53 protein-coding genes and 1 tRNA gene (2 of these 54 running past the window's edge) are annotated in these 56661 nt (G+C 67.0%); 22 read left to right on the top strand and 32 right to left on the bottom strand.

The features are described 5' to 3' along the window. On the top strand, positions 1-161 hold the final stretch of the coding sequence (locus LOC60_RS02725; protein ID WP_230021688.1) for a hypothetical protein. 1546 nt of this gene lie to the left of the window's left edge; 161 of the gene's 1707 nt are visible here — the last part of the coding sequence; the start codon falls outside the window, past its left edge; the stop codon is at positions 159-161. A 9-nt stretch (positions 162-170) separates the two neighbouring features. Here LOC60_RS02725 and LOC60_RS02730 read toward each other — a convergent pair whose 3' ends face one another. Both LOC60_RS02730 and LOC60_RS02735 read right to left on the bottom strand, forming a co-directional pair. Further along, positions 171-929: a redox-sensing transcriptional repressor Rex gene (locus tag LOC60_RS02730; protein ID WP_230021691.1), complete on the bottom strand. Its 759-nt coding sequence runs from the start codon at positions 927-929 to the stop codon at positions 171-173. Beyond that, positions 929-1180 (bottom strand): glutaredoxin family protein, encoded by a 252-nt coding sequence (locus tag LOC60_RS02735; RefSeq protein ID WP_230021692.1) that lies wholly within the window; start codon positions 1178-1180, stop codon positions 929-931. The genes LOC60_RS02730 and LOC60_RS02735 overlap by 1 nt, the downstream gene beginning before the upstream one ends. Before the next feature lie 66 nt (positions 1181-1246). Here LOC60_RS02735 and LOC60_RS02740 point away from each other — a divergent pair, with 66 nt between their 5' ends. Then, positions 1247-2059 carry an HAD family hydrolase gene (locus LOC60_RS02740; RefSeq protein WP_230021694.1) on the top strand — a complete coding sequence of 271 codons (813 nt, stop codon included), beginning with the start codon at positions 1247-1249 and terminating at the stop codon, positions 2057-2059. Between the two features lie 122 nt (positions 2060-2181). Here the strand turns inward: LOC60_RS02740 and LOC60_RS02745 are convergent, their stop codons facing one another. From LOC60_RS02745 to LOC60_RS02775, 7 genes are all read right to left on the bottom strand, one after another. Continuing rightward, positions 2182-2280, bottom strand: coding sequence for a 30S ribosomal protein bS22 (locus LOC60_RS02745; RefSeq protein WP_003792170.1), 99 nt, complete (start codon positions 2278-2280; stop codon positions 2182-2184). A gap of 208 nt (positions 2281-2488) precedes the next feature. Then, on the bottom strand, positions 2489-2701 hold the full coding sequence (locus LOC60_RS02750) for a helix-turn-helix domain-containing protein (protein WP_227919077.1): 213 nt from the start codon (positions 2699-2701) through the stop codon (positions 2489-2491). Positions 2702-2900: 199 nt separating this feature from the next. Further along, positions 2901-4241: an NADP-specific glutamate dehydrogenase gene (gene gdhA, locus LOC60_RS02755; RefSeq protein ID WP_230021696.1), complete on the bottom strand. Its 1341-nt coding sequence runs from the start codon at positions 4239-4241 to the stop codon at positions 2901-2903. A gap of 101 nt (positions 4242-4342) precedes the next feature. Next, positions 4343-4828, bottom strand: a complete 486-nt coding sequence (locus tag LOC60_RS02760; RefSeq protein WP_230021697.1) for an ArsR/SmtB family transcription factor — start codon at positions 4826-4828, stop codon at positions 4343-4345. A gap of 102 nt (positions 4829-4930) precedes the next feature. Beyond that, positions 4931-5293, bottom strand: a complete 363-nt coding sequence (locus tag LOC60_RS02765) for a hypothetical protein (RefSeq protein ID WP_230021698.1) — start codon at positions 5291-5293, stop codon at positions 4931-4933. Beyond that, on the bottom strand, positions 5290-5628 hold the full coding sequence (locus LOC60_RS02770) for a TetR/AcrR family transcriptional regulator (RefSeq protein WP_230021701.1): 339 nt from the start codon (positions 5626-5628) through the stop codon (positions 5290-5292). The genes LOC60_RS02765 and LOC60_RS02770 overlap by 4 nt, the downstream gene beginning before the upstream one ends. A gap of 120 nt (positions 5629-5748) precedes the next feature. Continuing rightward, on the bottom strand, positions 5749-6957 hold the full coding sequence (locus tag LOC60_RS02775; RefSeq protein WP_442860360.1) for an acetoin utilization protein AcuC: 1209 nt from the start codon (positions 6955-6957) through the stop codon (positions 5749-5751). A 197-nt stretch (positions 6958-7154) separates the two neighbouring features. On the opposite strand from LOC60_RS02775, the gene LOC60_RS02780 reads away from it, so the two are divergent. Continuing rightward, a complete protein-coding gene (locus LOC60_RS02780; protein ID WP_230022841.1) occupies positions 7155-8477 on the top strand; it encodes a TrkH family potassium uptake protein in 1323 nt (440 codons plus the stop codon). Next, entirely contained in the window at positions 8470-9138 is a 669-nt protein-coding gene (locus LOC60_RS02785; RefSeq protein WP_230021703.1) for a potassium channel family protein, read from the top strand. Before LOC60_RS02780 ends, LOC60_RS02785 begins: the two co-directional genes overlap by 8 nt. A 1359-nt stretch (positions 9139-10497) precedes the next feature. Here LOC60_RS02785 and proC read toward each other — a convergent pair. The 7 genes from proC to trhO all read right to left on the bottom strand — a co-directional run bounded on the left by proC (position 10498) and on the right by trhO (position 20789). Then, positions 10498-11343 (bottom strand): pyrroline-5-carboxylate reductase, encoded by an 846-nt coding sequence (gene proC / locus LOC60_RS02790; protein WP_230021712.1) that lies wholly within the window; start codon positions 11341-11343, stop codon positions 10498-10500. 56 nt (positions 11344-11399) lie between these two features. After that, on the bottom strand, positions 11400-12251 hold the full coding sequence (locus LOC60_RS02795; protein ID WP_230021714.1) for a sugar phosphate isomerase/epimerase family protein: 852 nt from the start codon (positions 12249-12251) through the stop codon (positions 11400-11402). Further along, positions 12235-13257 (bottom strand): Ppx/GppA phosphatase family protein, encoded by a 1023-nt coding sequence (locus LOC60_RS02800; RefSeq protein ID WP_230021715.1) that lies wholly within the window; start codon positions 13255-13257, stop codon positions 12235-12237. Before LOC60_RS02800 ends, LOC60_RS02795 begins: the two co-directional genes overlap by 17 nt. A 25-nt stretch (positions 13258-13282) precedes the next feature. Further along, positions 13283-16018 carry a type I DNA topoisomerase gene (gene topA / locus LOC60_RS02805; RefSeq protein WP_230021724.1) on the bottom strand — a complete coding sequence of 912 codons (2736 nt, stop codon included), beginning with the start codon at positions 16016-16018 and terminating at the stop codon, positions 13283-13285. 165 nt (positions 16019-16183) lie between these two features. Further along, entirely contained in the window at positions 16184-17800 is a 1617-nt protein-coding gene (locus LOC60_RS02810) for a DUF7059 domain-containing protein (RefSeq protein ID WP_230021725.1), read from the bottom strand. A gap of 144 nt (positions 17801-17944) precedes the next feature. Further along, positions 17945-19735 (bottom strand): FAD-dependent oxidoreductase, encoded by a 1791-nt coding sequence (locus LOC60_RS02815; RefSeq protein WP_230021727.1) that lies wholly within the window; start codon positions 19733-19735, stop codon positions 17945-17947. 160 nt (positions 19736-19895) lie between these two features. Further along, a complete protein-coding gene (trhO, locus tag LOC60_RS02820) occupies positions 19896-20789 on the bottom strand; it encodes an oxygen-dependent tRNA uridine(34) hydroxylase TrhO (protein WP_230021729.1) in 894 nt (297 codons plus the stop codon). Positions 20790-20872: 83 nt separating this feature from the next. Between trhO and LOC60_RS02825 the strand changes: the two genes are divergently transcribed. Together LOC60_RS02825 and LOC60_RS02830 are read left to right on the top strand one after the other, a co-directional pair. Further along, positions 20873-21526: a GNAT family N-acetyltransferase gene (locus LOC60_RS02825; RefSeq protein ID WP_230021731.1), complete on the top strand. Its 654-nt coding sequence runs from the start codon at positions 20873-20875 to the stop codon at positions 21524-21526. A gap of 67 nt (positions 21527-21593) precedes the next feature. Beyond that, positions 21594-23936 (top strand): DEAD/DEAH box helicase, encoded by a 2343-nt coding sequence (locus LOC60_RS02830; RefSeq protein WP_230021739.1) that lies wholly within the window; start codon positions 21594-21596, stop codon positions 23934-23936. On the opposite strand, the gene LOC60_RS02835 is transcribed toward LOC60_RS02830, so the two are convergent. The 6 genes from LOC60_RS02835 to LOC60_RS16255 all read right to left on the bottom strand — a co-directional run bounded on the left by LOC60_RS02835 (position 23933) and on the right by LOC60_RS16255 (position 29130). Then, the gene (locus LOC60_RS02835; RefSeq protein ID WP_230021741.1) at positions 23933-24523 is read right to left on the bottom strand and encodes a hypothetical protein; all 591 of its coding nucleotides are present in this window, start codon (positions 24521-24523) and stop codon (positions 23933-23935) included. The genes LOC60_RS02830 and LOC60_RS02835 overlap by 4 nt on opposite strands. After that, on the bottom strand, positions 24501-24848 hold the full coding sequence (locus LOC60_RS02840) for a TadE family type IV pilus minor pilin (protein ID WP_230021743.1): 348 nt from the start codon (positions 24846-24848) through the stop codon (positions 24501-24503). Before LOC60_RS02840 ends, LOC60_RS02835 begins: the two co-directional genes overlap by 23 nt. A gap of 56 nt (positions 24849-24904) precedes the next feature. Beyond that, positions 24905-25318 carry a DUF4244 domain-containing protein gene (locus LOC60_RS02845; RefSeq protein ID WP_230021745.1) on the bottom strand — a complete coding sequence of 138 codons (414 nt, stop codon included), beginning with the start codon at positions 25316-25318 and terminating at the stop codon, positions 24905-24907. Between the two features lie 164 nt (positions 25319-25482). Continuing rightward, complete coding sequence (locus LOC60_RS02850) at positions 25483-26097, bottom strand: type II secretion system F family protein (protein WP_230021748.1); 615 nt, start codon at positions 26095-26097, stop codon at positions 25483-25485. Beyond that, on the bottom strand, positions 26094-26855 hold the full coding sequence (locus tag LOC60_RS02855; RefSeq protein ID WP_230021750.1) for a type II secretion system F family protein: 762 nt from the start codon (positions 26853-26855) through the stop codon (positions 26094-26096). Before LOC60_RS02855 ends, LOC60_RS02850 begins: the two co-directional genes overlap by 4 nt. A 7-nt stretch (positions 26856-26862) precedes the next feature. Beyond that, positions 26863-29130, bottom strand: a complete 2268-nt coding sequence (locus tag LOC60_RS16255) for a TadA family conjugal transfer-associated ATPase (protein WP_331460768.1) — start codon at positions 29128-29130, stop codon at positions 26863-26865. Between the two features lie 222 nt (positions 29131-29352). On the opposite strand from LOC60_RS16255, the gene LOC60_RS02870 reads away from it, so the two are divergent. Further along, a complete protein-coding gene (locus LOC60_RS02870) occupies positions 29353-31818 on the top strand; it encodes an alpha/beta fold hydrolase (RefSeq protein WP_230021752.1) in 2466 nt (821 codons plus the stop codon). Between the two features lie 7 nt (positions 31819-31825). Here LOC60_RS02870 and LOC60_RS02875 read toward each other — a convergent pair whose 3' ends face one another. Beyond that, the gene (locus LOC60_RS02875; protein ID WP_230021753.1) at positions 31826-32092 is read right to left on the bottom strand and encodes a hypothetical protein; all 267 of its coding nucleotides are present in this window, start codon (positions 32090-32092) and stop codon (positions 31826-31828) included. A gap of 181 nt (positions 32093-32273) precedes the next feature. On the opposite strand from LOC60_RS02875, the gene LOC60_RS02880 reads away from it, so the two are divergent. Then, a complete protein-coding gene (locus LOC60_RS02880; protein WP_230021755.1) occupies positions 32274-33986 on the top strand; it encodes a bifunctional 3'-5' exonuclease/DNA polymerase in 1713 nt (570 codons plus the stop codon). Between the two features lie 9 nt (positions 33987-33995). Here LOC60_RS02880 and LOC60_RS02885 read toward each other — a convergent pair whose 3' ends face one another. From LOC60_RS02885 to LOC60_RS02895, 3 genes are all read right to left on the bottom strand, one after another. Then, positions 33996-34679 (bottom strand): NUDIX hydrolase, encoded by a 684-nt coding sequence (locus LOC60_RS02885; RefSeq protein ID WP_442860361.1) that lies wholly within the window; start codon positions 34677-34679, stop codon positions 33996-33998. Continuing rightward, on the bottom strand, positions 34676-35404 hold the full coding sequence (gene nth, locus LOC60_RS02890) for an endonuclease III (RefSeq protein WP_230022849.1): 729 nt from the start codon (positions 35402-35404) through the stop codon (positions 34676-34678). Before nth ends, LOC60_RS02885 begins: the two co-directional genes overlap by 4 nt. A gap of 129 nt (positions 35405-35533) precedes the next feature. After that, complete coding sequence (locus LOC60_RS02895; RefSeq protein ID WP_230021757.1) at positions 35534-36814, bottom strand: hypothetical protein; 1281 nt, start codon at positions 36812-36814, stop codon at positions 35534-35536. Between the two features lie 302 nt (positions 36815-37116). On the opposite strand from LOC60_RS02895, the gene acs reads away from it, so the two are divergent. Next, on the top strand, positions 37117-39105 hold the full coding sequence (gene acs, locus LOC60_RS02900) for an acetate--CoA ligase (protein WP_230021760.1): 1989 nt from the start codon (positions 37117-37119) through the stop codon (positions 39103-39105). 100 nt (positions 39106-39205) lie between these two features. Here acs and LOC60_RS02905 read toward each other — a convergent pair whose 3' ends face one another. Then, positions 39206-39628: an organic hydroperoxide resistance protein gene (locus tag LOC60_RS02905; RefSeq protein ID WP_230021762.1), complete on the bottom strand. Its 423-nt coding sequence runs from the start codon at positions 39626-39628 to the stop codon at positions 39206-39208. Between the two features lie 96 nt (positions 39629-39724). Between LOC60_RS02905 and LOC60_RS02910 the strand changes: the two genes are divergently transcribed. The 5 genes from LOC60_RS02910 to LOC60_RS02930 all read left to right on the top strand — a co-directional run bounded on the left by LOC60_RS02910 (position 39725) and on the right by LOC60_RS02930 (position 43553). Then, positions 39725-40297, top strand: a complete 573-nt coding sequence (locus LOC60_RS02910) for a TetR/AcrR family transcriptional regulator (RefSeq protein ID WP_230021765.1) — start codon at positions 39725-39727, stop codon at positions 40295-40297. Between the two features lie 77 nt (positions 40298-40374). Further along, on the top strand, positions 40375-41703 hold the full coding sequence (locus LOC60_RS02915) for an MFS transporter (RefSeq protein WP_230021767.1): 1329 nt from the start codon (positions 40375-40377) through the stop codon (positions 41701-41703). A gap of 19 nt (positions 41704-41722) precedes the next feature. Further along, entirely contained in the window at positions 41723-42190 is a 468-nt protein-coding gene (gene aroQ, locus LOC60_RS02920; protein ID WP_230021768.1) for a type II 3-dehydroquinate dehydratase, read from the top strand. Positions 42191-42192: 2 nt separating this feature from the next. Next, entirely contained in the window at positions 42193-43176 is a 984-nt protein-coding gene (locus tag LOC60_RS02925; RefSeq protein ID WP_230021770.1) for a DUF2332 domain-containing protein, read from the top strand. Further along, positions 43173-43553, top strand: a complete 381-nt coding sequence (locus LOC60_RS02930; protein WP_230021772.1) for a VOC family protein — start codon at positions 43173-43175, stop codon at positions 43551-43553. The genes LOC60_RS02925 and LOC60_RS02930 overlap by 4 nt, the downstream gene beginning before the upstream one ends. A 53-nt stretch (positions 43554-43606) precedes the next feature. On the opposite strand, the gene LOC60_RS02935 is transcribed toward LOC60_RS02930, so the two are convergent. Continuing rightward, complete coding sequence (locus LOC60_RS02935) at positions 43607-44788, bottom strand: MarP family serine protease (protein WP_230021785.1); 1182 nt, start codon at positions 44786-44788, stop codon at positions 43607-43609. Between the two features lie 223 nt (positions 44789-45011). Here LOC60_RS02935 and LOC60_RS02940 point away from each other — a divergent pair, with 223 nt between their 5' ends. Then, positions 45012-45689 carry a Crp/Fnr family transcriptional regulator gene (locus LOC60_RS02940; RefSeq protein WP_146360700.1) on the top strand — a complete coding sequence of 226 codons (678 nt, stop codon included), beginning with the start codon at positions 45012-45014 and terminating at the stop codon, positions 45687-45689. A 196-nt stretch (positions 45690-45885) separates the two neighbouring features. Here the strand turns inward: LOC60_RS02940 and LOC60_RS02945 are convergent, their stop codons facing one another. Continuing rightward, positions 45886-46797, bottom strand: coding sequence for an NUDIX hydrolase (locus LOC60_RS02945; protein ID WP_230021788.1), 912 nt, complete (start codon positions 46795-46797; stop codon positions 45886-45888). Next, the gene (locus LOC60_RS02950) at positions 46790-47272 is read right to left on the bottom strand and encodes a RidA family protein (protein ID WP_230021791.1); all 483 of its coding nucleotides are present in this window, start codon (positions 47270-47272) and stop codon (positions 46790-46792) included. The genes LOC60_RS02945 and LOC60_RS02950 overlap by 8 nt, the downstream gene beginning before the upstream one ends. Positions 47273-47462: 190 nt before the next feature. Here LOC60_RS02950 and LOC60_RS02960 point away from each other — a divergent pair, with 190 nt between their 5' ends. From LOC60_RS02960 to LOC60_RS02970, 3 genes are all read left to right on the top strand, one after another. Continuing rightward, positions 47463-49787 carry a transglycosylase domain-containing protein gene (locus LOC60_RS02960; RefSeq protein WP_230021796.1) on the top strand — a complete coding sequence of 775 codons (2325 nt, stop codon included), beginning with the start codon at positions 47463-47465 and terminating at the stop codon, positions 49785-49787. Then, positions 49787-50752 (top strand): metallophosphoesterase, encoded by a 966-nt coding sequence (locus tag LOC60_RS02965; protein WP_442860362.1) that lies wholly within the window; start codon positions 49787-49789, stop codon positions 50750-50752. Before LOC60_RS02960 ends, LOC60_RS02965 begins: the two co-directional genes overlap by 1 nt. A 143-nt stretch (positions 50753-50895) precedes the next feature. Next, positions 50896-50972: transfer RNA gene (locus LOC60_RS02970), tRNA-Pro, on the top strand. Positions 50973-51046: 74 nt separating this feature from the next. Here the strand turns inward: LOC60_RS02970 and LOC60_RS02975 are convergent. Both LOC60_RS02975 and purD read right to left on the bottom strand, forming a co-directional pair. Then, positions 51047-51970 (bottom strand): phosphoribosylaminoimidazolesuccinocarboxamide synthase, encoded by a 924-nt coding sequence (locus LOC60_RS02975; protein WP_230021799.1) that lies wholly within the window; start codon positions 51968-51970, stop codon positions 51047-51049. Then, positions 51967-53310, bottom strand: a complete 1344-nt coding sequence (purD, locus tag LOC60_RS02980) for a phosphoribosylamine--glycine ligase (protein ID WP_230021802.1) — start codon at positions 53308-53310, stop codon at positions 51967-51969. The genes LOC60_RS02975 and purD overlap by 4 nt, the downstream gene beginning before the upstream one ends. A gap of 276 nt (positions 53311-53586) precedes the next feature. On the opposite strand from purD, the gene LOC60_RS02985 reads away from it, so the two are divergent. The 4 genes from LOC60_RS02985 to purF all read left to right on the top strand — a co-directional run. Beyond that, complete coding sequence (locus tag LOC60_RS02985; RefSeq protein ID WP_230021805.1) at positions 53587-54591, top strand: asparaginase; 1005 nt, start codon at positions 53587-53589, stop codon at positions 54589-54591. A gap of 4 nt (positions 54592-54595) precedes the next feature. Beyond that, a complete protein-coding gene (locus LOC60_RS02990; RefSeq protein ID WP_230021807.1) occupies positions 54596-54961 on the top strand; it encodes a sterol carrier family protein in 366 nt (121 codons plus the stop codon). Positions 54962-55053: 92 nt separating this feature from the next. Continuing rightward, positions 55054-55374, top strand: a complete 321-nt coding sequence (locus LOC60_RS02995) for a hypothetical protein (RefSeq protein ID WP_230021809.1) — start codon at positions 55054-55056, stop codon at positions 55372-55374. Positions 55375-55424: 50 nt separating this feature from the next. Next, on the top strand, positions 55425-56661 hold the 5' portion of the coding sequence (gene purF / locus LOC60_RS03000; RefSeq protein ID WP_230021811.1) for an amidophosphoribosyltransferase. The gene runs 323 nt beyond the window's last position; only the first 1237 of its 1560 coding nucleotides appear in the window; the start codon lies at positions 55425-55427; its stop codon lies off the right edge, out of view.

Raw genomic sequence — 56661 nt, forward strand, 5'->3', positions numbered from 1 at the left:
CAGGCGCCGCAATCACCTTCACCAAGGGAGCAGCTCCATGGTTCCGCCGCAGGGTCCCTTCGTGGGAACCGCTCAGACCGCTTCCTTCAGAACGTCATCAGGCGAAACCGCACCAGACGGAGGCGCCCAAGGAAGAGCCGCTGCAGTCGGATCCGGTCTAGCGCGCCGGACTAACGGGCCAAGCGGGCCCTCGCGGCAATCTGGGAAACCTGGGAACGCTGGGCGTGGTACGCAAGGATCTGCAGTTCCGTCGCCATGTCCACCTTCCGGATCTGGACATTCTCCGGTGCCTGGAGCACCACGGGGGCAAAGCTGAGGATGCTGGTAATGCCGGACGCCACGAGGCGGTCGCATAGGTCCTGGGCCACCTCGGCGGGTACTGAAAGCACCGCCATGTTTGCCTTCGTCTTCGCGAGCACGTCCTCCAGGGAATCCACCGGGCTGATCCTCAGCCAGCCCACCTCCTGGCCAATCGCCATCGGGTCGGCGTCGAACAGCGCCACGACCTCGAAACCCCGGGATCCGAAACCGGGGTAGCCGGCCAGCGCACGGCCGAGGTTGCCCGCACCGACAATCGCTACGCGCCAGTTCAGCGTCAGGCCAAGCGCGGCGGAAATCTGTCCGCTGAGATACAGGACGTCATACCCCACACCTCGGGTCCCGTAGGACCCCAGGTAGGACAGGTCCTTCCGCAGCTTGGGTGAATTCACTCCGGCAGCTTCAGCCAGTTCTTCCGAGGAGACACGCTCTATGCCGTCGGAGAGCATGGTGGACAGTGCACGCAGGTAAATGGTCAGGCGCGCCAACGACGCCGGCGGAATATGCCGCTGGGCACCGGCCCCCGCAGACGGCGTCCGGGGTGCCTCTCCGCTGTTCTCCGTTTCCCGTTCCGGCGCAGTGCGCCTTGACGGGATTTCTTCGGGTGCCATCAGGCTCCCAGGAGGCGCCGCAGCCGGGTTTCATCGATTTTCCAGAAGTCCCGTTGGACGCCGTCGATGAACAACACCGGGATCTCCTCGCCAAAGCGTGCTGCGAGTTCGGGGTCCTCCTCGGCCGTACGTTCCTGCCAGGCGACGCCCAGGTCCGCCCCCACACGCTTAAGCACGAGCTTCGCGTCTTCACACAGGTGGCATCCCGGGCGGGTAAGGAGGACTACTTCCGGTCCTGCGGATTCGTTCATATCTCCAAAATAGCCCCACTACCTCGGATTTCCGCTCTCGGGCCGGGTTTTGCGTAGACTCGGACCATGCCCCGAGCCACTGTAGTCCGAGCCACCGGAACTACCGACGCGGCAGGCAAACCCGGCGAAGCCGCCTTTTTCGACGTCGACAATACGCTGATGCGCGGCGCAAGCCTGTTCCACGTGGGCCGGAAAATGTACCAGCGGAAAATCTTTACGATCCGTGAAGCGGCAGGCTTCGCGAGCAAGCAGCTGAGGTTCATGCTGCAGGGGGAAAACCTCAAGGACGTCTACTCCGTTCGGGACGCCGCGCTGGCTTTCGCCATCGGACTCTCTTCGGAGGATGTGCGTACGCTCGGTGAAGAAGTCTACGACGAGATGATTGTGTCCAAGATCTGGCCCGGCACCCGGGCACTGACCCAACAGCATATGCTGTCCGGCCGGCCCGTCTGGCTGGTCACCGGAACACCAATCGAAGTTGCTTCCGTCATAGCCAGCCGGCTCAACCTCACCGGGGCCCTGGGAACGGTCAGCGAAGTCACCGACGGCATGTACACCGGACGCCTGGTGGGCGAATTCCTGCACGGGCCGGCCAAGGCCGCCGGGGTTCGGGCGCTGGCCGAAAAGGAAGGCCTGGACCTGCAAAGCTGCTGGGCGTACAGCGATTCCTACAACGACGTTCCGCTGTTGAGCCTCGTGGGGCATCCGGTGGCGATTAATCCGGACGCACGGCTTCGCCGTCATGCGCGGGAGCGCAACTGGCCCGTTTACGACTTCCGCTCAGGCCGAAGGGCAGCAACGATGGGCCTGAAGTCTGCCACTCTCGCAGGCGCCGCCTATGGGCTTTGGCGGGGGTTCTCGTGGGTACGGACCCGCTGACGACCCCACTGATACTTAAAAACCGGAGCCCGCCTATCCGTGAGGACTGGCGGGCTCTGCCGTAGCGGACCCGGGGCTGCGCGTGCAGCCGGGGACCGCTGACAACGGTCGCTAAGAAGGATCTACTTCTTATTGCGACGCTGGTGGCGTGTCTTGCGAAGCAGCTTGCGGTGCTTCTTCTTGGCCATACGCTTGCGGCGCTTCTTGATTACTGAACCCACAGAGTCCTCACAAACTTATTAGGAGTCACCGGTTCCCAGCCCCTGCTGCCGTGGGCACAAGGGCTGCGTGCCGGTAGTTACTGGCTTTCGATTAAAACGTTCCTTAACAGGGTACAGCTTCGGCGCTGTGGAATTTGCCAGCCGATAACAACATCCGCAAACGGCTGCTTCGGCACCGTTCATTCGGCAGCGTCCACCCGCAGCAGTGCTAGGCGGTGTCTGTGCGCCGGTCAATGACGGCGTCGCGGAGCACCTTCTGGACGGCCGATTCCGGCACGCGGTAGGACCGGCCGAATCGGACGGCCGGCAGCTCCCCGGAATGGACCAGCCGGTACACGGTCATCTTGGAGACGCGCATGACATCGGCAACTTCCGATACCGTCAGAAACCGCACATCCGAGAAGTTTCCCTCGTCTGCCATTTAGTCCCGTTCCTTTGCTCATTGCCCGCCGCTTCCCGCAGCAAGCCGTGTGGGAGCACCTGTGGCTGAAGGACATCGCATCACCGACCTGTTGCGACATGCGTCACTGATGGCCCCGTATGGTCCCTACTGTAGTGGCAGGAGTAACCATAGTGGAAGTTCTTTCTGCGGCCGCGGGCACCGCGGAAGCAAGCCGGTCCTAGATCACGCCCTGGGCGAGCATCGCGTCGGCCACCTTGACGAAGCCGCTGATGTTGGCTCCCACCACGTAGTCGCCGGGCGAGCCGTATTCCTCGGCAGTCCGGGCGCACCGTTCATGGATGTTGACCATGATTTCCGTGAGCCGGCGTTCCGTATGGTCGAAGGACCAGGAGTCCCGGCTCGCGTTCTGCTGCATCTCCAGGGCGGATGTCGCGACGCCGCCGGCGTTGGCCGCCTTGCCCGGGCCGAACAGCACGCCCGCATCCTGGAAGGCGGTAATGGCCGCCGGAGTGCACGGCATGTTCGCACCCTCGGCTACGGCCCGGACTCCGGACTTGATCAGTGCCAGCGCGTCCGCTTCGTCCAGTTCGTTCTGCGTGGCGCAGGGCAGGGCGACGCCGGCCCCTGCGTTCCAGATGGAACCGTCCGCCACGTAGCTCACGGAATGACCGCGGCGCTCTGCATATTCCGAGATCCGGCCCCGCTCCACTTCCTTGATCTGCCGCAGCAGCGGAACATCGATGCCCTTTTCATCCACAACGTAGCCCGAGGAGTCCGAGCAGGCCACCACCGCGGCACCAAGCATCTGGGCCTTGTCTATGGCGTTGATGGCCACATTCCCCGAGCCGGAGACGATCACCCGCTGCCCCTCCAGGCTCATGCCCTTGGTCTTCAGCATCTCACCGACAAACATCACCGCACCGTAGCCAGTGGCCTCGGGACGGACGAGGGATCCGCCCCAGCTGACCCCCTTTCCGGTGAGGACACCGGATTCATAGCGGTTCGTGATGCGTTTGTACTGCCCGAACAGGTAGCCAATCTCGCGGCCCCCGACGCCGATGTCGCCGGCGGGAACATCCGTGTACTCGCCGATGTGCCGGTACAGCTCGGTCATGAAGGACTGGCAGAAGCGCATCACTTCGGCGTCGGATTTTCCCCTAGGGTCAAAGTCCGAGCCGCCCTTGCCGCCGCCGATCGGCATGCCCGTGAGGGCGTTCTTGAAGATCTGCTCGAAACCGAGGAACTTGATGATGCCCAGATACACCGAAGGGTGGAACCGGAGTCCGCCCTTGTACGGGCCGAGGGCGGAGTTGAACTCCACCCGGAATCCCCGGTTGATCTGCACCTGGCCCTTGTCATCCACCCAGGGCACCCGGAAGATGATCTGCCGTTCGGGTTCGCAGATCCGCTGCAGGATCGCGGCCTCGGCAAATTCGGGATGTTTGCGCAGCACGGGGGCGAGGGAATCAAAGACCTCCACCACGGCCTGGTGGAATTCCGTCTCGCCGGGATTGCGGCGGAAGACGTCGTCGCGTACGCGTGTCAGTACACGTTCCATGCGCTGCTCCTTAACGGTTGGATTCCCCCGTTAGGACTACGCTAGCCCCGCGGCACCGGGGAGGCGATGGAGTCAGGCCAATGTGCCTGCCGACTGCGCCCCTAGGGCCGGCGGCGGCGGAACTTGGGCAGCTGGCCAAACAGGTCCGCTGCACGCTCTGCCGCCCGGCCAACGGTACGGCCGAGGTTCTGCACACCCGCGTCCGCGGCCAGCGGGCGGGTCTCTGCGGCACCGGGCACCAGTGCACCGGCAGCGACGGCAGCCGCGGTGGCCAGCGGAGGGCCCGCGGAAACGGAAGCCAACCGGGGCGCGGACTCTGTGAGGGACGGGAGGTCAAAGGCCCGCAGCCACAGGACCAGTTCCTCCAGCGGGGCCGTCTCAAGGGAGTAGTAACGGCGCTGGCCTTCGGCCCGCATGGAGACGAGCCCTGCTTCGCGCAGCACTTTGAGGTGCTTGGAGACCGTGGGCTGGCTGACCTCGAGCTCCTCCACCAGTGTCCCTACGGACTTGTCGCCGGTACGCAGGGCGCCCAGGATTTCACGCCGCGTACCTTCTGCGATTACTGCAAACACATCGTCAAAGACCATGGCATTTACCCTAGCGGAAATGGGACCGGGAGCATCCCGAAGGAACGCCGGCTGGCCGCACGAGGCCGGGACGCCGCGAATGCTTTGCGCAGTTCTGCTGCTCTAGCGCGCGCCGACCACGTTGTTGATGGCGTCCACTACCTGGTGCGGGTCTTCGACCGTGATCACGAGACGGTCATACCGCTCCGCCGGATCGAGCGTAATGACGACGGCGCGGTCATAGCCGGAGATATTCCAGAACTGCCTTTTTCCGCCGGTATGGAAGGTACCGGACAGCTTCCCGGGGAGGCCCAGGCCGGGACCGCGCCAGCCCTTCGGTTCGTCTCGCATACCTGGATCGAAGGTGGCTCCCCGGACGTGCTCGAGCGGAAACCTCAGGCGGCGCGTGAACGACCACATCTTGTTCAATCCGACCGGCTCGATCACGAGGTACTCAGGGGTGACGGTGACTTTGTTGCTGCTCATGCCGAATCCTTCTCCTTGTGCAGCCCTGCGCGGGTCAGCAGGCGCCTGCCTAGTTGCTCTTCGGTAATGCCGTGGACTTCGAGAAGACCCGCGATCCGCTCGCGGACACGCTGGTCGGTGGGAGCGAGTTCGAGCAATCCGACCAGGATCACGTCGAGACTTTCATCCGAGCCGCCTGCCGGGTCGACCGCATCGAGAACCCGCAGAAACAGCCCGTGCTTGCTTCCGAAGACCCCATACAGACTGCCCCGATGCACACCCGTCGCTTCGACAAGGTGGTCTACCGAGGTAGACGCATATCCCCGCTGCCGGAACACCGCCGCGGCGGCATCCACTGCACCCGTTTCCTCAAACTTCCGTGGACGACCCATGGTTTGAGAATAGTCGTTCAAGAACGATCAGTCAAGAAAAGATTTTCGCGGTTGTCCCGCCGGCAGCCTCCGGCCGGCAACCGCTTAGTCGAACCACGGATCGAGTCCATGCAGCGGGAACAGTTCCTTGCGGGTCGCCATCACGGTCCGGTCAATCTCGTCATTCGGGTCGTAGCCAACTTCCCAGGAACGCCACCAGATATCCGCCCCGTCCCCCAGCGTCTCGCCGGACGTTACGCCGTGCTTCTCCAGCACGTAGTCGCGCCAGGCCTCGGGCAGCGGGGTGGCGGGACGCACCCGGCCGTTGGCGGCAACGGACATCAGCAGCGCCCAGGACCGCGGCACCACGGAGGCCACGTTGTAGCCGCCTCCGCCGGTCGCAATCCAGCGGCCTTCGCACAGCCGGCCGGCCAGGTCACTGATGGTCAGGGCAACCTGCCGCTGGGCTTCCACGCTGATCCGCAGCGCCGTCATGGGATCGTCCATGTGGCTGTCGCAGCCGTGCTGGCTGACGATTACTTCCGGAGCGAAGGCCTCGGTCAGCTGGGGAACCACAGCATGGAACGCCCGTAGCCAGCCGGCGTCGGAAGTACGGGCCGGTACGGCAATGTTGACCGCGGTTCCTTCGGCGCCCTTGCCTCCGGTTTCGTTGGCGAACCCCGTGCCCGGGAACAGGGTCAGTCCGCTTTCATGCAGCGAGATGGTCATGACCCGCGGGTCGTCCCAGAAAATGTTCTGTGTTCCGTCGCCGTGGTGGGCGTCGACGTCGATGTACACCACCCGCTGCACCCCCTTGGCGAGGAGGCGTGCGACGGCGGCGGCGGCGTCGTTATATACGCAGAAGCCCGATGCTTTCTCATAGCCGGCATGATGCATGCCGCCGGCGAAGTTCACGGCGTGCGTCGCCTCGCCGGACAGGATGGCATCTGCAGCGGCCAGGGAACCGCCGACCAGCCTGGCGCTGGCCTCATGCATGCCAAGGAAGGCCGGCGTGTCCTCCGTGCCGAGCCCCAGCAGCGTGTTGCAGTTCGCGGGGTCGGCGCCGGCGGCCTGCACGGCGTTGATGTAGTCGAAGCCGTGGACGGTGAGCAGATCGGCGGCCGAGGCAACATAGGGTTCGGCCATCCGGACGCCTTCGAGGTCGAAAAGTCCCAGTTCCCGGGCCAGCCGGGCGGTCAGGTCCAGGCGTGCCGGACTCATCGGATGACCGGCGCCGAAGTCGTAACCCAGCATGGATTCATCCCAGACGATGCACGTCGGCATAATGGGAAGGCTTAGCCCGGAACTGATCATGCAGACAGGCTACGTGATGCGGACGCTACTCTGATATTGGTGTCCGCGCCCATCTGCCGGATAAGTACTCCTACTGTGCGGAACCACCGCGGAAAAGAACTGGACCACCCATGGCATTCCCACGGCAATCCCTGCTGGAGAAAGAGCAGCACAGCGGTCCCGCCATCGTTGCCGGGATCCGCGAGTTCGTGGGCGGGATGGTCACCGGCAGGCCGGCCCGGCTGGCCCTGATCGTTTTCAGCCTGGTCATCCTGTTGTTCACCGCCCTGCTGAGCCTGCCCGCTGCCTCCAGCAGCGGGGAATCCGCACCGCTGCATGATGCCTTCTTTACCGCTGTCTCGGCGGTCTGCGTCACCGGCCTGACAGTGGTCTCCACTGCCACCTACTGGTCGACATTCGGGCAGGTGCTGATCCTGATCGCGATCCAGGTGGGCGGCCTGGGCATCCTGACCCTGGCCTCGCTGCTGGCCCTGGCCGTGAACAAGCGGCTCGGCGTGCGCGGGAAGCTCATGGCCCAGGAAGGCATGAACACCGGCCGGCTCGGCGAGGTCGGCCACCTGCTGCGCATTGTCTTCAGCACCGCCGTCGTCATTGAACTGGCCCTCGCCCTGGTCATGGCGCCGCGCTTCATGATCCTGGGCGAGTCCCCCGGCCAGGCCATCTGGCACGCGGTTTTCTATTCCATTTCCGCGTTCAACAACGCCGGTTTCACGCCGCACTCCAACGGTTTGGTGCCGTATGAAGAGGACCTGTGGATCCTGATTCCGTTGATGCTCGGCGTGTTCATCGGTTCGCTCGGCTTTCCGGTCATCATGGTCCTGCTGCAGACCCGGGCACGGGTCAGCAAATGGAACCTGCACACCAAGCTGACGATTCTGGTGTCCTCCATCCTGCTGGTCGCCGGCGCCGTGATCTGGGGTGCGTTCGAATGGTTCAATTCCCGCACCATCGGTGATTTGTCGCTGGGCGACAAGATCATCCACTCCATCTTCGCCTCGGTGATGACCCGCTCCGGGGGCTTCAACCTTGTTTCCATGACGGATCTGGATTCGAGCACCCTGCTCATCACCGACATGCTGATGTTTGCCGGCGGCGGCTCCGCCTCAACAGCGGGCGGCATCAAGGTCACCACCATCGCCGTCCTGTTCCTGGCCGTCGTCGCCGAGGCCCGCGGCGACGCCGATGTCCGCGCCTTCGGGCGCACCATCCCCCAGGGCGCCATGCGGGTGGCCATCTCGGTGACCATCCTGGGTGCCACATTGGTTGCGGTGGCCACGTCCGCACTGCTGGTCATTACCGATGAAACGCTGGAACCGGTCGTGTTCGAGGTGATTTCCGCCTTCGCCACGGTGGGGCTGAGCACGGGCCTCAGCGAGGCGCTGCCCCCGGCGGGCAAGTACGTCCTGTCGATGCTGATGTTCGCCGGCCGCGTCGGCACCATTACCCTTGCCGCGGCACTTGCCGTGCGCCACCGCAACACCCTGTACCACTACCCCGAAGAAAGGCCGATCATTGGCTGACAGACCTCCCCACAACGCACCGGTCCTGGTCATCGGACTTGGCCGCTTCGGTGCAGCGACTGCCGAGCAGCTGGTCCGGCAGGGCCGCGAGGTGCTGGCCGTGGAACGCGATCCGGCGCTCGTCCAGAAGGCCTCGGGCCTGCTGACGCACGTGGTCCAGGCCGACGCCACCAACATCGAGGCACTCAAACAGCTGGGCGCCGAGGACTTCTCCGCCGCCGTCGTCGGGGTGGGAACCTCGATCGAGTCCAGCGTGCTGATCACCGTGAACCTGGTGGATCTGGGCATCGAGCACCTGTGGGTCAAGGCCATCACTCCGGCGCACGGCAAGATCCTTACCCGCATCGGCGCGAACCACGTGATCTATCCCGAGGCCGACGCCGGCCGGCGGGCTGCGCACCTGGTGGGCGGGCGGATGCTGGACTTCATCGAGTTCGACGACGGTTTCGCCATCGTGAAGATGTACCCGCCGAAGGAGACGCAGGGCTTCACCCTGGGCGAGTCCAATGTGCGGGCCAAGTACGGCGTCACCGTAGTGGGCGTGAAGTCCCCGGGCGAGGACTTCACCTACGCGCAGCCGAGCACCAAGGTCTCCAGCCGCGACACGCTGATCGTGTCCGGCCACGTGGATCTGCTGGAACGGTTCGCGGCCCGGCCGTAGGGTTCATGCGCTGCAGCGCCCCGGCCCGGTACGGCTCCGGGCCGGGTGCGGGCCGGGTGCGGGCCGGGTGCGGGTTGTGGCCTGCGTGGCTGGCTCCGGGTCGCCTTCAGGCGTGGCTCCGGGTCCGCCTTCAGGCGTGGCTCCGGCGGCAACGAAATTCCTGCGCTCGCAGAGCTCGCTTGGAATATTAAAGCCGCCTCCGCCACGCCTTACGGCGGCGGCACATCACCTCGGCCGGATCCTACGGCGGCGGAACGGTGGCTCTCGGTGCCGGCGCAGGTCCTGCACCGGAGCCAGGCGGTGAGCTGCTGTCGTGGTTTCCCGAGTGCGGATAGACGAATGCCTCGCGGGGGCGGAGCCGGTGATGCTGGGTAGGTTCAGGTCATCAAAGGTCCGGATGACTGCTCCGATGTCCCGTTGGAGCTGGTGGCCCCGGCAACAGTCCGTGCTCGACTGAACCCAACAACGTCCGCACCCTTCAACGCACGACCCTTCAACGCACGCCGGCGGGTCCCGGGCTTCCGGGGTCCGCCGTTGTGCTGTGCACGGCGAGGTGCTGGTGATGGGCCGGCCCGGGGTTTCTGAGCGGATGGGCATCCCGGATCTGCTGAGCAGATAACGGGGTTATGTACGGGGGTCCCGGATCTGCTGAGCAGATAACGGGGCTATCGGGCGGCTATAAGCCCATTATCTGCTCAGTAGATCGCTACCGGACGGGGAAGCGTCCGGATGGACAGCACAGGGTCCCACTGGGTGGTGCTCATGTTGTTGGGGGGACCACTTGAGCCACAGCGGCACCAGTGGGTGGGATAGCCGGTCCGCTGCCGGTGCAATTCCCTTCGGTTTGTACACTTCCCTTCAGTTTGTGCACTTTCCTGCGTGGCGCGGCACGGGGATTGCCACAAAGCGAAGGGATCCGGACAAACCAAAGGGATTCCGGCGGTGCCTACCTTGCAGCATGTCCAACCGGGCCAAAGGCTCTGGCGCAGGCGGCACGACCATCCGGCCGTAGGACCTGGCGGAGGCGGCACGACCATCCGGCCGTAGGACCTGGCGGAGGCGGCTTTAATATTCCAAGCGAGCTCTGCGAGCGAGGAATTTCGTTGCCGCCGGAGCCGGGCCCGGAGGCCGGCGCATCCGGCCCATCCGGCCCATCCGGCGCAGCCAGGCCCGGAGGCCGGCGCATCCGGCCCATCCGGCCCATCCGGCGCAGCCAGGCCCGGAGGCCGGCGCAGCCGGCCCATCCGGCCCATCCGGCGCAGCCAGGCCCGGAGTCCGGCCCATCCGGCGCAGCCAGGCCCGGAGTCCGGCCCATCAGGCGCAGCCGGCCCAGCAGGCCCAGCCCGCGGCGAGGCAAACCTAAGCAGTCAGCTGCTTCGTGATTTCCCGTGCCCGGGCCGCTGCTGCCCGGGCACCGCTCTCGATCACGCCGGGCAGGTTCAGCTCGTCGAAAGTCCGGATGGCCGCTTCGGTGGTGCCGTTGGGGCTCGTGACGGCGCGCCGCAGGGCCGGAGCATCGGCGTCGGGCTCGGCCAGCATGTAGCCGGCACCCGCCACGGTTTCGCGGGCCAGGAGTGCGGAGAGGTCCGGATCCAGGCCCAGTTCGACGCCGGCGCGGGTCATGGCTTCGGCTAGGTAGAACGCGTAGGCGGGGCCGGAACCGCTGACGGCGGAGACGGCGTCCACCTGTTCTTCGGGCACTTCCACGACGGTGCCCGTGGCGGAGAGGACCCGCCGGGCCAGGTCCATGGCGTCCGGACCGGCATTGCTGCCGGCGGAAATGGACGTGACGCCGCGGCCGAGACGGGACGGGGTGTTCGGCATCGCGCGGATGACGGGCTGGCCTTCGGGCAGCAGGGACTCCATCAGGGCCAGCGGCACTGCGGCGGCAACGCTGAGCACCACGGCGCCGCGGGGCAGGTCCGCCGCGATCTCGCGCAGCAGGTCAGCAACTCCCACGGGCTTGACGCCGACAATAACCAGATCCGCTCCCGCCACGGCTTTCCGGTTGGCCTCCGGATCCCCGCTGGCTGCCAGGACGCTGATGCCGTGGGCGGTGCGAAGCTCTTCTGCCCGCTCTGCCCGCCGGACGGTGGCGGTTACCTGCTCGGCGGCGAGGCCTCCGGCGAGGATTCCGCCGAGAATTGCTTCGTTCATCGAGCCGCAGCCAAGGAATGTCAGTCGGGGATTCTGTGCGCTGTCCATGACTTCGATTCTGTCATGCTGCGCGTCCAGGGTTCCCGGCCGGCGGGACCGGACCGCTACTGGGCGTCGTGTGCGGCGAGCACGGCCTTGGGACGCAGATGCTCCCGGGCAAACTCGAGGGTCTGCTTCAGCTGTTCCTCGCGCTCCCCCGCTCCCCTGGCCTTGCGGGTGCTGACCTCCACGGCCACCACGCCGTCGAACCCTGCCTCGGACAGGTAGGAAAGCGCTTCGGCGCACCGCTGGGTGCCTTCACCGGGAAGCAGGTGCTCGTCCTTGCCGTTGGGGGTTCCATCGGTCAGGTGGACGTGCCGGAGCCGTTCGCCGAGTTTGCGGATCTGTTCGAACGAGTCCATGCCCGCGATGGCCGCATGGGAAAAGTCCCAGGTGACGTTTTTATACGGTTCGGGAATCGGATTCCAGTGCGGAAGGTAGGCCTTCGCCTCACGGCCGCGCACCCGCCACGGGTACATGTTCTCCACCGCGATGGTGACGCCGTATTGTTCGGCAAGCGCCTGCACGCCCTCGGCGAAGTTCTCCGCGTAACCCGTCTGCCAGCGGAACGGCGGGTGGGCCACGACGGTGGAGGCGCCTACTTCGGCGGCCATTGCGGCGGATAGCTCGATCTTGGTCCAGGCTGCACCCCAGACCTGCTGGGTCAGGAGCAGGGTGGGGGCGTGGATGGCGAGGATCGGCTGCTGATACCGCTCGCTCAGGTCCCTGAGGGAGTCAGGGTCCTGGCTGACCTGGCTGTTTGTGACCATGATTTCCACGCCGTCATAGCCCAGGTCATGGGCCACGGCGAAGGTGTCGTGCACAGACAGCGGGTAAACGGATGCGCTGGACAGCGCCACCGGGATGGTGGTGTGTCCGGACGGCGGGAAGGACGTCATATCAGCTGGGCTTTCCATCGGCGGAGGGACCGGCTCCGGCAGCCACGAGGAATTCTTCCCCTTCCGCGGGGCCGCGGGGAAGGTCACCTGTTGTTTCAAAGCGGAGGGTGTCGAAACGGCGCAGGATCAGGCCCTCCCGCAGCGCCCACGGGCAGATCTTCAGGGACGGCACATCGAAGGCTTCCATGGCGGCCTGCGCCACCAGGGCACCGGCGAGCATCTGCGGGGCACGCAGCGCGGAAACGCCGTCCAGCCCGGCCCGGTCCCGCGCGCTCAGGGCGCCGAGCCGCTTGGTCCAGAGGGACAGGTCCTCAAGGGTGAGCACACGGGGCACGAACGGTCCGGCGGCCGACGGCGCAGCGCCGGCTATGCGGGCAAGCGACCGGAACGTTTTGGACGTCCCCGCCACAAGGTCCGGACGGCCGAAGGCAGCGAACTCCTCCGCCGCTTCCCCGACCATGCCGCGGATGTACTTACGCAGCTTCTTGATGCTCTTGGGCGAGGGCGGATCCTCGGGTAGCCAGTCCCGGGTCAACCGTCCGGCGCCAAGCGGCAGGGACCGGGCGATTTCCGGAAGCTCGTCCTGGCCCATCGCCATCTCGAAGGAACCTCCGCCGATGTCCAGGTCCAGGATGGAACCGGCGCCCCAGCCGTACCAGCGGCGCACGGCCAGGAACGTCATGGCTGCTTCGTCTCCGCCGGAGAGTTCCTCCAGCCGCACCGGGGTTTCCCGGTGCACCCGGGCCAGGACCTCGGCGCCGTTTGCCGATTCCCGAATGGCCGAGGTGGAGAACGCCAGCAGGTCCTGCGCACCGTGCCGGCGGGCAAAGGTCCAGGCCTCGTTGACGAACCCGATGAGTTCATCCTGTCCGGCCCCGCTTATCGCGCCGTCGGCATCCAGATACGAAACCAGCTGCAGCGGACGCTTGTGCGAGGCGAAGGGAACAGGACGGGCACCGGGATGCGCGTCCACCAGCAGCAGGTGGACGGTGTTGGACCCGATGTCGAGGACGCCTAGGCGCATGATTCCATTATCCCTCTACCGGTCCTTACTTCTTCGCTGTGGCTTTCCGAGGAGCAGCACGCTTCTTCACGGGTTTCTTCGCCGGGCCCTTCTCGCGCTTCTCCGCCAGCAGTTCAATTGCCTGCTCGCGGGTCAGCTCCTCGATGGCAGTGGAGCGGGGCACCGTGATATTGGTGATGCCGTCAGTGATGTAGGGGCCGAAACGGCCGTCCTTGACCACAATCGGCTTCTCCGAAACCGGATCCGCGCCGAACTCCGCCAGCGGTGCAGCGGCCTGCCGGCCGCCGCGCTGCTTCGGCTGCGAGTAAATCTCCAGGGCCTGCTCCAGGGTGATCGTGAAGATTTCCTCTTCCGAGCCGATGGAGCGGGAATCCGTTCCCTTCTTCAGGTACGGACCGAACCGGCCGTTCTGCACCGTAATCTCGTTGCCCTCGGCGTCGGTTCCCAGGACGCGCGGCAGCTTCATGAGCTTCAGGGCCTCGTCCAGGGTCACCGTTTCAACGCTCATGGACTTGAAGAGCGAACCGGTGCGGGGCTTGACCTTTACCGGCTTCTTCGGAGGCTTGGGCTTGCCGTTCTTGTAATACTCCACCGGCTGGTTCGCCAGGTCCTCTTCGGTGGGCTCCGGGATCAGCTCAATCACGTACGGGCCGTAGCGGCCGTTGCGGGCCACAATGGTCCGCCCGGTCTCCGGGTCGGTGCCCAGCACGCGCTCTTCGGGAGCTGCGGTCTCCATCAGCTCCAGGGCCTTTTCGGCGGTGAGCTCGTCCGGTGCCAGGTCCTCGGGAACGTTCGCCCGCTCGGGCTCGGTCCCTTCGGGGGCGTCTGCGGGCAGCGGACGTTCCAGGTAGGGGCCGAACTTACCCACGCGCAGCACAATGCCGTCGGCGATCTCGATGGAGTTGATGGCCTTGGCATCGATTTCGCCAAGGTCGTTCACGATGGTGTGAAGGCCGGTCTCCACGCGGTCGCCGTAGTAGAACTGGTTCAGCCACTCCACCCGTCCGGCCTCGCCGCGGGAAATGCGGTCCAGGTCCTCTTCGAGTTCGGCGGTGAAGTCGTAATCCACGTAGTCCGTGAAGTGTTCCTCCAGCAGGCGGACCACGGAGAACGCAATCCAGCTCGGCACCAGGGCCTGGCCGCGGCTGGTGACGTAGCCGCGGTCCATGATCGTGGAGATGGTGGCGGCGTACGTGGAGGGGCGGCCGATGCCGAGCTCTTCGAGCATCTTCACCAGCGACGCTTCAGTGAACCGCGGCGGCGGGGAGGTTTCGTGTCCGCCGGCGGCGATGTCTGCTGCCGTCAGGGTGTCCTGGGCCTTCAGCACCGGCAGGCGGGCACCTTCGGTGCCCTCGGCCTCGTCGTCGTCGCGGACGGCGTCGCGGCCTTCCTCATAGGCAGCCATGAAGCCGCGGAAGGTGATGACCGTGCCGGAGGCCGAGAACTCGGCGTCGCGCCCGTCGGTGGAGACGGCGCCGATGCGCACGGACGCGGTGGAACCCTTGGCGTCGGCCATCTGGGAGGCGACGGTGCGCTTCCAGATCAGTTCGTAGAGCCGGAACTCGTCGCCGCGCAGCGAGGAGGCCACCTGCGCCGGAGTGCGGAAGGAGTCACCGGCGGGTCGGATGGCTTCGTGCGCTTCCTGGGCGTTCTTGGACTTGCCCTTGTAGACGCGCCGGGCTTCGGGCACGTACTCGGGTCCGTAGAGCTCCGAGGCCTGCCGGCGGGCCGCGTTGATGGCCTGGTCCGACAGCGCCGGGGAATCCGTACGCATATAGGTGATGTAACCGTTTTCGTACAGCCGCTGGGCCACCTGCATGGTCACCTTGGAGGAGAAGCGCAGCTTGCGGCCGGCCTCCTGCTGCAGGGTGGAGGTGGTGAACGGTGCGGCCGGACGGCGGGTGTACGGCTTGGTGTCCACGGAACGGACGCTGAACGCGGCCGATTCCAGGCCGGTGGCCAGTGACACGGCCGCTGCTTCGTCCAGGTGCACGGCGGTCTTGGACTTCAGTTCGCCCCGGTCGGTGAAGTCCTTGCCGCTGGCAACGCGGGCGCCGTCGACGGCTACCAGGCGTGCCTTGAATTTCTCGGCGGCCTCCGTGGCGAAGGTGCCCACGAGGTCCCAGTACGACGCCGTACGGAACGCCATGCGCTCACGCTCGCGTTCGACCACCAGGCGGGTGGCGACGGACTGCACACGTCCGGCGGACAGGCCGCGGGCAACCTTGCGCCAGAGTACGGGGGAAATCTCGTAGCCGTAGAGACGGTCGAGGATGCGGCGGGTTTCCTGTGCGTCCACCATGGCAACGTCGACGTCGCGCATTTCCAGCAGGGCGCGCTGAATGGCTTCGCGGGTGATTTCCGGGAAGGTCAGCCGGTGAACGGGGACCTTGGGCTTGAGTACCTGCAGCAGGTGCCAGGCAATGGCTTCGCCTTCGCGGTCACCGTCAGTTGCGAGGTAGAGCTCGTCGGCGTCCTTCAACGCTGCCTTGAGTTCGGCAACCTTCTTCTTCTTGTCCGCAGACACCACGTAATAGGGCTCGAAGTCGTTGTCGAGGTCCACGGCAAACTTGCCGACGCCGGTCTTCTTCAGCTCGGCGGGCAGGTCGGAAGGCTGCGGAAGATCGCGGATGTGACCCATCGACGCCGTCACCTCGAAGCCTTCGCCGAGGTACCCGGCGATGGTCTTGCCCTTGGCCGGAGACTCGACAATTACAAGCTTCTTCTTGCCGGTCTTCTTGTCCGTTGCCTTAACTGGCACTGTTCTCCTACTAACGGGGTGGTTCAAATGAGTTTGGGGCGCTTCGTTCCGGCGCATTGGTGCATCGCAGTCCGGTTCATCCACAGACAGTATGCGCGATGCCCCAGCACTAGGGTAACCGGAAAGCATCGCAGGCACTGACCCGGCCGGGGACAGGCGCGGGGCCTACCAGCGGTCCGGAACGAGGAACCCGTCCAAGACCAGATTACGCACTTCCGAGATCAGGTTTTCGCCAAACTCCGGATCGGTACGGTCCAGCAGTGCGGCCAGGGCCGAGACTATCTGCCCCACGGAGAGCTCCCCGTCACAGGCCGAGACGAACCCGGTGAGCTCCGTGCTCATAAGGTTGGTCCGCCGCAGCCCGGCACCCTGACGGAGCAGGATCACACCCGGATGCTCGGCTCCGGGGCGCTGATGGCGTTCCTCCGTGACGTCGTCGGCGACCAGAAGGTGCACGTCCTCCAGCTTGGTGCGGCTGCTGATCCAGTCGAAGCGGCGTACCGCAGCATCCAGATGCGGACCCACGGGCTGTTCGATGGGATGGGTGATTTCCTCGAACCGGCGCAGCGGCTCGGCGCCGGGCTTCCGCCGTCGGCGCAGCCAGAGTGAGCCGAACCCCACAGTTCCGACGTTCCGGGAAGCGAAATCCTCCAGGTAGCCCGCGTACGCCGCAACGTACTCCCCGCGCTCCCGGCCCTGCGCCGCATCGCGCAGCCACATTTCGGCGTATTCGGCGGGAGTGAGCGTCTCGCGCTGGATGACCCAGGCGTCGGTACCTTCCGGAAGCCATTCTTCGATGCGGGCGGACCAGTCCTCGTCCCGGTCTGCCGGGATCTCCCAGTTGCCCAGCATCTGGGCGGTGCCGCCCGGCCGCAGGACCCCTTCAAGGCCGGCGACCAGTGCGGCGACGATGCCGTCTCCGGCCAGGCCGCCGTCGCGGTAGGTATACCTTTCGCTGTCTCCGCCCGTACGCGGGGTGATGACGAACGGGGGGTTGGAGACCACCAGGTCGAACTTTTCTCCGGCCACCGGTTCCAGCAGGCTTCCGAGCTTCAGGGTGAACCGCTCACCGGGCTGGTCCGGATCGATGTCCAGCTGCGGGGCGTTGAGCATCAGGTTGAACCGGGTGAATCCAAGGGCACGCTCGGACACGTCGGTCGCCGTGACGTGGTCGGCGTGCCGGAGCAGATGGAAGGTCTGGATGCCGCAGCCGGTACCCAGGTCAAGGGCCCGGCCCACGGGGGCGCGCACGGTGAGCTGGGCCAGGCTCAGGGACGCCTGCCCGATGCCGAGGACGTGGTCGCGGCGCAGCACGCCGGGGCGCTGGTGGCTACCCAGGTCGCTGGCCACCCAGAGATCGCCGTCGGGGTTGCCGGCGGAACCGGTGCCGCCGTCGTCGGTGCCGTAGGGCCGCAGGTCCACCGCGGCACGGAAGGTGCCGAAAATGCGGCCGCGTTCAATGAGCCCGAGTTCCAGGAGCCCTTCGGTGCCGGTGCGGGGCAGCGCGCCGTCGAGTTCGGCCCGTTCCACCGTTTCCCCCAGCAGCCAGAGCTGGATCGGAACGGCCACGCGGCGGGGTGCCGCCGCCTCGGCTTCCGCCCGGCAGGCCAGCAGGGCAGGGACCAGCTGGTCCCGCTGCAGGGCCGCCGACGCTTCCTCACCGAGGAACCCGGCGACACCGTTCACGGTGTACTCGGCCTCCTCCAGATCGGCGGCGAGCGCCTTGAGCAGCCAGATGTCGGTGCTGCGGGGTGCGGACGGTACGAAAGAGAAATTACTCACATTCCAAGTCTATGGCCGCGCCATCGGTGGTCCGTGCAGGCGCCGGGCGGGCACCTCCGAGTACCAGGAGGTACCCGCCCGTGGTGCACTCCGGGGCTGTGCCCGGATCGCCCGTGCTCGATCCGGCGCGCTGGCCGGAGTGCGTTACCCGACCGCGCCCGTCCCGACCGGGTCCGGCACCGGACTGTCCGCGGCAGCCGCGGGTGCCACGCCTGCCACCGCGGGTGCCGCCGCCGGTTCTGCTGCGGAAGGCCCGTAGGCCGCCGCATGCCGGGCAGCACGGAAACCGAAAACGACGGCCGGCGCGATGGTTGCCCCGGCCCCCGGGTAGGTCCGGCCCATAACGGACGCGGTGGTGTTCCCTGCGGCGTACAGGCCCGGGATGACGCTGCCGTCCTCGCGCAGCACGCGCGCATCGGCGTCCGTCACCAGCCCGCCCTTGGTGCCCAGGTCTCCGGGGTACAGCCGCACGGCGGAGAACGGTCCCTTCTCCAGCGGTCCCAGGTTCGGGTTCGGTTTCACCCGCGGGTCGCTGTAGTAGTTGTCGTACACGGTGTCGCCGCGGTGGAAATCCTCATCGATTCCGGTCTGCGCGAAACCGTTGAACCGTTCCACGGTGGACTGCAGGGCAGCCGGCGGCACACCCATTTTTTCGGCCAGCCCCGCAACCGTGTCGTCCCGGACCAGCAGCCCCTGGCGCGTCCAGTCCTTACGGCCGATCAGCAGGGCGTTGAACAGGTAGCGGCGGGCGTGCCGGGCTTCGAACACCAGCCAGGCGGGATCCCCGGGCACTTTTTTGTTGTTCTCGAGCATGTGGTGGCCGAAATCCACGTAGGACTCCGACTCGTTCAGGAACCGCTTGCCGGCAGCGTCCACCACCAGGGAAAACGGCATGGACCGTTCCGCCAGCGTGAAGGTGACCTTCCCCTTGGGCCCGACGGCGGTCGGCCCCCACCAGGCATCGTCCATGAGGGCCAGTGCCCCGCCCCGCGCGGCCACAATGTCGATGGCCTGGCCGAGGTCGCCTTCCGGAGCGGAGGAGTATTCCTTCTCCAGGCCCTGGTACTTTTCCCGCCATTCGGCGTTCCGCGCAAAGCCCCCGGCACCCAGCACGACGCCGCGCCGCGCCCGAATCCTCAGGTCGCGCCCTTGCCGGCGGACGACGGCGCCCAGCACCGCGCCGTCGTCGTCCTGGAGAAGGTCCGTGAGCGGCGTCGACAGCCAGACCGGGGTCTGCTGGTTGCGCACGATGTACATCAGCGACGACGAGAGCGCGCCGCCCAACCCGTACAGCCGCTTGCCCCGGAGCAGGCCGCCGAGGGTGCGGAAGACAAAGCGTGCCCCGCGGATGAACCCGCTCGGCGTGGACCAGGCCCGGGAGAGCTCCCAGATGTCGTCGGTGGCCAGCGGCGCGGGTATGCCGGACGCCGCTGCCCGTGACTGCTTGAACCAGGGTCCGAGCAGCTTGGTGTCGAAGGGTTTCACTTCCAGGGACCGCCCGACCATGCCCCCGGGCCTGTCCGGGTAGTAGTCCGGGTAGTCCTTGGAGCGCATCCACTGCACGCCGAGGCCGCCCAGGAACGTCACGACTTCCGGCACGGTTCGAAGGAAGGCCAGCTTGCGTTCACGCGAGGAGACGGGCCCGACGTCGGCAATCACCTCCTCCATGTAGGTGAGGGCGTTCTGCTGGCTGTCCTGCACCCCTGCTTCCTTCATCAAGGGGTTGTTGGGCATCCAGAGGCCGCCGCCGGAAATGGAGGTGGTGCCGCCCCAAAGCTTGGTGCTTTCGACCACCAGCACGTCCAGGCCCTCGTCCGCTGCCGTGATGGCCGCCGTCAGCGCCGCAGCACCGGATCCCACAACCAGGACGTCAACTATCCGGTCCCATTGATCTGTATTCTGTGCGGCGCCCGCCGCTGTCCCAACCGTTTCCATTGTTCCCCCGCCTTCGGGCCGTGCCCTTTCCCGGAGCACCCGGCAGCCGCCGGGTCCAGGTTGGGCCTGTTGCGGGCGTCAGTGCCCGTGCCGGGGATGCTAACAACGGCGGATGGGGAAGTACACAGGCAGTTAGGCCATGCCTAAGTATTTCCGGGGGTCAGGCGTCGCAGCCGTCCGGGCAGCGCAGGGTCGCGGGGTCCGATGCGCAGTCCGCGCAGTACAGGGTCAGCTTCCGGCAGGACGGGTTGGAGCAGTTTTCGAACTTGCTTGTGGGCGCCTGGCAGCGCACGCACTCGCCGATGGTGACGGCGTCGTCAGTGAACTCCGTATGCATGCGCTTGTCGAAGACATACAGCGAACCTTCCCAGAGGCCCTTGTCGCCGTAGGTTTCGCCGTAGCGGACAATGCCGCCCTTCATCTGGTAGACCTCGGAGAACCCGCGGTTCACCATCAGGGCCGAAAGGACCTCGCAGCGGATGCCGCCGGTGCAGTAGGTAACCACGGGCTTGTCCTTGAGGTCGTCGTACTTGCCCGACTCGAGTTCAGCAATGAAATCATGCGTGGTGGAAACGTCGGGCACCACGGCGCCCTTGAATTTTCCGATCTGCGCTTCGAAGGCGTTGCGTCCGTCGAAGAAGACCACTTCCTCGCCGGCTTTTTCCTTCTCTTCGACCAGCTGGTGGAGTTCTTCGGGACGCAGGTGCGTGCCGCCGCCGACCACTCCGTTCTCGTCCACTTTCAGCTCACCGGGGGCGCCGAAACTCACAATCTCGTCGCGTACCTTGACGCTCAGGCGCGGGAAATCCTCCGCCGAGCCCTCGGAGTATTTGATGTCCATCTTCTTGAAGGCCGGATATTCCCGGGTGGCCTTCACATAGGCCTTGACGGCGTCCAGCTCGCCGCCGACGGTGCCGTTGATGCCGTCCCTGGAGATCAGGATGCGCCCGCGCAGGCCCAGCTTTTCGCACAGCGTGCGCTGCCAGAGGCGGACTGCGTCCGGGTCGGGAAGAGGAGTGAAAGCGTAATACAGTGCAATTCGGTTCAGTGCCACTAGACAAGGGTAGACCGCGGCGGGCATCCGCTTTTCATCTTTCATGGATACCGTTCCCACCGGACGGCCGCTAATGTGCATCTATGAGAGCGCTGGATGACGATTTGCTGGAGACCTGGGTCTCCGGGTGGGCCCAGGCCAGGGGGTACCGGACCCGCCATGAGGGACGCTTCCCTGCAGCACTGCTGCATGACCGGACGAATGACTGGGAGTATTTCGCCCTCGAACCCTCCCACGACGAGTTCGCCGCCCTCGCCTCCTCCGCCCGGCACAGCCCCACCCGGCTGTTCACCATCGTGACGACGCGGGTGAACGAAATCCACGGGGCGGCCTCGGTGTACGGGCTGCAGATCCGTTCGACCGACGAGGTCCTGATGACCGCGGAGATGGACGGCCAGGACGTCGAGGCTCCCGTGCTGCCGTGGGATAACCTCGACGTCGAAAGCACCCATGAGAACGGCGTGGGTGCCGTGACGGTGCTTGATGAGGGGCAGCCGATAGCGCAGGGGCGGATGGCCGTGATTGACGGCTATGCGGTGTTCGACCGGATCGTTACCGAGCCCGCGTACCGGCGCCGCGGCCTGGGAAGCTACGTGATGCGGGCGCTGACCACCATGGCACTGGAGGACGACGCCGATGCGGGGCTTCTCATTGCCTCGCTGGACGGGCAGGAACTCTACCGGTACCTGGGCTGGGAGTCCCTGGCCGCCGTCGTGATGTTTGAGCCGCGGCTCTGATCTTCGGCGGCGTTCCCCCGGCAGTGAACATGCGCCCGGGCAGAATTCCGGGTGGGACAATGAGCACGTGGCTCTTCATGATTCCCTGATTCCGCTACTGGGCGGCGGTGCCGAGCCCGAGCAGCTGATGCACGTGCACCAGATTCCGGCGCGCCGTGCCGTCACCGCGCCGTGGCCTCAGTGGGCGCATCCCGACGTCGTTGCCGCCTACCAGCGCCGCGGCATCCAGGAGCCGTGGGCCCACCAGATGGAAGCCGCCGAAGCCGCACACGGCGGGCAGCACACGATCATTGCCACCGGCACGGCATCGGGCAAGTCGCTGGCCTACCAGCTGCCCGTCCTCGATGCGATCCACCGCACTTCCCTCGATGACCGCGCCACGCTGGAGCCCTCCGGCGCCGTCGCACTGTATCTGGCACCCACCAAGGCGCTGGCCGCGGATCAGCTTGCCGCCGTCAAGTCGCTGCAGCTTCCCACCGTCCGGGCGGAGACGTACGACGGCGACACCGACACCGGCGCTCGCCGCTGGATCCGGGACCACGCCAACCTCGTGCTCGCCAACCCGGACATGCTGCACTTCGGCGTGCTGCCGAACCATGCCTGGTGGGCGCGGTTCTTCCGGCGCCTGAAGTACGTCATCATCGACGAGGCGCACAGCTACCGCGGGGTCTTCGGTTCGAATGTCGCCAACCTGATGCGCCGGCTGCGGCGGATCTGCCGGTACTACGGCGCCAATCCCGTGTTTATCGGCGCCTCGGCCACGTCGGCCGAGCCGGCGGACTCCTTCAGCCGGCTGATCGGTGCACCGGTCACCGCGGTGACGCAGGACCGTTCCCCGCACGGGTCCACGACGGTTGCCCTGTGGGAGCCGCAGCTGACCGAGCTGAAGGGTGAAAACGGTGCCCGGTCGCGGCGGACCGTGGTGGCCGAAACCGCCGATCTGCTGGCCAATCTGGTGGTCGCGCAGGTCCGCACCATCGCCTTCATCAAGTCCCGCCGCGGGGCCGAAACCATTGCCACCATTACCCGCCGGCTGCTGGACGAGGTGCATCCTTCGCTGCCGGACCGGGTGGCGGCCTACCGTTCCGGGTATCTGCCGGAGGAACGGCGGGAGCTGGAACGGGGGCTGCGCAGCGGTGAACTGCTGGGCATCGCCAGCACCTCCGCATTGGAACTGGGCATCGATATCTCCGGGCTGGACGCGGTGCTGGTGGCCGGCTGGCCGGGCACCCGGGCGTCGTTGTTCCAGCAGATCGGCCGGGCGGGCCGCTCGGGCCAGGATGCCCTTGCCGCCTTTGTGGCCAGCGACGATCCGCTGGATACCTATCTGGTGCACCATCCGGAGGCTATCTTCGACATCTCGGTGGAGGCCACGGTCTTTGACCCCTCCAACCCGTATGTCCTGGGGCCGCACCTGTGCGCTGCCGCGGCCGAGCTGCCGATAACTCCGGACGAGCGGGAGCTGTTCGGTCCCACTGCCGGCGGGCTGCTGGAACAGCTGGTGGATCAGGGCTACCTGCGGCGCCGGCCCTCCGGCTGGTTCTGGACGCATCCGGAAAGCGCCGCGTCCATGGTCAACCTGCGGGCGGCAGGTGGGGGCCCGATCAACATTGTCGAGACCGAGACCGGCACCCTGCTGGGCACCATGGATTCCCCGCAGGCGCAGTACCAGGCGCATACCGGAGCCATCTATGTCCATCAGGGGCAGACGTTCCTGGTGGATGAGCTCAATGAGGCCGACCACTGCGCCATGGTCACCCGCACCAACCCGGAGTTCTACACCCAGGCACGGGACATCACGCAGGTGGAGGTGCTGGAAACGGACCGCACGTCCGAGTGGAACGGTATCCAGGTCTGCTTCGGTACCGTGAAGGTCACCACCCAGGTGGTCTCCTATCAGCGCAAGGCCCTGATTTCGAACGAAATCCTCGGCGAGGAGCCGCTGGAGCTGGAAGCCAAGGAACTGTTCACCAAGGCCGTCTGGTTCGTCATTGATGAGAAGTTCCTGGTTTCCGCCGGGCTGGCCCCGGCCGATTTCCCCGGTTCCCTGCACGCCGCCGAACACGCCTCGATCGGGATGCTCCCGCTGGTGGCCACGAGCGACCGCTGGGACATCGGCGGGGTGTCCACCGCCCTGCACGCCGATACCGAGAAGCCCACCATCTTCGTGTACGACGGGCATCCCGGCGGCGCCGGTTTCGCCGAACGCGGCTATGAGGCGGCCCGGATCTGGCTGGCTGCCACCCGCGACGCCATCCGTGCCTGCGAGTGCGACGGCGGCTGCCCCTCCTGCGTGCAGTCCCCCAAGTGCGGCAACAAAAACAACCCGCTGGACAAGAAGGGCGCCGTCACGCTGTTGAACGTCCTGCTCGACCATGCGCCGGACGAGGCACTGGCCCTGACCTCCTAGCCCGGAGGCCCGGCTCGTGCCCGGGCCACGGCCGGAACCGGCAGCGCGGGGACCTGCACCTCCGTTTCCACGGTGACGGTGCCTGAACCGGGATCTGCGGTGCAATCGCGCAGTGCGGCGTTGTTGCGCGCGGCTACTTCTCCGGCCACCCCGCAGGCATCCCCTGCGCCGGAAGCTGCGCCTGCCCCGGGACCGCCAGTCCTGAGGTCGTCTGCGACCATGTCGCCGGCATCAAGTCCCCCGGCATCAAGCCCGGCTGCATCGGGGTCCACACCAGTGGAGGCTCCAGCCGGCCGCAGGCCGCGCAGGGTATCTGCACCGGCGAGCGCCGCCAGATCCGCGGCCGCAGCGGCCCTTACAGCAGCTACCGATACCTGCACCATCACCAGCGCGACCACGGAGAACCCCAGCAGCACCATGCAGATGCCGATCGCGGCAACTGTTCCGGCTCCCCTGTCTTTCGGCTCGGTGCCGGCAGGTCCGGAGTTGGCCGGGTCAGTCCTGCCTTCAGCATCGCTGGCGTGGGCTCCGCGAGCGGCACCGGCCACGCTTCCGGCTTGGGCTTTACCCGCTGGACGGAGTGCCATTCGGCAGGCCTCCGTCCCCGGGGAAAGCTACGGCGTCGGCAGAGAGCTCCAGCGGGAGCAGGCTCAACACGGGCAGAGTCAGGGAACTGCGGACCTCCACGGCTGTCCAGTGCCCCTCAACAGAGAGGACCAGCTCGGCCGATTCGCCGGCCAGCCGCTGAACGGCAGCCTCCGCGGCCGGTTGATCTGCGCGCATGATCTCCCGTGCCGCTGCGCGGGCTGCTTCCTCCAGCCGAAGCTGGGTGATACCTGCCGAAATCCCGGTAAGCCCACCCACCAGTACAAGCACGATGGCCGGCAGCGCCACCGCAAATTCGGCTGTCACTGCTCCCCGCTCGCTCTGGCTCGGAGTCTTCCTCCCGGCGCTCTTGGCCTGCACCCCTAACCCAAGGTCAGTGCGGACCGGATGAGGGAGACCAGCATGCCGCGGACTTCATCGCCGCCCAGGATGATGGCCAGCAAACCGGCAAAGGCCACCGCGGCCAGCGTGGCTATGGCATATTCGGCGGTGGCCATGCCGGCCTCCCGGTCGGTCCACGGCGGATTCGCCGGTGCAACCACTGGCGGATGCACTGGCGACTGCGCTGCCAACGGCGGCTTCGCCAGTGTCAGGCGGGGCCTAGCCGCGGCCCCGCGCCCGGAGAGGCTGTAGACACCGTGGCTGCCGTCCGATTCCGGATTCGGACAGGCTGGCCTTCCGTGCGGCCCTCCCCCGCCCGTTTCGAGGCGGGCAGCGGCCGGGGAAGGTGTGGAGACGGTGCCGGTGCTGGTGCTGGTGCCGGTGCTGAGTGACATGTTTTTCCTCCTGCTGAAAAGGCCTGGAATTAGAGCTTGAGTCCGGGCACCGGTTCCAGGTCCTGGTCCCCTTCCCGATGGGGACAACCCCGGTTGGACGGCAGGCTGTGGAGGAACGAACAGGTAGGGCGGGACCAGGTACGCCGGGCCTGCGCCGAAACCGGTTAGGTCCATCCCGGCAGCAGGGACATCAGCAGCGGCACCACGGTCAGCACCACAAATGCGGGCAGCGAACACAACCCCAGCGGCATCACCAGACGAACCCCCAGTGCCGCTGCCCGTCGCCTGCTCTCGGTTTGCCGGCGCCGCCGAAGGGCGTCGGCCTGGGAATGAAGCACCGCGGCCGACGGCGCCCCGGTAACGGCCGTGAAACGCAGGGCCGGGCCGAGTGCAGCTAGTGCCGAAGCCTTCGGCACGACCCTCGCCCGGGACCCTGGTTCCGCGACGGACGGTTGCGTTCCCGCGGGGGCGGTACCGGTGGACAACTGCCACGAGGCGTCCCAGGGAATCCCTAGGTCCAGCGCCCGCAGGAGCCGGTCGAGATCCCGGGAAGTGGCTTGGTCCACGCTGTTCCGCAGGATGGCCAATGCCGAGGACAGCGGTTGTCCCGCTTCCAGCATTGCCGCAATCAGATCCAGCATCAGGGCGGGGCCGCCGGTGCTGCCCTCCGTTCGGGCGTCGGTCCGCTGCCGGAAGCGCTGCTGTCGCGGATGCCCGCCGGATCCGGTCAGCAGCACGGCAGCCGTCGAGAGGAACGCCAACACCAACAGTCCACTCATCCGGATTTGCCCTGCACCGGGTCCTCGGCGTTCCGCACCAGGCGCCCGGACCAGATCCATCCGGCCAGCCAGAACCCGCTTCCTGCTGCCGCCGCAGCCCATCCCAGCGGCGTTGCCACCAGGATCTGGAGCGGGTTGCCGCCCAGCAGGTAACCCAGCAGTATCCCGCCGGCCGGCAGCCAGGTCAGGAGCCGCATGGTGGCCCGCGGGCCGGCCATCGACGCCTCCCGATCCGAGGCGGCATCGCGGGCGGCTTCCAGCTGTCCGGCATACCGGCTGAGCACAGCGGCCAGCGGGGCTCCGCTCCGCTCGGACACACGCAGGCAAACAGCCAGGCCGGACCACAGTTGCTGCAGCGCCGGATCCTTTTCCCCGCTACCGGCCCGCTCCGCGGCGGCAAGCACCGGCACCGGGCTGAGGCCCAGTGCTGCTGACGCCGCTGCCGCCTCCAGCACCGGGGAAAAGGGGTGAACGGAGATGTCCGCCTGACCCGGCGCTTCGTACAGTGTGGCTGCGTCCGCCCAGATCCGGTGGGCCGAGCGTCCCGCCGTCAGCAGCCCCGCCAGTTCCCGAACGAGCAGCGCCGGGGCATCGGCGTCGAGCCCCGGGCGACGGCGCCGGCGCGGGCGCGGGCGCCGCCGGAGAAGGGGGCCTTCCACGGTGCGTATACGGCGGGCTGCGGGCGGACGGGGCGGTGGAACCCCGAGCATCAGGGCCGCTGCCGTGGCCAGGAGTACCGCGACGGTCAGCCCTGCCACGCCGGCACTAACTGCCTGCCGGCGCGGATCCTGCACCGTTTCCCGCGGCTGCCCGTTCCTCCAGCCGCCGTTCCAGCTCCGCCCACCCACTGCCGCGCCGGTATTCCCCTGCGCTCCGGACCAGGGCCGGAACGGCAGTCAGTTTCCCGTCGGAGATGATCAGGACCGCGATCTCGGAAATGGTGCGGATGCCGGCGGACCGGTGCAGATGGACCACCACGTCCAGCGCCGCTGCTGCCTGCAGGGCAACCGCCGCCGGCGCCATACCGGCAAGTGCCCCTAATGCTGCCAGCCGGGCGGGCACCCCCGCGGCAGAGTTGGCGTGAATGGTTCCGCCGGCTCCGTCGTGGCCGGTGTTCAGCGCTGCCAGGAGTTCCCGGACCTCGGCTCCCCGGCATTCGCCCACCACCAGGCGGTCCGGCCGCATGCGCAGGGCCTGCCGCACCAGTTCGGCCTGGTCCAGCACCCCGCTGCCCTCCACGTTTCCGTGCCGGCTCTGCAGGCCCACTACGTGGGGATGGTCCAGTTCCAGTTCCGCTGCGTCCTCCACCAGCACCAGCCGTTCCTGCGGTCCGCTGAGGGAAAGCAGCGTGGAGAGCAGCGTCGTTTTCCCGGTGCCGGTGGCTCCGCTGACGAGAAAGTTCAAGCGCCGGCGGACTATGGTGCGGAGCAGGGCTTCACACTGCGGGTCCAGGGTTCCGCCGCGGGTCAGTTCCCCAAGGGTGAAGGACCGGTTCCGGTGAATGCGGACGGACAGGAGCGTGGACCCGGTGGAAACCGGCCGGAGCACCGCGTGCACGCGGTAGCCCTGCAGCTGAACATCAACACAGGGACAGGAATCGTCCAACCGCCGGCCGCCGGCGGCCACCAGCCGGGTGGCAAGGGCCTGCACCTCCGCGTCGGTGCCGAACCGGATGCCTGTCAGTTCCAAGCCGCGGCCGGCGTCGACCCAGACCCGGTCCGGCCCGTTCACCAGAATGTCGCTCACCCCGGGCAGCAATGCCAGGGGCTGCAGCGGCCCCAGGCCCTGCAGCTCGGCGCGCATGCGGTCCACCGCGTGCAGTGTTCCCTCCGAACCGAGCAAGTGCCCGCTGGCCTGCACGGCTGCCGCCAGCCGTGCTCCCGTCACCGGTTCGGGGTGCGCCAGCATCCGGTCCCGCACCCGGGCCAACAGCGGATCCGGTCCCGCAAGCACCTGGCCGTACCCGCGGTCCGTCCCGCGCTGGAACGGCAGGTAGCCGGACAACGGGAGGCCCAGGGCTTCGGCCACCACCACTTCATCCAATCCGTTCCCCAGCGGACCGCGCACCACTACCCGGGCAGGCACCGGTCCGAGATGCGGCAGCAACGCCTGCGCGCCCCGAATGCCGCCGGTCCGCCCCGGCACCACCACCAGCAGCTGATCGCAGAACCGCAGCAGGGACCCTGCGCCCACGGTCCGGCCGAGGTCAACAATAGTCAGCTGATATGCGCTGCGGGCTGCGTCCAGGACTGCCCCGGCAACCGCTTCATCAGCCGGAGGAGTCCCCGTTCCCCTGCCCAGAAGTGAAAAGCCCGCGAGCGCGGGCAACCCGGCCGCGAGCTGCACGGGATTCAAACTGCCGCTTAGCCCCTCCAGGTCCGGCCAGCGGATACCTTCCAGGTCGGCAGCGCCCAGGGCCCACTCCAATCCGGCTCCCCAGGCATCCCCCTCAAGCAACAGCACCGATTGGCCGGTCTCAGCGGCATTTGCACTCAGCCAGCAGGCCGCAGTGGAGGCACCGGCGCCGCCTCCGCCCAGAACCCCCACGACCGTACCTCCGGAGAGGCTGCGCCGCCTGCCGAGAAATCCTGCGAGCCAGCCTGCGGCTGCGGGGAGGACCGCGACCCGGGCCGCGGAACTTCCGGCCGCTGCGTCCCAGACGGCGGTGTCCTCCGCCAGGCTGACCACAACGAGCTCGGGTTTCCCCGTTCCCGCCGGAACGGCTCCAACGCCTCCGGGCACGCCCGCTGGTCCCCGCTGTCCGGCCAGAAACCGGAGGTGCCCGCTACCGAGCAGCAGCACATCGGGGGCCCACGCCAGGGCTTCCGGGATGCCGGGAGCTACGGGAATTTCCACACCCGCAGCTGCAGCGACCCGGGCTACTTCATCCTGGAGCGCCTGATCCTCGGCCACGAGTACGGCGGCGGCGGCTTCCCCCGCGGCCACGCCCGGCAGCCGGCGGCCGGACCGGCTTTCCGGCGGCCGCCGGGTGCGTGCCCGGCCGGGGGCCGACGCACCTCGTTCCATGTCCATGCGCCCTACCGTCGCACCACGGACCTGCCGCCCGTATCCCTCGGCCCGGCCCTCCGGGAAACCAGCGTCAACAAGCAGGTTGTGGAGGAGAAGCCCGGCTGCATCGGCTAACGTCGGAGGCATCCGCTAGGGTCGGCGCTAACCGGGAGCAGACAATCCGGTGGAAACGCTTCGGCACCACAACCCGGCACAGCGGCGTGCCGGCGAAGGAAACGGGGAGTCATGGAAACCGACCTCGAACATCTGGACGTGCTGATCATCGGCGCCGGGCTCAGCGGCATCGGCGCGGCCTGCCGGCTGCGTATGGACCATCCGGGCCGCTCCCTCGCCCTGTTGGAATCGCGGAGCCGCCCCGGCGGCACCTGGGACCTGTTCCGCTACCCCGGGATCCGCTCCGACTCGGACCTGTACACCTTCGGCTATGACTTCCGGCCGTGGCGGCAGGAGAATGCCATTGCCGACGGCCCGAGCATCCTGAACTACCTCAAAGAGACCGCCGCGGAATACGGCGTGGATTCCCTGATCCGGTACCACCACCGCGTGCTCTCGGCCGACTGGTCCAGCCGGGACGCGCGCTGGACCGTCACCGTGGAGCGCACCCGCACCCGCACCCCGGCACCCGGCCCGGACCGGTCCCCGGCCGAACCGATGGGGACCGGGGAAATCCTGCAGCTCACCGCCGGCTGGATCTTCAACGCCGCCGGCTACTACCGCTACGGGGAGGGCTATGCACCGGAGCTCCCCGGCCGGGACCTGTTCGCCGGACCGGTCGTGCATCCGCAGCACTGGCCCGAGGACCTGGACGTGGACGGCAAACGGATCGCCGTAATCGGCAGCGGAGCCACCGCCGTAACCCTCGTTCCGGCGCTGGCTGAGCTGGGCGCCCGGGTGACCATGGTCCAGCGGACTCCCACCTATATCCTTCCCGTTCCGGCGGAGGATCCGCTGGCCCGGCGGCTGCGCGGCGTCGTCGGCCCTGAACGCACCGGCCGGATCATGGCCGAGGTCAGCGCCCGCCGACAACGGGCCATCTGGGTGTTCTGCCAGCGCTGGCCGAACCTGGCCCGGAAGCTTATCCGCGGTATCCAGTCCCGTGCGGTACCGGAGGGTTTTGACCTGGATAAGCACCTGAATCCGCCGTATAAGCCGTGGGACCAGCGGCTGTGCGCGGTGCCGGACGGCGATTTCTTCACTGCCCTGCGCAGCGGCAACGTAACTGTTGTGACCGGCCGGACCACCGGATTTACCGGGCGCGGCCTGCGCCTGGCCTCCGGGGAGGAAGTGGAGGCCGACGTCGTCGTCACCGCCACCGGATTCACCGTCCAGGTCCTGGGCGGTATGGAACTGAAGCTCGACGGCGTGCCGGTTAACCTGGCGGAGCACGTTGCCTACCGCGGCGTCATGCTCAGCGGCATCCCGAACATGGCGTTCGCCATCGGCTACACCAACGCGTCCTGGACGCTGAAGGTCGGACTGCTGACGCAGTGGTTCTCCCGGCTGCTTACCTCCATGGACCGGCACGGCTACACGGCGGCCGTGCCCGTGGCTCCGGCGGGGATGCCCACCCGGCCGCTGCTGGATTTCGGCGCCGGCTATGTCCAGCGCAGCCTGTCATCCCTGCCCCGGCAGGGGCTGCAGGCACCCTGGCTGATGACCATGAACTTCCTCGCCGACCGGAGGGACCTGCAGAAGGGTGCGCTGGCGGACGAGTACCTGCACTTCAGCGGCGGGGAAGGCGATGCTGGCCCGGCTGGCCCGGCTGGCCCTGTCGGCCTGGCCGACGGTTCAGCGGCGGACCGGTTCGTCACGCTCGGGTCCGGGCTGCGGCTGTGCTACCGGGTCGAGGGCTCCGACGACGGCGAGCCGGTGGTCCTCCTGTCCGGCCTCGGCCTGGACCTGGCGGCGTGGCCGGCGGAACTTGTGGACGGCCTGGTTTCCGCCGACTACCGCGTCATCCGCCTGGACAACCGGGATGCCGGACGCTCCGGCCGGATGGATACGCCCACTCCCACCCTGCTGCATCAGGCCCTGGGCCGGCCAATGCCCGGTGCCTACCGGATTGAGGACATGGCCGACGACGTCGCGGGCCTGCTGGACCACCTACAGGTGGAACGGGCGCATGTGGCGGGGATGTCGCTGGGCGGCATGATCGCCCAGTCCGTCGCCGCCCATCACCCGGACCGCGTCCTGACCCTGACGTCCATCATCTCCACCACCGGAGCCAGGGAGGTCGGGGCCGCGGCGTTCTCCACCAAGCGCCGGTTCGCGGCACGGCCCCCGCGGACCCGCGAGGAGTTCATCCGGGCACGGGTAGCCATGCTGCGCCATCTTTCCGGGCGGACCAACCCGGCGGATCCGGCAACGGAAGCCGAAACGGCAGGCCTGGCCTGGGACCGCGGGGCCTATCCGGACGGCGGGGCGGCCAGGGCCAGGCAGCTCGGTGCCATCAACGCCTCCGCCGACCGCACCGGGTCCCTGGCCGGAATCCGGGTTCCGACCCTCGTGGTCCACGGCGACACGGATCCGATTGTGCATCCGAGCGGGGGTGCGGCGACGGCGGCTGCCATTCCCGGCTCACGGCTGGTCACGATCCCCGGCATGGGCCACTATTTCTCCCCTGCGGTGGTGCCCGAACTGCTGAGGCTCGTCACCGGGCATCTGGGGGGCCGCGCGGTGGACTCTGCCTAAATCGCGCCTAGTTGCCCATGCCGGGCTGCACCGGAACGACATTGATCTTGTTGGCGCCGGGGAAGACCTTCTTCGGAACGCGTGAGAAGCCCTTGGCATCCAGGTGGTTCTTGGCGCGGAAAACCGCCACGGCGTCGTCGTACGCCTGATTCAGCCGGGCGCCGGTGAGCACTTCGCTGGTTCCGTCGTTGAAGCGGACCGAGATGGAAGCTGTGGCCGGGAAATGCCGGTCCATGCGAATAAAGCCGTCATTGTCCTGCTGGAGAGTGATCAAGTGGTTCCGCCCTGAGAGTTGTTGAGCTTCCAGTCTCCCCTATCGCCGCGCCTCCGGTTTCCCCGCCCGCGAGCGGCAAGGCAGCGGCAAGGCAGCGGCAAGGCAGCGGCAAGGCAGCGGCAAGGCAGCGGCAAGGCAGCGGCAAAACACCGTGCTGCCGGTTCCGGGTGAGAATAGAAGCATGTACATCGTCCTCGCACCCGGCACCGGCGCTGCCCAGGCGCAGGACGAGACCTGGACCCTGCAGGAAACCGACGACGCCGGTGTTCCGTCCGCGCCCGCCGTCGTGATTACCCGCGACAGGCTGGCCGCCGCCGTCCGGCACTTTGAACAGCAGCCGGTCCGCTGGGTCTGGGAATCGGCGCGCGGGGTGTATCCGCGGCTGCTGGCCGCCGGCATCACCGTGGAACGCTGCCACGACCTGGCGCTGGTGCGGGGCATCCTGCGCTTTGCCGAGTCCGTGCCCTCCACTGCCTATATCGAAAAACTGCGCGCCGCGGAAGAGCCCACGGACGCCCCGCCCCGCCAGCTGCTCCCGGTCCGGCACTCCCCCGACCAGACCTCCATCTTCGACACCCTCGACGCCCCCGCCGGAGCGGCTGCCGGGCCGCAGCAGAGCACCGCCGCGGAACTGGCCGACGAACTGGCAGAGCAGCTGGACGCCATCAACCGGTCCGGATCCCCGGCCAAACTGAACCTGCTGGCCGTGGCCGAGTCCACCGGCGGCATGATCGCCGTGGAAATGGAAAACTCCGGTATTCCGTGGCGCCGGGACATCCACGAAGCCATGCTCCGGGAGAGCCTCGGCGAGCGGCCGCCGGAGGGCCGGCGCCCCGAAAAGCTCGAACAGCTTGTTGCCGAGCTGCGTCGGCTGCTGGGCAACCCCGGTTTCAACCCCGACTCCCCGCAGGAGCTGCTGCGGGCCCTGCACCGCGCCGGCATCGAGGTGCAAAGCACCCGCTCCTGGGAGCTGCAGCAGCAAACCCATCCCGCCATCGAGCCGCTGCTGCAGTACAAAAAGCTCTCCCGGCTGCTCACCGCCAACGGCTGGACCTGGCTGGATGCGTGGGTAGACGGCGGCCGCTTCCGGCCCGAGTACGTGGTGGGCGGCGTCGTATCCGGCCGCTGGGCCTCCCGCGGCGGCGGTGCACTGCAGATTCCCAAGACCGTGCGGGACGCCGTCCGGCCGGACCCCGGCCACCGGCTCATCGTGGCCGACGCCGCACAGCTGGAGCCCCGCGTCCTCGCCGCCCTGGGGCAGGACAATGCGCTGGCGACAGCGGCCCGCGGCAAGGACCTGTACCAGGGCATCGCCGACCGCAGTTTCGACGGCGACCGTGCCAAAGCCAAAATGGCGATGCTCGGCGCGATGTACGGCGCCACGAGCGGGGAATCAGGCCGACTGATGCCGGTGCTGACCCGCGCCTATCCGCAGGCCATCGGGGTGGTGGAGCGAGGCGCCCGGGCCGGTGAAGCCGGGCAGGTGGTCAGCAGCCATCTGGGCCGCAGTTCGCCGCCGGTATCGGAGCGCTGGCTCCGCGCCCAGCAGAGCACCAGCGCCGAGGAACAGCGCCGCGCCGATTCGCTGGCCCGCGCCCAGGGGCGGTTCACCCGCAACTTCGTGGTCCAGGCGACGGCGGCGGAATGGGCGCTGTGCTGGCTGGCGGAGATACGACGGCGGCTGCGGGCGGCGTCGTCGGCCTCCCCTGCCGGGGAACTGGTCTTTTTCCTGCATGACGAGGTGATGCTCCATGTGCCTGCCGAACGGGTCGAGGAGGTCAGCGCCCTCGTTACCGAGGCGGCATCGGCAGCCACGAAGCTGCTGTTCGGGCAGATCCCTCTGGAGTTCCCGGTGGTTGCAGTTGCCGTGGATTCCTACGCGGACGCGAAGTAACGCAGCCGGCTAGACAGAGGGAACGATTTCCCGGCTTTCGTCCCACGGCTGGGTCCAGCCCAGCTCGTCAAACAGGTTGGCGAGGATCATCCCGGTGAAGCCCCACACCAGCACTCCGTTGACCAGGAAGGCCGGAGTCCGGGGAGCGCCCTTGCGGCCGGGCAGGACTGCCGTGCGCCGGTTCTCGGGATTGAGGAGATCCGCCACGGGAACACGGAAAACAGACGCCGATTCCCCGTAGTCCACGACGTCCACCGGGGTTGGCTTGTCCCACCAGCCCAGTACGGGAGTGACGAGGAAGTTGCTGACCGGCAGTCCGACCGGCGGCAGTGTTCCGAGGACGCGGACGCCGGCAGGATCCAGCCCGGTCTCTTCCTCGGCTTCGCGCAGGGCGGCTGCCACCACCGTGGCGTCCGAAGCGTCCACCGACCCGCCGGGGAAGGCTACCTGGCCGGGATGGTCGTTGAGCGTGGCCGCCCGTTCAACCAGCAGTACGTCGACGTCGCCCGGTACGGCGTCGGCGGGGAAGTCGGCCGGCCGGGTGTCCAGGACGCCGAAGAGGATCAATACCGCTGCCGCACGTGCGGTGGCCGGATCCACGCTGCGGCGCATCAGGCCAAGGTCGGCGTTGAAGGTCAGGCTTCCCGCGGCGGCACCGGCAGCCAGCGTCTCGAGATCGGCCAGTGCGCTCATGCTTCGAGACCGAAGCCGGCGGCGCGCAGCTGGGCCCGGGTTTCGGCGGCCATCATCCGGGAGTGCAGTTCCTCGCGTCCGGGGGCCAGCTCATACTTGAGCAGTTTGCGGGCCTTCTCCGGATCGGTTTCGCCTTCGCCGAAGGAGGGGCAGAGCTGGGCGACGGCGCAGGCACCGCAGGCGGGTTTCTTCGCGTGGCAGACCCGCCGGCCGTGGAACACCACCCGGTTGGAAAGCGGCGTCCAGTCCTTCGGCTCGAACAGCGCCGCCACGTCTTCCTCCACCTTCACGGGGTCCGTGGCGGTGGTCCAGCCGAACCGGCGGGACAGGCGCCCGAAGTGGGTGTCCACCGTGATGCCCGGGATGCCGAACGCGTTGCCGAGCACCACGTTGGCGGTCTTCCGCCCCACGCCGGGAAGGGTGACCAGGTCCTCGAGCTTCTCCGGCACCTGACCGTCGAACTCGTCAACCAGCCGGGTGGACAATGCCTTCACGCTTGCCGACTTGGCACGGAAGAACCCGGTGGGCCGGATAATCTCCTGCAGCGTCTCTTCGTCGGCCTCGGCCATCGCCTTGGCATCGGGATACCGGGCAAAGAGGATTGGCGTGACGGCGTTGACCCGGATGTCGGTGGTCTGTGCGGAAAGCACAGTGGCCACCAGCAGCTCAAACGCGTTGGTGAAGTCCAGCTCCGCAACGGCATAGGGATAAACCTCGCCGAGCATCCGGTTGATGCGCCGTGCCCTCCGCTTCAATGCGAGGAGGGACGGATCGCTGCCGGTTGCCTTTGCCACTGCTGGGAGTCCTTCTACTGACGGTTGGATGCTGCTGATGGCACTGCTGCGAAAGACCTACTACTGGTCGGCGTCGACGCGCTCAATGTTGCTGAGGTCGCGCAGCACGCCGATGCGTCCGGTCCGCTTGTCCTGGACCAGGAATTCGTCCCCGCGGTCCTCAAGTCCCAGTTCCCAGTCGCCCGGGTGGAACATAAACAGCGGCAGGCCGGTGCGCTCGTCCACAATCTGGCGGGGTGTGCCCACGGCGAACCAGAATGCCTCCACCACGGACTCGGACTCGTCACGGGTAGCGGTGATGGGTTCCGCGGTGCCGGATTCCACTTCGTGGGCCCCTGCTGCGGACACTTCACGGGTTCCGGCGTCGCGGACCACCGGATTGACGGTGGTGGCGGCCATGGATTCCTCGGCCCGCATTCCGGCGGCGGGCGCGGCGGTGGGCTGGGCCTGCGTAGCGGGCGATGCCGTTGCGGGGGAAACCTGCGTCGAGGGGGTCGGGTCCGCGTGCGCGGAGACGGCAGGGGCAGCGGCGGACGCCCCGGCTGCGGGGGTTCCGACGACGGCGGTGCCGCCCGGAGCGGAAGCACCAGCGACGCCGGGGCTCGGCGCGTCATGCACGGTGGTCCGGGTGTCGTCGTTGCGGCGCAGCGGGTTGGTGAAACGGCGGGCACCGGCGGCGTTCTCCGTCTCCGGCTTCGCTTCGGGCTTCGGGCGGGCCGGACGCGGACGCAGCGGCAAAGCGTCGCGGGCAGTCAAGGCGGCGGCAGCTTCGGGGCGGTTACGGAATTCCCGGGCAAAGAAGGGCAGGTGCGGCGCCAGGGTGGTGGAGACCACCAGGCCCAGGGAACCGACCAGCGCGACCATCGCGCCGACGCTGAATTCTGTCACCGTCTGGATGAAGAAGAAGGCCAGGGCCAGCACTGCTGTCACGGACGCGAACTGGTCCAGGGAAAGCGATCCTACGCGGGGCTTCATCTTCGGAGAGAGGCGGCGGCCGGCAAAGAGTCCGGCAACCAGCAGCGGCAGCAGGATGCCGATGCCGATGAAGAACAGGGAGAACGCGTTCCAAAGGTTGAAGTCCTCTTCAAACCCGAGGCTGGACACGGTGAAGAACGGCAGGATGCTGCCCACGAGCATCACGAGGACCGAACCGCCCACAACGGTGTCGCGGAGCCCGAAGGGGCCAACGAGGGCCTCCTGGTCCGCCGTCGCCGCATGCGGTTCCCGGTTCGCGGCAGCCGGATGTGCCTGCACGTCAGCCTCCGCTGCGGAGGGATGTCCGCCGGTTTCCGAGGATCCGGCCACGGTGCGGGCCTCATTCTCAACAGGGGGGTTGTTCATACTGATCTCCATTCACGACCACCGTCCGCGACCGCACGGGGTGCGCCGGGGAACGGGAGGTGCGCATCTACGGTACGTAGGCGGTTGCTTCCTTCAGACAGCCTAATCAACGACGGCGGGGCACACTAGCCGAGATGCGGCGCGCCCCTTCGGCGTGACATACCGCTCACCGCATAATCGCGCCGTTTTGTAACTGTTAATGTGAGGGGGGACACAGTCGCCGAAATCCGGCGATAGGGTGGTTTGCAGCCATGCACGTTTCCCCAAGTGATGGATTTTCAGCGAAGTGAAAGGGTTCAAACATGTCTGAACAGTCCCCTGCAAAGAAGCACGGAGACGCCTTCGAGAACCTGCTGCATGAAAGCAGAAGCTTCCCGCCGAGTGCCGAATTCGCAGCATCCGCAGTGGCCCAGCCGTCACTGTACGAGGAAGCGGCAGCCGAAGGCACCGAATTCTGGGCCCGCCAGGCACGGAACATTCTCTCCTGGGAACAGGATTTCGCCCAGACCCTGGACTGGACCGATGCCCCGTTCGCCAAGTGGTTTGTCGGCGGCAAACTCAACGCGGCGTACAACGCCCTGGACCGCCACGTCGAAGAGGGCCGCGGAGACCGCGTGGCCATTTACTTCGAGGGTGAACCCGGGGATACACGCACCTTCACCTATGCCCAGCTGACCGAAGAAGTGAAAAAGGCGGCCAACGCCTTCGAATCCCTGGGCGTCTCCAAAGGCGACCGCGTTGCGGTGTACCTGCCGATGATTCCCGAGGCAGTCATCACGATGCTGGCCTGCGCACGGATCGGCGCCGTGCATTCGGTTGTCTTCGGCGGGTTCTCCGCCGACGCCCTGCGCAGCCGGATTGACGACGCCGAGGCGAAACTCGTGGTCACGGCGGACGGTTCCTACCGCCGCGGCAAGCCCAGCGTGCTCAAGCCGGCCGTGGACGAAGCCCTCGCCAAGGACGGGCACACCGTCGAAAACGTGCTGGTGGTCCGCCGCAACGGCGAGCCGGTGGAGTGGAACGACGGCCTGGACCACTGGTGGCACGACGTCGTGGACACCGCGGGCGCCGAGCATACGCCGGTGGCCCACGACTCCGAGCATCCCCTGTTTATCCTCTACACCTCCGGAACCACCGGGAAGCCCAAGGGCATCCTGCACACCACCGGCGGCTTCCTCACGCAGACGGCGTTCACGCACCTCAACACCTTCGACCTGCGTCCCGAAAAGGACGTGTACTGGTGCACCGCCGACATTGGCTGGGTGACCGGGCACAGCTACGTGGCCTACGCCCCGCTCATCAACGGCGCCACCCAGCTGATCTATGAAGGCACCCCGGATACCCCGCACCAGGGCCGCTGGTGGGAACTGGTGGAGAAGTACAAGGTCTCCATCCTCTACACCGCCCCCACCGCCATCCGTACCTGCATGAAGTGGGGCCGGGACATCCCGCAGAAATACAACCTGGACTCCATCCGGGTACTCGGTTCCGTGGGCGAACCCATCAACCCGGAAGCATGGATGTGGTACCGGCAGGTCATCGGTGCCAACGGCGGCAAGAAGGAGCACCCCGCCCCCATAGTCGACACCTGGTGGCAGACCGAGACCGGCGGCCACATGATCGCTCCGATGCCGGGCGTCACGGCTACCAAGCCGGGCTCCGCCCAGGTGGCAGTGCCGGGCATTTCCGTGGACGTGGTGGATGAGATGGGCGATTCTGTGCCCAACGGGTCCGGCGGTTTCCTGGTGGTCAAGGAACCCTGGCCGTCCATGCTGCGCGGCATCTGGGGAGACCCGGAGCGCTTCAAGGAGACCTACTGGTCCCGGTTCGACAACATGTACTTCGCCGGCGACGGCGCCAAGAAGGACGAGGACGGCGACATCTGGCTGCTCGGCCGCGTGGATGACGTTATGAATGTCTCCGGGCACCGGCTCTCCACCACGGAGATCGAGTCCGCCCTGGTCAGCCACCCGTCCGTGGCCGAGGCCGCCGTCGTCGGTGCTGCTGACGACACCACCGGCGAGGCCGTGGTTGCGTTCGTGATCCTGCGCGGCAGCGCGAAGGACGACGACGACATTGTCACCACCTTGCGCAACCACGTGGGCAAGGAGATCGGTCCGATCGCCAAGCCGCGGCACATCCTGGTGGTTCCCGAACTGCCCAAGACCCGCAGCGGCAAAATCATGCGGCGGCTGCTCAAGGACGTGGCCGAGGGGCGCGAGGCCGGCGACTCGAGCACGCTGGCGGACAACACCGTAATGCAGCAGATCGCGGCTTCCCTTAAGAAATAGGCACAGCGACATAGGCCCAGCGACATAGCCGTCCCACCAACAGGAACAGGTGCCTCCCCCGGCCGGGGAAGGCACCTGTTCCTGTTGGAGCCTGCGGGTCTTAACCGACGGTGACGTCGAGATTCACGTCGATATTGCCGCGGGTGGCATTGGAGTAAGGGCAGACCTGGTGCGCGGCCTGGGTCAGCTTGTCCGCAGTGGCTTCGTCCACGCCGGACATTTCCACGTGGAGTTCCACGCCCAGCTTGAAGCCGCCGTCGTCGTTCTTGAAGATGCTGACGTCCGCCGTCACGGCCGCATCCGAGATCGGCGCCTTTTCCGCGCGGGCAATCATCTTCAGTGCGGAGAGGAAGCACGCGGCATACCCGGCGGCAAAAAGCTGCTCCGGGTTGGTGCCTTCGCCGGAGCCGCCCATTTCGGCCGGAGTGGACAGGTTCACTTCCAGCTTGCCGTCGCTGGTGCGGGCCTCGCCGTTGCGTCCGTCGCCGGTGGCTGTGGCAGCTGCGGTGTACAAAGCGCTCATGGGGGAACTCCTTTTGTGGGGGAAACTCAGTAGACCTCAAGGTAGACTAACTAGTAAGTCTACTGCAAGTGGGAATACGAGGAAGCAGAGGAACCGATGGCAGCGAAATTCGTTCGGGAGCGGATCCTGGCGCAGGCCTCCCTCCTGTTCTATGCGGAGGGCATCCGGGCCGTGAGCGCTGACAAGATCATTGCCGCTGCCGGCACCACGAAGGTGACCTTCTACCGCTACTTCCGCTCCAAGGATGATCTGGTGGTGGCCTACCTGCAGGAGCAGTCCGCACGGATGCGCGCGTGGGCCGCGGAGCTGGACCCCGATCCGTGCACCGGACTGCGGCAGTTCGCCGAAGCCACGGGCACCCAGGCATGCACTGCAGGCTTCCGCGGCTGCCCGTTCATCAATGCGGCCGCGGAGTACACGGATCCCGGGCATCCCGTCCGGGCCGTTGTCTCCGAACACCGCACCTGGCTGCATTCCCTGGTCACCGAACGGCTGCAGGCCCTCGGTGCCGCAGATGCCGGACAGCTTGCGGACCAGCTGCTGATGCTGCGGGACGGGGCTATGGTGCACGGATACGTGGCGGACGGCACCGCCGTCGGAACGGCGCTGGCCGCGGCCGGAAAGGCGCTGGTCCTCCCCCGGATCCCGGCGCGGAAACAAGCCCCTTAGGCGGCCCGGTTCCAAGGTATGTGAGATTGCACTCATCGGTTTGGTGAAAGCCACAGGGGGTAGGACAATTCCTGTCTGTGTCTACTTCACCCGCAGCGGCCGCACCAGCCGCCCCCTCCTCTTCCAAGATGGCCCGCAAGGTTGCGGGCGCATCGTTTATCGGCACCGCGCTGGAGTCCTACGACTTCTATGTTTTCGGCACGGCTGCGGCCCTGATCCTGAACCGGATCTTCTTTCCCGACGTGGATGCAGCGACCGGCATCCTGCTGTCCTTCCTGACCCTGGGCATGGGCTTCATTGCCCGTCCGCTGGGTGCCATCCTCTTCGGCCACATCGGGGACCGGGTAGGACGGAAAACGTCACTGATCGGGACCATCGTCCTGATGGGCGTGGCAACGGGCGCCGTCGGCCTGCTGCCGGACTACAACACCATCGGTATCTGGGCGCCGCTGCTGCTGGTGCTGCTGCGCCTGCTTCAGGGCCTGGCCGTCGGCGGTGAATGGGGCGGTTCCATCCTCATCGCCACCGAGCATGCCGCTCCGCGCAAGCGGGCCCTGTACGCGGCCATCCCACAGATCGGCTCCCCGGTAGGCACCATCCTGGTCACCGGCATCTTCCTGCTGCTGGCCACCGTCTCCGACGAGACCCTGGCCGCCGGGGTCTGGCGCATACCGTTCCTGCTGGCCTTCCCCTTCATGGGCATCGCCCTGTACCTCCGCCTGGCCATCGATGAAACACCCGTCTTCAAGGGCGTGGCCGCCGCCCACCAGATCACCCGCGTTCCGCTGCTGGAGGTGCTGCGCACCCAGTGGCTGGCCGTCCTCGTTGCCGCCTCGGCCGCGCTGCTGGGCATCGGCTCCTATTTCCTGATGACCACGTACACCCAGTCCTACGGGATTACGGTGCTGGGCCTGTCCGAGTCGACTGTCCTCAACGCTGCCCTGGTCGGTTCGGTACTGCAGCTGGCAACCATTCCCGCGTTCGGCTTCCTGGCGAACCGGATCGGTTCGGCACGGATGGTGATGGCCGGGGCTGTCGCCACCCTGCTGATTTCCTTCCCGCTGTACTTCATCATCAGCAACGCCACCGCGCCGGTGTACATCCTGACCATCCTGATCGGCGGCATCGCCCCGACGGCGGCATGGGCGGCGCTGGGCGGGCTGATGGCCGATCTCTTCCCGGCCCGCACCGGGTTCACGGCCATGTCCCTGGCGTACAGCTTCGCCGGCATCCTCTCCGGGTTCACTCCCTCCATCACGCAGGGATTCTCCAACGCCACCGGCGGCGCATGGTGGCATCCCGGCGTCGTGCTGGCCCTGATGTCGCTGATCACCATTGCCGGTGCCCTGGCCGCCCGCCGGATGTCCGCGCGCAACACGGACGCGGTACTGCCGGCGCGGGCCTGAGCTCCGGCATAGTTAAGCCATGACTACAGCCAGCACCCGCAACCTCCTGATCCTCAACGGCCCCAACCTCAACCTGCTGGGGACCCGCGAACCGGCGATCTACGGAAGTTCCACCCTGGCCGACGTGGAGGCTTCGGCCATGGCTGCGGCCTCCGCCCACGGCTGGACCGTGGACTGCGTGCAGTCCAACCATGAAGGCGACCTGATCGATGCCATCCACGCGGCGCGCGGCACCGCGGACGGCATCGTCATCAACCCCGGCGCCTACAGCCACACCTCGGTGGCCATCCCGGATGCCCTGTCGGGCGTGGAACTTCCGGTGGTTGAAGTACACCTGAGCAACATCCACCGGCGCGAGGAATTCCGGCACCACTCCTTCGTCTCCGCGGTGGCGCAGGTGGTGATCTGCGGGGCCGGAATCAGCGGCTACCGGATGGGCGTTGACTACCTGATTGAGTCTGCTGCTGTGCAAACGGCCGGAGACTAGCCTTGTCCTCCACTGCTCAACGGTATGAACGGTTCGCCCGGTTCGAGGCCGGCGGGTCCTCCGAGGTGTATGAGCAGTGGACCGCGGCTATCAGTCGCGACCCCGAAGTACTGGAGCTGATCGACGGGCTTCCGGAGGACAAGCGCCAACCCAACCTGGTACTGGCGTCCGCGCGCAGCTGCGGCGCCGCCGCAGGACCCTACCCGCAGTTCCGGTCCTTCCTGCAGGAGCGCTGGGAAGAGATCCGCCCGGTCATCCTGCGCCGGAGCACACAGACCAACGAGCCCCGGCGCTGCGCCGTGCTCCTCCCGCTGCTGGCCGAAATCGCCCGGACCGAGGAGCGCCCGCTGGCGCTGATCGAAGTGGGCGCTTCCGCCGGTCTGTGCCTGTATCCGGACCGCTACGGCTACCGGTACGACGACGGCGACCTCATCAACGATCCGGGCCGCCCCGACCTGGTCCTGGACTGCATCACCACCGGCAACCCGCCGCTCCCGCGGTCCTGTCCCGAGATCATCTCCCGGGCCGGGGTTGACCTGGCCCCGCTGGACCCCGCCGATCCCCGGGACCTTGCCTGGCTGGATGCGCTGATCTGGCCGGGGATGGAAGACCGCCGTGCCCTCCTGCAGGCTGCAGCGGGTGCCGCCGCGAAGTCGCCCGCCCGGATCATCAAAGGCGACCTCAATGCGGAGATCGCCGGGCTGATCGAGGCAGCCCCGGCCGAGGCCGCCGTCGTTGTGTTCCACACCGCCGTCCTGGCCTACGTGCCGAAGGCAGGCCGGGAAGCTTTCCGGGAGACGATGTCCGGCTACACGTCCGGGCGCCCCGTGCATTGGATCTCCAATGAGGGCAGCGGGGCGATTCCGGGGCTCGCGGCGCCGGCCGGCGATCCGGGGTTGTTCGTCCTGCACCACAACGGCACGGCCGTGGCCCGGACCGGCCCGCACGGGCAGTCCCTGCACTGGCTCCAGCGGGTTCTCCCATGAGGAACATCGTCTGGTGGGAAGTCGAGACCGAAGCCCCCGAGAACTTCATGTCGTTCCATTGCGAGCTCCAAGGCTGGACGTTCGCCCCCGCGTTCGAGGATTCAGAGCTCGACGCGGGCTACTGGATCATCAGAAGCGGCGGGTCGGGAATTGGCGGTCTTCAGCGCGCACCCGAAGGAACAGCGCCTACGGCCGGAACCCGGATCTATTTCGAAACCGATGACCTGGAAGGCTTCCTCTCACGAGTCCGGGAGCTCGGCGGCCACGTTGAACGAAGCAGAACTGACCTCGGCGGCGATGACCGCTGGTTCGCAACGTTCCAGGATTCATGCGGGGTGTCCTTCGGTATATGGACTGATAGAGCCCCCGACGAGTAACAGCACCACTCGACAGACCAGGATTACTGCTGCTGCTTGTTTACTGCTGCACCCTATTTACTGGTGCACTGGCCAGCTGAAACCGGGGTGGTGTAGCCGGAAGCGGCATCCACCACGGGGCCGACTTCGGCCAGTGAGAGGGCGTAGCCGATGGGCTGGTCGCTGGTGGTCTTGGCGAAAATGACACCGGCGAGGTGGCCGTCCATGTCCAGCAGCGGTCCGCCGGAGTTGCCCTGCTGCACGTTCGCGGCCAGGGTATAGACCTCCAGCACCTCGGGGGAGGCTCCGTAAATGTCGCGGACGGCCACGTTGGAAAGGCCCTCGACATTGGCGGCCTGCATCCGGAAGGGCCCACCCGCCGGATAACCGGCAAAGGCAGCTGTGGTGCCCTCGGCCAACGGCGCACCGACCGGAATCGGATCGGCGTCGAGGCCCTCCACGGCAAGGACGGCCAGGTCCCGTGCCGAGTCGAAGTGAACCACCCGTCCGGGCAGCACGCTGCCATCGGGAACCTCCACCACCGGCTCATTCACCCCGGCAACCACATGCGCGTTGGTGACCACGCGGTCATCGGCCACCACAAAGCCGGAACCGGTCTGGTTCTGTCCGCACTGGTAAGCCGTGCCCGTGATCTTAAGGACCGACGCCGAGGCCGTCCGCAGCGCCTCGGAGTCCACCTCCGCACTGGGCGGGACGGCAGTCTGCGGCGCGGCGCTGTCCAGGATGGTCGGCAGCCCCTCGGAGACGGTGAAGGAACGGATCTGGGCGCTCCAGGTCTTTACCTGCTCGGGAGTGGCGTCATCAATGGCGGAGAGCACCTTCGAGGCAGCAAGCTGCTGCGACAGGAACGGTACGCCCAGTGTCGTCACGCTGAAGGCAAGCATGGCCATCACCAGCGCGGCCACTACAAGGTTGGCGGCACCGCCGAGCACCCGGTCAAGGAACCGCAGCGGAGGGAAATTCAGCCACCGCCGGATCATACCGCCCAGGGCTGCCCCGGCTGCATGGCCTACCAGCACCAGGACCACCGCGGTGGCTATCACCACCGTCAGCCGCCAGCCGTTGTCCGGAACCCAGCCCGCAACCAGCGGAATCGCGAAGAACGCTCCAATGGCCCCGGCAACGAAACCGACAATCCCGCCGAGGGTAACCACCAGTCCGTTGCGCAGCCCGGCCACCAGATAGAAGAGCAGGACAAGGAGCAGGATGATGTCCAGAAGTGTCAATCCGAGCACAAAGAGCTCCAAGCGTGTCAATCGGGGGCGGCCAGGCGGCGGTGGACCGCTGCAGTTGCGAGTTTATAGGGACAACCTCCGGATGCCGTTATCAGGATTGACCCCGGGGCTGTGGTCCTGCCCTCTTTTTCCCGTCCGTTAGTGAACAAACGTGCTTCAGGTGTCACTAGGGAGTGACGTGCGGCAAGATAATAAGTAGAGACCACTATTTACAGGAGATTTCATGGATATCGAGGTACTGCGCCGCGCGCCGTTGTTCGCCTCTCTGGGAGACGACGTTTTCGCCGCCCTGACCGAAGAGCTCACTGAGGTCGACCTCTCACGTGGCGCCTCCGTTTTCCGCGAAGGCGATCAGGGCGACCAGCTCTATTTCATCGTCTCCGGCAAGATCAAGCTTGGCCGCTCCGCCCCTGACGGCCGGGAGAACCTGCTGGCGATCCTCGGCCCCGGCGAACTGTTCGGCGAGATGGCCCTTTTTGATCCGTCTCCCCGCAATGCCACGGCAACCGCAGTTTCGGAGACCCGCCTCGCAGGCCTCCGCCACGAGAACCTGCGCGCCCTGATTGAAACCCGTCCCGAGGTTTCCGTCCAGCTGCTGCAGGCCCTGGCCCGCCGGCTCCGCCGGACGAATGAGTCCCTGGCGGACCTCGTTTTCTCCGACGTTCCCGGCCGCGTAGCCAAGGCACTGCTGGATCTGGCGGACCGCTTCGGCCGTCCGGCAACCGACGGCATCCTTGTTGCACATGAGCTGACGCAGGAGGAACTGGCCCAGCTGGTGGGTGCCTCGCGCGAAACGGTGAACAAGGCCCTGGCCGAGTTCGTCCAGCGTGGCTGGCTGCGCCTGGAAGCCCGTGCGGTTGTCATCCTGGACGTGCAGCGGCTGCGCCAGCGTTCCCGCTAGAGTCGCAAAACACCAACAACGGAGGCGGGGGGGGGGGGGGGGCGGGGGGGCGGGGGGGGGTTACCCACCGCGCGCGGGTGGGGGCGGGGGGGGCCCCCGCGAGCCCCCAAACCCCCCACCCCCGGCCGCCCCGGCCATTGGCCCCGCCGCCTCCGTTGTTAATACCCAGCCGTGCACATTTGTGCAGCCGGCTTGGCTAGCGCCCGTGCTGGGAGGACCCTTCGGCTCCGCCTGCGGGGCGCACTGCCACGCAGGGTTCCCCGTTCACCTGCACCAGCTCCGGCCGGTAAACGGCCGCGGGCCGGCGGCTCGACAGATAAGCGATGCAGCCCCGTGCGGAGGCCACCTTTTCCAGGGTCAGTTCGACGGCGGGAACCACCAGCTCCCCCAGGGTCAGCCCCGAGGTGTCCTCCTGGCCGATCTCGTCGCCCAGTGCGGTTGTATCCCGTTGGGCGATGACTTCCGCGGCCGGCTTCCAGTCCGCCCAGACGCCCTTCCCTGCCAGCAGGGTCGCGTCCTGGCCCACCGGCTGAACCGCCGCGAAATAACGGGTGTCGAAACGTCGCAGGGCAAAATCGGCGCTGTGCCAGTTGGACAGCGGGCGCAGCAGGTCCGTCCGCAGGCCGAGGCCGCGCCTGCCCAGCAGCTCCAGGAAGGAAGCCTCCTGGGTCGCAATCGCAGTCCGCGCACCCATCCATTCCGGGCCCCGGTTGCTTTCCATCAGTGTTGATTCATCGGGTCCGGCCAGCAGGATGCCGGTTTCCTCGAACAACTCGCGGATTGCGGCCACGACGTGGCGGCGGGCCAGCCGGGCGTCGTCGGTCCCCATGGACTTGGCCCATGCTGCCGGCGACGGACCGTACCAGGATGCCTGTGCGTCGTCGTTCTCTTCGATGCTGCCGCCCGGAAACGCCACCTTGCCAAGGGGGGATTCGCCGCGCCGGTAGGAAAGGTAGGTCTCCGTGCCGCGGGGCGAATCCCGCAGCAGCACCACTGAGGACGCCAGCCGCGGTTTGCGGGGCGTGCGGTCGGGACGTTCAAACCAGCTCTGGGCGGCCACCCGCTGCGAGGCGGCTACCGGGAACAGCCGGACTGTCGAGTTAGGCAAATTCAACGATCATTTCTACTTCAACCGGAGCATCCAGCGGCAGGACCGCGACGCCGACGGCGGAACGCGCATGGCTTCCGGCCTGGCCGAAGACATTTCCCAGGACTTCCGAGGCACCGTTAATGACGGCAGGCTGGCCGGTGAAGGAAGGATCGGAGGCGACGTAGCCCACCACCTTCACCACCCGGACAACGCGGTCAAGATCACCGATCTGCGCCTTCACGGCAGCCAGCGCATTGACGGCACAGATGGCTGCGTAGGACGCAGCATCTTCTGCGCCCACCTCCGCACCCACCTTGCCGGTGGCCGGCAGGACCCCGTCCACGAACGGCAGCTGGCCGGACGTGTGGACGAGGTTTCCGGTGATGACGGCCGGGACGTAGACAGCCACCGGAGACGCGACGGCGGGAAGGCTCAGGCCGAGTTCCCGGAGCCGGATCTCAACGGCCGACACTGCACCGGCAGCGGCGGTCACTGGCTTTTTTCGCGTTTCATGTAGGCAACGGAACCGGTTCCATTGGGTGCGGAAGCGATCTGTACCAGTTCCCAGCCTTCGTCCCCGTGCATATTCAGGACTTGCCCGGGTGTGTGTAGTGGAAGAGGCGTTATGAAGTATTCCCATTTGGTCATAAGGGAAAGCCTAACGTGCTTGTAGACTGTCTCGCATGGCAGCACGCAAATCACCGTTCTTTGACACGGCGACCACTCTCGGGAAGCTCGTCGCGTTCTTCGGCATCAGTGCTCTTTGCGGAGTCCTGGCAGCCGGTCTCCTGGTTCCGGTAGCCGCAGCAGCAGGCACAGCCGCGTCCGGATCCATCCAGTTCTTCGACCAGCTTCCGTCGGAACTGGAACGCGGAGCCCTGGCAACGCCCTCGAAGATCCTTGCAAACGACGGTTCCCTGATCGCCACGGTATATGAGGAGAACCGCCAGCCGGTGACCCTCGACCAGGTGTCCCCCAATATGGTGGACGCCATGCTGGCCATCGAGGACGACCGGTTCTACGACCACGGCGGGGTGGACCTGCAGGGCATCATGGGGGCGCTGGTCTCAAACGCCACCAGCGACAGCACCCGCGGTGCTTCCACCATCACCCAGCAATACGTAAACAACGTCATCATTGACACCAACCTGCAGAACAACGAGGAAGTTGTTTTCAGCGGCGGAAAATCGGTTGGCGACAAGCTGCGGGAAATGAAACTCGCAATTGCGGTGGAAAAAGAGCTGAGCAAGGACGAAATTCTTGAGGGCTACTTCAATATCGTTCCGTTCAGCGGCACCACGTATGGCGTCCAAGCTGCGGCCCGCTACTTCTTCAACGTTGACGCCAAGGACCTGAACATTGCGCAGTCGGCGCTGCTGGCCGGCGTCGTCAACGGTCCCACCTATTACAGCCCGGAGCTGAACCCCGAGCGCGCCCTGGAACGCCGGAACCTGGTGCTCCAGGCCATGTTGGATAAGGGACGCATCACGCAGGCAGACTTCGACGCCGCTGTTGTCACCGAACTGGCGCTGCAGGTCACTCCGGTTTCCAGTAACTGCGTTGGCGCCTCGATGGCTCCCTACTTCTGTGACTACGTAACCCGCCTTGTGCTCAACGACGAGAACTTCGGCGCCACCGAGGAGGACCGGGACAAGCTGCTCAAGCGCGGCGGCCTCACCATCAAGACCACCCTGAACCCGACGTTCCAAAACGCCGCGCAGACAGCCATCAATGAAACGGCCAATCCGGACACCACCGACGCTGAGATCGGCCATGCGATGGTCAGCATCGAACCGGGCACGGGCAAGATCCTGACGATGGCCCAGAACACCCGGTACACGCCGGAACTCGCGGACGGCAACTCGGTCCAGAACTTCAACGTGGACGTCAACCAGAACGGCGATCCGAACAAACCCCTCAACGGCTTGGGCGGCTTCCAGCCCGGATCCACGTACAAGCCGTTCACCGTCGCTGCCTGGCTGGATTCCGGCAAGACCCTGAACGCCAACCTGAACGGCGCCAAGCGGACCTATCCCGTAGGAACCGCGTGGAATGCCAGCTGCTACGGCGGCGCCTACGTAAGCACCACCGAGTGGACCCCGATCAACTACGGCGACACGAACTACAAAACCACCACGGTCCTGGACGGCCTCGCGCAGTCCTACAACACCATCACGCTGGCCGAAACCCGCGAAATTGACCTCTGCAAGTTCCAGCAGATGGCCTTTGCCGCCGGTATCCACAACGGCAAGGGCTCGGACGGCGAAAGAGAGATGCTTGGCGTGGACCCGCCGTCGACCTTCGGCGGCGGCGGCGACGCCTCCCCGCTGGCCATGGCCACCGGCTTCGCAACCTTGGCCGCCGAGGGCCTGCAGTGTGACCCGATTGCCCTTGAATCCGTTACAGGGGCTGACGGCACCGAATACCCGGTACCGCAGCAGTCCTGCGAACAGGTGATGCGTAAAGAGGTTGCCCAGGGCGTCAACATGGCCACCCAGCGGGTAATGACCAACGGTTCAGGCCTCAACCTGCAGGTGGGTGTGCCCACCGCAGGCAAGACCGGCACCAACGACACCCGCTCGCAGACCTGGTTCATGGGCTACAGCACCGGCATGGTGACCGCATCCTGGATCGGCAACTGGAAAGCCAACGCCACCACCATGTCGGACAAGCTGATCGGCGGACGGGTTTACCCGGAGATCGACGGCTCGCTGATCGCCGGACCGTCCTGGAAGAACTTCATCCAGCGCATTGCCGGCCAGTACGAGGCAAACGCGTTCACCCCGCCCCCGGCCAGCATGATCGGCAACACGGCTCCCCCTCCCCGCGCAACGCCTCCTGCCTCCCCGCGGGCTTCCCAGCCTGCCTCCCCTCCCGTATCCCCACCGGCGGCCCCGGCCGTCAATACTCCACCCGCGGGTGACAACGGCGGCGGCGAAGGCGGCGGCGGCGAAGGCGGCGGCGAAGGCGGCGGCGAAGGCGGCGGCAACGGCGAGGGTAACGGTTAGTGGCTGATTCCACCCTTGTCTCCGTTGGACGGAAGGCCGCATGGCTGGCCGGCGGCATCGCCGGAACCGGTGCTGCCGCCCTCGCCTACGGCTCCCTGATTGAACGGAACCTCTTTGGCGTCCGGGAAGAAACCGTCCGTGTCCTTCCCGCCGGAAGTGATCCCCTGCGCATCCTGCACCTTTCGGATATCCACTTTGTTCCCGGCCAGGACCGGAAGGTCCGCTGGCTGCAGGGACTGGCGGATCTGGAACCTGACCTCGTGGTCAACACCGGCGATAACCTCAGCCATCCGCAGGCAGTGCCTGCAGTGCTCGAGGCGTTGAAGCCCGTCATGCGGTTCCCGGGGGTTTTTGTCCCCGGCTCCAATGACTACTACGCCCCTGTGCTGAAGAACCCGTTCACGTATTTCACCGGCCCGTCCAAGCACCGGCGCGATCCGGAGAAGCTTCCCTGGGGCACCCTCTTCGGGGCCTTCGAGGACGCCGGCTGGCTCAACCTGACCAACACCAGCACGGTGATGGACCTGCCCGACCTCCGCCTGAACTTCTCCGGAGTGGATGACCCGCACCTGCAGCGGGACCGGTATCAGGGCTTTGCTCCCTCCGGGGCAGACACCGCCGGAGACCGTGCGGCCAGGGGCACCGGCGCGGCGCCGGAAGTGAAAATCGGCGTCGCCCATGCCCCCTACCAGCGCGTGCTCAACCAGTTCACCGGCGGCGGTGCCGAGATCATCCTGGCCGGACACACCCACGGCGGGCAGGTCTGCATTCCCGGCTACGGCGCCCTGGTGAGCAACTGCGACCTGCCGACCCGGCAGGCACGCGGCCTGACTTCCTGGGCCCACGCGGGACGGCGGGTTCCGCTGAATGTTTCCGCCGGCATCGGCACCTCCCGGTTCGCGCCGGTGCGTTTCGCATGCCGTCCCGAGGCAGTCCTGCTGACGCTCACGGCGCGGGACTCCTAAGCCCTATCCGGGACCCGGAAGCTCCCTCCGGCGGGGGCCGCCGCAGGCTTTCCGGAAGCCCGTTTCGCGGAATCGGGATTTGTCTAGTATCCTTGTAAAGTTGCTTCGCGAGGTAGTCAAACACTTCAGCAAGGCAGTGGTTACGGGGTGTGGCGCAGCTTGGTAGCGCGCGTCGTTCGGGACGACGAGGTCGCAGGTTCAAATCCTGTCACCCCGACCAGCAAGGGCCGGTCAGAGAAATCTGACCGGCCCTTTTGCGTTAAGCACGGGTACGTTCTGCAGCCATGGACTGGGCTACACGAACTTCTCCCCGGTGAGCCGCTCGTAGGACTCCACGTATCGCTCCCGGGTGCGGTCGACGACGTCGGCAGGCAGGGCGGGCGGAGGAGTGTCCGAATGGCGGACCCAGCCCGAAGCCGGTGACGTCAGCCAGTCGCGCACATACTGCTTGTCGAAGGACGGCTGGGCCTTCCCGGGCGAATACAGCGCCGCGTCCCAGAAACGGGAGGAATCCGGCGTCAGGACCTCGTCCCCCAGCGTGACCGTGCCGGTGGCCGGATCTGCGCCGAACTCCACCTTCGTGTCGGCGAGGATGATGCCGCGTTCTCTGGCGACGGCCTCGGCGCGGGTGTAGATCTGCAGCGTCAGCGAGCGCAGCTGCCCGGCGGTGTCGGGGCCCACCGTGTCCACGACGGCTTCGTAGGTGATGTTTTCATCATGCTCGCCCTGCTCGGCCTTGGCCGAGGGGGTAAAGACGGCCGGTTCAATCCGGGACCCGTCCACCAGCCCGTCCGGCAGCGGCAGCCCGCAGACCGTCCGGGAAACCTCGTACTCCGCGAGCCCGGAGCCGGTGAGGTAACCGCGGGCAATGCACTCCACCGGGAACATGTCGAGCCTTTGGCAGATCATCGCCCTGCCGGCCACAGCCTCCGGGATGCCCTCCCGGGCGGAGATCACGTGGTTCGGGATTTCCGCCAGCTGGTCGAACCACCAGAGGCTGAGCTGGGTGAGGATCCTGCCCTTGTCGGGGATGGTGCTGGCGAGTACATGGTCGTAGGCGCTGATCCGGTCACTGGCCACCACGAGCACGCGGCCGGCGTTGTCCCCGGCGTTGTCCCCGGCACCCGCGGGCACGTACAAGTCCCGGACCTTGCCCGAGTAAACGTGGGTCCAGCCCGGCAGCTCCGGCGCATCGCCCAGGCCGTCCGTCCTGCTCATGCCGGCTTCCCGCCGGGGACCGCACCGGTCCCCGGCGCGGCGTTGCTGCCCGCCCGTTCCGAGCCGCCGTCCGGCACCCGCACTTCGCCGCGGGCGGCCTTCAGGGCAATGTCCGTGCGGTGCTGGGAACCTTCCAGCCGGATCAGGTCCACCCCGGCGTAGGCGCGGTCCCTGGCCTCGTCCAGGTCGGAGCCCAGTGCGACGACGGCGAGTACCCGCCCGCCGGCGCTGCGCACCTTATCCTTCTTCAGCTTCGTCCCGGCGTGCAGCACGTGCACACCCTCCAGCCGGCCGGCTTTCTTCAGTCCCCGCACCCGGTCACCGGTCCGCGGCGTGTCCGGATAGTTTTCCGCGGCGACCACCACGGCGACGGCGGGGCGCGGGTCCCACTTGAGCTGCTCCATTGCATCCAGGCCGCCCTTGGCCGCCGCCATCAACAGGCCGCCGAGCGGGGTCTTCAGCCGGGCCAGCACCGCCTGTGTTTCCGGATCGCCAAAGCGGGCATTGAACTCAATGACCCGCACTCCGCGCGTGGTCAGTGCGAGCCCGCAGTAGAGCACGCCTACAAAGGGAGTGCCCCGGGATGCCATTTCATCAATGGTCGGCTGCGCAATCCGGCTAACCACATCCTGCACCAGCCCGGGCGGCGCCCAGTCCAGGGGCGAGTAGGCGCCCATGCCGCCGGTGTTGGGGCCGGCGTCGTCGTTGAAAATCCGTTTGAAGTCCTGTGCGGGGGCCAGCGGCAGCACATGCCGCCCGTCGGACAGCACAAAGAGCGAAACTTCGGGGCCGTCCAGGAACTCTTCAATCACCACGGTGCCGCCGGCGTCGAAGCAGGCCCTGGCATGGTCCAGGGCTTCGTCCCGGTCGGACGTCACCACCACACCCTTACCCGCGGCGAGACCGTCGTCCTTGACCACGTACGGAGTCCCGAAGGTGTCCAGGGCGTCCGAGGCCTCTTCGACGGTGCCGGCTACGCGCGCCATGGCGGTGGGAACGTTGGCGGCGGCCATGACCTGCTTGGCAAAGGCCTTGGAGGCTTCGAGCTGGGCGGCGGCGCGCGACGGACCGAATACGGCAAACCCGGCCTCCCGCAAGGCATCGGCCACACCTGCTGCGAGGGGCGCTTCGGGGCCGATGACCACCAGATCGGATCCGAGGGACCGGGCAAGGTCCGTGACCGCAGCGGGGTCGACGGCATCAACCGGGTGGACCGGGACCATTTGGGCAATGCCTGCGTTCCCGGGGGCCGCGTGGACCTCGCGGACGTAGGGATCGGCCAGGAGCGCTCGGACAAGGGCATGTTCGCGGCCGCCGGGGCCTACTACGAGAACCTTCACAGTAGATCAGGGTACTTGCTGGGACGGACCGCCTGTAAGCATCTGCCCAACATGACGCCGCCGGGTGGACTACGCCGCCGCTACCTATTTCCGGCCACGGGGTACCCGCAGCCGGGTACGCCATTGCAGGTAGCCGGGGGGCCGCCCGATAGTGGAACGGTGGCCGCTGCAGCGGTGCAGCGGCCGCCACTAAAGCGGCGGGGGGCAACAAGATCGATGGCGGTGCCGGGGCCGTCATCGCCGGTTCGCCCCCCGCACCCCTTTAGACTGGAGAGCATGAACGCAACTTTCACCGCGTCCGACGCCGTTGAACTGGCAGTGCTCGAGCGCAACGGTTTTATTGAATCCCGCCACATCGGCTCCGCCGTCGTGATGGCCGCGGACGGCACGGTGGTCACGGAACTCGGGGACATCACCACTCCGATCTTCCCGCGCTCCACGCTGAAGCCCTTCCAGGCCGTCGCAGCCATGCAGTCCGGCGTACCCCTGCGCGGGCCGCAGGTGGCGCTTGCCGCCGCCAGCCACGTCGGCTCCCGGGAACACACCGACGTCGTCCGCGGCATGCTGGCCGCCGCCGGCGTCACCGAGGGGCATCTGCAGTGCCCCGAGGACTGGCCGCAGGACACCGAGGCACGCAATGAACTGATCCGCGAGGGCAAGGGCCCGCAGCGGATCGCCTTCAACTGTTCCGGCAAGCACGCCGCCTTCCTCTGGGCCTGCACCGAGAACAACTGGGACCACGCCACCTACCTGGATCCCCGGCATCCGCTGCAGCGCCGCATTGCCGAGGTCATCGAGGAATTCACCGGCGAGACGGTGCAGCACTGGGCAGTGGACGGATGCGGCGCGCCGCTGGCGGCCGTGTCCCTGACCGGGCTGGCCCGCGGCATCGGCCGGCTGGCCAAGGCACCGTCCGGCAAGCACGGCAACGCCCGCGCGGCAACGGTTGCCACCGCCATGCTCGACTACCCGTGGGCGGTGCACGGCCACGGCCGCGAAAACTCGATTGTGATGGAAGACCTGGGGATCATCGCCAAGAACGGTGCCGAGGGCGTGCTGGTGCTGGGTACCGACACCGGCGTTTCGGTGGCCCTGAAGATGCTCGACGGCAACACCCGCGCCGCTTCCCTGGTGGGCCTGACGCTGCTGGCAGCCAGCGGCGCCGTTGATCCGCTGGCGGTGGAAAAGGTGCTGGCCAAGATCATGCAGCCTGTGCTTGGCGGCGGACAGCCCGTGGGCAGCCTGCGGCTGGGCGCGCCGGTCACGGCGCTGCTGGGCTAGAAGCATGGCACGGCGCCGGATCTCGGGCGAAGACGGCCGGGCGGCCCTGGCGGCGGCGGCTGCCGGGGCAACGGACCGCGGCACCACCGCTACGGCGGTGCGCTACTCGTTGGAGGAACTCGCTGAACGCGCGCCCGGCAACAGTGTGGAGGTCCGGGTTCCGCCGTTCGGAGTCACCCAGTGCGTGGCCGGTCCGCGGCACACCCGCGGCACTCCCCCGAACGTCATCGAGACCGACGGCGCCACCTGGCTGGCGCTGGTCACGGGCCGGCAGTCCTGGGCGGATGCCGTCGGGGCCGGGAAGGTGGCGGCTTCGGGACTGCGCGCCGACCTTTCGGACGTGCTGCCGCTCTTCCGCGCCGCGGCCTAGGGGCCCGTCCGAAGGTTCCGGCCCGTCCGAAGGTTCCGGCCGGTCCGAAGAATCCGCGCGGCAGGAGACGGCCGGACCGGTAGAATCGAAGCATGGTTTCCGAGCAGCACACCCCTGAGCGCCGCGAGATTTCGGTCCGCCGCGCCCCCCGTTTTGTCCCCTTCCTGGCACTGGGCGTTGTCGCCGGGTTCATTGCTGCCCTCTTTGTTGCTTACGGCGGAGCCGAGAATCCCAGCTTCACGCGCGAGGCCACCCTCGGGTTCTTCACCATGATGTTCGCCCTGCCGGGCCTGCTGCTGGGCGCCCTGGCGGCGCTGGTCCTGGATTGGATCAGCGTGCGCAGGGCCCGCCGGTCAATGGTTGAAAGCGTGGACTCCGAGGAGCCGGAGAGCCGGGAACAGCCACTGTCGTAACGGTTGCGCGTACGGCCCACGTGACGGGGACCACGTGAGAGAATGCAGGCATGGCACGCGGAGACGGACAGCTTTCCCATGATCTGATACCCGGCGAAAAAGGCCCCCAGGATGCCTGCGGAGTCTTCGGAGTCTGGGCCCCCGGCGAAGAGGTAGCGAAACTAACCTATTACGGCCTCTATGCCCTGCAGCACCGCGGACAGGAGTCCGCAGGCATCGCCGCCAGCGACGGCAACCGGATCAGCGTGTACAAGGACATGGGACTGGTATCCCAGGTATTCGACGAGACCACGCTCAACACCCTCCTGGGGCACATTGCGGTGGGGCACTGCCGGTATTCGACCACCGGAGCGTCCCACTGGGCCAATGCCCAGCCCACGCTTGGAGCCACCGCGAGCGGTACCGTGGCGCTGGCCCACAACGGCAACCTGACCAACTCCGCCGAACTGTACGAACTGATCCTCGAGCGCGAAGGCCGGCCCCGCACCGGCGAAATCGCCCAGGGCAACACCTCCGACACCGCGCTGGTCACGGCCCTGCTCAACGGCAGCGACGGACGGTCCCTGGAGGACACGGCCATGGAGCTGCTGCCCAAACTGCGCGGCGCGTTTTCCTTTGTCTTTATGGACGAGGGCACGCTGTACGCCGCGCGGGACACGTACGGCGTCCGCCCGCTGGTGCTGGGACGCCTGGAACGGGGCTGGGTGGTTGCCTCCGAAGGCTCCGCCCTCGCCACCGTGGGCGCCAGTTTCATCCGTGAGATCAAGCCGGGCGAGTTCATTGCCATTGACGAATCAGGCGTCCGCAGCCGCACCTTCGGAGAGCCGACGCCGGCGGGCTGCGTTTTCGAGTACGTCTATCTCGCCCGCCCCGATGCGAGCATCGCCGGCCGTTCCGTCTACGAATCCCGTGTTGAAATGGGACGCCAGCTGGCCCGCGAACACGCAGTGGAAGCGGACATTGTCATTCCCGTCCCCGAATCCGGCACCCCGGCTGCGGTGGGTTACGCCGAGGAATCCGGGATCCCCTTCGCCCACGGATTCGTCAAGAACTCCTACGTGGGACGCACCTTCATCCAACCCAGCCAGACGCTCCGCCAGCTGGGTATCAAGCTGAAGCTGAACGCCCTCGAATCCGTGATCCGCGGCAAGCGGGTGGTGGTCGTGGACGACTCGATCGTGCGCGGCAATACGCAGCGTGCCATCGTCCGGATGCTGCACGAAGCGGGTGCCGTTGAGGTCCACGTGAAGATTTCCTCTCCCCCGGTCAAGTGGCCCTGCTTCTACG

Origin of the sequence: Arthrobacter sp. zg-Y769, assembly GCF_020907405.1 — a bacterium.
Lineage (GTDB): Bacteria > Actinomycetota > Actinomycetes > Actinomycetales > Micrococcaceae > Arthrobacter_B.

Excerpts from the sequence above, each read along its gene's own strand:
- LOC60_RS02730 (WP_230021691.1), bottom strand. The coding sequence starts at position 929 with ATGGCACCCGAAGAAATCCCGTCAAGGCGCACTGCGCCGGAACGGGAA.
- LOC60_RS02735 (WP_230021692.1), bottom strand. The coding sequence starts at position 1,180 with ATGAACGAATCCGCAGGACCGGAAGTAGTCCTCCTTACCCGCCCGGGA.
- LOC60_RS02740 (WP_230021694.1), top strand. The coding sequence starts at position 1,247 with ATGCCCCGAGCCACTGTAGTCCGAGCCACCGGAACTACCGACGCGGCA.
- LOC60_RS02750 (WP_227919077.1), bottom strand. The coding sequence starts at position 2,701 with ATGGCAGACGAGGGAAACTTCTCGGATGTGCGGTTTCTGACGGTATCG.
- gdhA (WP_230021696.1), bottom strand. The coding sequence starts at position 4,241 with ATGGAACGTGTACTGACACGCGTACGCGACGACGTCTTCCGCCGCAAT.
- LOC60_RS02760 (WP_230021697.1), bottom strand. The coding sequence starts at position 4,828 with ATGGTCTTTGACGATGTGTTTGCAGTAATCGCAGAAGGTACGCGGCGT.
- LOC60_RS02765 (WP_230021698.1), bottom strand. The coding sequence starts at position 5,293 with ATGAGCAGCAACAAAGTCACCGTCACCCCTGAGTACCTCGTGATCGAG.
- LOC60_RS02775 (WP_442860360.1), bottom strand. The coding sequence starts at position 6,957 with ATGATCAGTTCCGGGCTAAGCCTTCCCATTATGCCGACGTGCATCGTC.
- LOC60_RS02780 (WP_230022841.1), top strand. The coding sequence starts at position 7,155 with ATGGTCACCGGCAGGCCGGCCCGGCTGGCCCTGATCGTTTTCAGCCTG.
- proC (WP_230021712.1), bottom strand. The coding sequence starts at position 11,343 with ATGGACAGCGCACAGAATCCCCGACTGACATTCCTTGGCTGCGGCTCG.
- LOC60_RS02795 (WP_230021714.1), bottom strand. The coding sequence starts at position 12,251 with ATGGAAAGCCCAGCTGATATGACGTCCTTCCCGCCGTCCGGACACACC.
- LOC60_RS02800 (WP_230021715.1), bottom strand. The coding sequence starts at position 13,257 with ATGCGCCTAGGCGTCCTCGACATCGGGTCCAACACCGTCCACCTGCTG.
- LOC60_RS02815 (WP_230021727.1), bottom strand. The coding sequence starts at position 19,735 with ATGGAAACGGTTGGGACAGCGGCGGGCGCCGCACAGAATACAGATCAA.
- LOC60_RS02825 (WP_230021731.1), top strand. The coding sequence starts at position 20,873 with ATGAGAGCGCTGGATGACGATTTGCTGGAGACCTGGGTCTCCGGGTGG.
- LOC60_RS02835 (WP_230021741.1), bottom strand. The coding sequence starts at position 24,523 with ATGGCACTCCGTCCAGCGGGTAAAGCCCAAGCCGGAAGCGTGGCCGGT.
- LOC60_RS02845 (WP_230021745.1), bottom strand. The coding sequence starts at position 25,318 with ATGTCACTCAGCACCGGCACCAGCACCAGCACCGGCACCGTCTCCACA.
- LOC60_RS02850 (WP_230021748.1), bottom strand. The coding sequence starts at position 26,097 with ATGAGTGGACTGTTGGTGTTGGCGTTCCTCTCGACGGCTGCCGTGCTG.
- LOC60_RS16255 (WP_331460768.1), bottom strand. The coding sequence starts at position 29,130 with ATGGACATGGAACGAGGTGCGTCGGCCCCCGGCCGGGCACGCACCCGG.
- LOC60_RS02870 (WP_230021752.1), top strand. The coding sequence starts at position 29,353 with ATGGAAACCGACCTCGAACATCTGGACGTGCTGATCATCGGCGCCGGG.
- LOC60_RS02880 (WP_230021755.1), top strand. The coding sequence starts at position 32,274 with ATGTACATCGTCCTCGCACCCGGCACCGGCGCTGCCCAGGCGCAGGAC.
- LOC60_RS02885 (WP_442860361.1), bottom strand. The coding sequence starts at position 34,679 with ATGAGCGCACTGGCCGATCTCGAGACGCTGGCTGCCGGTGCCGCCGCG.
- nth (WP_230022849.1), bottom strand. The coding sequence starts at position 35,404 with ATGCTCGGCGAGGTTTATCCCTATGCCGTTGCGGAGCTGGACTTCACC.
- LOC60_RS02895 (WP_230021757.1), bottom strand. The coding sequence starts at position 36,814 with ATGAACAACCCCCCTGTTGAGAATGAGGCCCGCACCGTGGCCGGATCC.
- acs (WP_230021760.1), top strand. The coding sequence starts at position 37,117 with ATGTCTGAACAGTCCCCTGCAAAGAAGCACGGAGACGCCTTCGAGAAC.
- LOC60_RS02905 (WP_230021762.1), bottom strand. The coding sequence starts at position 39,628 with ATGAGCGCTTTGTACACCGCAGCTGCCACAGCCACCGGCGACGGACGC.
- LOC60_RS02910 (WP_230021765.1), top strand. The coding sequence starts at position 39,725 with ATGGCAGCGAAATTCGTTCGGGAGCGGATCCTGGCGCAGGCCTCCCTC.
- aroQ (WP_230021768.1), top strand. The coding sequence starts at position 41,723 with ATGACTACAGCCAGCACCCGCAACCTCCTGATCCTCAACGGCCCCAAC.
- LOC60_RS02930 (WP_230021772.1), top strand. The coding sequence starts at position 43,173 with ATGAGGAACATCGTCTGGTGGGAAGTCGAGACCGAAGCCCCCGAGAAC.
- LOC60_RS02940 (WP_146360700.1), top strand. The coding sequence starts at position 45,012 with ATGGATATCGAGGTACTGCGCCGCGCGCCGTTGTTCGCCTCTCTGGGA.
- LOC60_RS02960 (WP_230021796.1), top strand. The coding sequence starts at position 47,463 with ATGGCAGCACGCAAATCACCGTTCTTTGACACGGCGACCACTCTCGGG.
- LOC60_RS02975 (WP_230021799.1), bottom strand. The coding sequence starts at position 51,970 with ATGAGCAGGACGGACGGCCTGGGCGATGCGCCGGAGCTGCCGGGCTGG.
- LOC60_RS02985 (WP_230021805.1), top strand. The coding sequence starts at position 53,587 with ATGAACGCAACTTTCACCGCGTCCGACGCCGTTGAACTGGCAGTGCTC.
- LOC60_RS02990 (WP_230021807.1), top strand. The coding sequence starts at position 54,596 with ATGGCACGGCGCCGGATCTCGGGCGAAGACGGCCGGGCGGCCCTGGCG.
- LOC60_RS02995 (WP_230021809.1), top strand. The coding sequence starts at position 55,054 with ATGGTTTCCGAGCAGCACACCCCTGAGCGCCGCGAGATTTCGGTCCGC.